The 57671-nt window shown below is 58.9% G+C and carries 56 protein-coding genes (2 of these 56 only partly in view); 37 read left to right on the top strand and 19 right to left on the bottom strand.

The annotated features are described in order from the left end of the window. Positions 1-55 carry the beginning of an Lrp/AsnC family transcriptional regulator gene (locus ISS99_RS04680; protein WP_204630423.1) on the bottom strand. It extends 386 nt beyond the left edge of the window, so only the first 55 of its 441 coding nucleotides appear in the window; it begins with the start codon at positions 53-55; its stop codon lies off the left edge, out of view. A 157-nt stretch (positions 56-212) separates the two neighbouring features. On the opposite strand from ISS99_RS04680, the gene ISS99_RS04675 reads away from it, so the two are divergent. Together ISS99_RS04675 and ISS99_RS04670 are read left to right on the top strand one after the other, a co-directional pair. Further along, positions 213-1109 carry a DMT family transporter gene (locus ISS99_RS04675; RefSeq protein WP_239537662.1) on the top strand — a complete coding sequence of 299 codons (897 nt, stop codon included), beginning with the start codon at positions 213-215 and terminating at the stop codon, positions 1107-1109. Positions 1110-1154: 45 nt separating this feature from the next. Then, positions 1155-2075 carry a PhzF family isomerase gene (locus tag ISS99_RS04670; protein WP_204630422.1) on the top strand — a complete coding sequence of 307 codons (921 nt, stop codon included), beginning with the start codon at positions 1155-1157 and terminating at the stop codon, positions 2073-2075. A 13-nt stretch (positions 2076-2088) separates the two neighbouring features. Here ISS99_RS04670 and ISS99_RS04665 read toward each other — a convergent pair whose 3' ends face one another. Further along, positions 2089-3087 (bottom strand): GlxA family transcriptional regulator, encoded by a 999-nt coding sequence (locus tag ISS99_RS04665; protein ID WP_204630421.1) that lies wholly within the window; start codon positions 3085-3087, stop codon positions 2089-2091. A 103-nt stretch (positions 3088-3190) separates the two neighbouring features. Between ISS99_RS04665 and ISS99_RS04660 the strand changes: the two genes are divergently transcribed. From ISS99_RS04660 to ISS99_RS04650, 3 genes are all read left to right on the top strand, one after another. Next, positions 3191-3718 carry a hypothetical protein gene (locus ISS99_RS04660; protein WP_204630420.1) on the top strand — a complete coding sequence of 176 codons (528 nt, stop codon included), beginning with the start codon at positions 3191-3193 and terminating at the stop codon, positions 3716-3718. Positions 3719-3804: 86 nt separating this feature from the next. Continuing rightward, on the top strand, positions 3805-4671 hold the full coding sequence (locus tag ISS99_RS04655) for an MBL fold metallo-hydrolase (protein ID WP_204630419.1): 867 nt from the start codon (positions 3805-3807) through the stop codon (positions 4669-4671). A gap of 80 nt (positions 4672-4751) precedes the next feature. Continuing rightward, on the top strand, positions 4752-6620 hold the full coding sequence (locus ISS99_RS04650; protein ID WP_204630418.1) for a glycoside hydrolase family 2 protein: 1869 nt from the start codon (positions 4752-4754) through the stop codon (positions 6618-6620). A gap of 120 nt (positions 6621-6740) precedes the next feature. On the opposite strand, the gene ISS99_RS04645 is transcribed toward ISS99_RS04650, so the two are convergent. Beyond that, positions 6741-8024, bottom strand: a complete 1284-nt coding sequence (locus ISS99_RS04645; RefSeq protein ID WP_204630417.1) for a hypothetical protein — start codon at positions 8022-8024, stop codon at positions 6741-6743. 94 nt (positions 8025-8118) lie between these two features. Further along, a complete protein-coding gene (locus ISS99_RS04640) occupies positions 8119-11370 on the bottom strand; it encodes a TonB-dependent receptor (RefSeq protein ID WP_204630416.1) in 3252 nt (1083 codons plus the stop codon). A gap of 313 nt (positions 11371-11683) precedes the next feature. On the opposite strand from ISS99_RS04640, the gene ISS99_RS04635 reads away from it, so the two are divergent. From ISS99_RS04635 to ISS99_RS04595, 9 genes are all read left to right on the top strand, one after another. Then, entirely contained in the window at positions 11684-12697 is a 1014-nt protein-coding gene (locus tag ISS99_RS04635) for a LacI family DNA-binding transcriptional regulator (RefSeq protein WP_204630415.1), read from the top strand. 71 nt (positions 12698-12768) lie between these two features. Continuing rightward, entirely contained in the window at positions 12769-14061 is a 1293-nt protein-coding gene (locus ISS99_RS04630) for an MFS transporter (protein ID WP_239537661.1), read from the top strand. Between the two features lie 408 nt (positions 14062-14469). Beyond that, on the top strand, positions 14470-16254 hold the full coding sequence (locus ISS99_RS23460) for a beta-1,3-glucanase family protein (RefSeq protein ID WP_284343812.1): 1785 nt from the start codon (positions 14470-14472) through the stop codon (positions 16252-16254). Positions 16255-17041: 787 nt separating this feature from the next. After that, positions 17042-17341: a hypothetical protein gene (locus tag ISS99_RS04620; RefSeq protein WP_204630413.1), complete on the top strand. Its 300-nt coding sequence runs from the start codon at positions 17042-17044 to the stop codon at positions 17339-17341. A 162-nt stretch (positions 17342-17503) separates the two neighbouring features. Then, complete coding sequence (locus tag ISS99_RS04615) at positions 17504-22207, top strand: RHS repeat domain-containing protein (RefSeq protein WP_204630412.1); 4704 nt, start codon at positions 17504-17506, stop codon at positions 22205-22207. Between the two features lie 69 nt (positions 22208-22276). Beyond that, positions 22277-22624 carry a hypothetical protein gene (locus tag ISS99_RS04610; RefSeq protein ID WP_204630411.1) on the top strand — a complete coding sequence of 116 codons (348 nt, stop codon included), beginning with the start codon at positions 22277-22279 and terminating at the stop codon, positions 22622-22624. Positions 22625-22669: 45 nt separating this feature from the next. After that, positions 22670-22987, top strand: a complete 318-nt coding sequence (locus ISS99_RS04605) for a hypothetical protein (protein ID WP_204630410.1) — start codon at positions 22670-22672, stop codon at positions 22985-22987. Positions 22988-23165: 178 nt separating this feature from the next. Continuing rightward, positions 23166-24248: an RHS repeat-associated core domain-containing protein gene (locus ISS99_RS04600; RefSeq protein WP_204630409.1), complete on the top strand. Its 1083-nt coding sequence runs from the start codon at positions 23166-23168 to the stop codon at positions 24246-24248. Positions 24249-24697: 449 nt separating this feature from the next. Further along, on the top strand, positions 24698-25054 hold the full coding sequence (locus ISS99_RS04595) for a hypothetical protein (RefSeq protein ID WP_204630408.1): 357 nt from the start codon (positions 24698-24700) through the stop codon (positions 25052-25054). Positions 25055-25160: 106 nt separating this feature from the next. Here ISS99_RS04595 and ISS99_RS04590 read toward each other — a convergent pair whose 3' ends face one another. Then, a complete protein-coding gene (locus ISS99_RS04590; protein WP_204630407.1) occupies positions 25161-25490 on the bottom strand; it encodes a hypothetical protein in 330 nt (109 codons plus the stop codon). 1156 nt (positions 25491-26646) lie between these two features. Here ISS99_RS04590 and ISS99_RS04585 point away from each other — a divergent pair. The 11 genes from ISS99_RS04585 to ISS99_RS04535 all read left to right on the top strand — a co-directional run bounded on the left by ISS99_RS04585 (position 26647) and on the right by ISS99_RS04535 (position 33828). Beyond that, a complete protein-coding gene (locus ISS99_RS04585) occupies positions 26647-27075 on the top strand; it encodes a hypothetical protein (protein ID WP_204630406.1) in 429 nt (142 codons plus the stop codon). A gap of 255 nt (positions 27076-27330) precedes the next feature. Then, positions 27331-27546, top strand: a complete 216-nt coding sequence (locus ISS99_RS04580) for a hypothetical protein (RefSeq protein WP_204630405.1) — start codon at positions 27331-27333, stop codon at positions 27544-27546. Positions 27547-27649: 103 nt separating this feature from the next. Next, complete coding sequence (locus tag ISS99_RS04575) at positions 27650-28207, top strand: hypothetical protein (RefSeq protein ID WP_204630404.1); 558 nt, start codon at positions 27650-27652, stop codon at positions 28205-28207. A gap of 255 nt (positions 28208-28462) precedes the next feature. After that, positions 28463-28942 carry a competence protein ComJ gene (gene comJ / locus ISS99_RS04570; protein WP_204630403.1) on the top strand — a complete coding sequence of 160 codons (480 nt, stop codon included), beginning with the start codon at positions 28463-28465 and terminating at the stop codon, positions 28940-28942. A gap of 1390 nt (positions 28943-30332) precedes the next feature. Then, positions 30333-30734: a HEAT repeat domain-containing protein gene (locus ISS99_RS04565; protein ID WP_204630402.1), complete on the top strand. Its 402-nt coding sequence runs from the start codon at positions 30333-30335 to the stop codon at positions 30732-30734. Between the two features lie 150 nt (positions 30735-30884). Beyond that, a complete protein-coding gene (locus tag ISS99_RS04560; RefSeq protein ID WP_204630401.1) occupies positions 30885-31133 on the top strand; it encodes a hypothetical protein in 249 nt (82 codons plus the stop codon). Position 31134: 1 nt separating this feature from the next. Then, positions 31135-31395 carry a hypothetical protein gene (locus ISS99_RS04555; protein ID WP_204630400.1) on the top strand — a complete coding sequence of 87 codons (261 nt, stop codon included), beginning with the start codon at positions 31135-31137 and terminating at the stop codon, positions 31393-31395. 240 nt (positions 31396-31635) lie between these two features. Next, a complete protein-coding gene (locus ISS99_RS04550) occupies positions 31636-32304 on the top strand; it encodes a hypothetical protein (RefSeq protein ID WP_204630399.1) in 669 nt (222 codons plus the stop codon). A 54-nt stretch (positions 32305-32358) separates the two neighbouring features. Beyond that, positions 32359-32712: a hypothetical protein gene (locus tag ISS99_RS04545; protein WP_204630398.1), complete on the top strand. Its 354-nt coding sequence runs from the start codon at positions 32359-32361 to the stop codon at positions 32710-32712. A gap of 22 nt (positions 32713-32734) precedes the next feature. Further along, entirely contained in the window at positions 32735-33421 is a 687-nt protein-coding gene (locus ISS99_RS04540; RefSeq protein WP_204630397.1) for a hypothetical protein, read from the top strand. Positions 33422-33468: 47 nt separating this feature from the next. Further along, positions 33469-33828, top strand: coding sequence for a hypothetical protein (locus tag ISS99_RS04535; protein WP_204630396.1), 360 nt, complete (start codon positions 33469-33471; stop codon positions 33826-33828). Here the strand turns inward: ISS99_RS04535 and ISS99_RS04530 are convergent, their stop codons facing one another. After that, positions 33829-34311: a hypothetical protein gene (locus ISS99_RS04530; RefSeq protein WP_204630395.1), complete on the bottom strand. Its 483-nt coding sequence runs from the start codon at positions 34309-34311 to the stop codon at positions 33829-33831. A 290-nt stretch (positions 34312-34601) separates the two neighbouring features. On the opposite strand from ISS99_RS04530, the gene ISS99_RS04525 reads away from it, so the two are divergent. After that, positions 34602-35258 (top strand): OmpA family protein, encoded by a 657-nt coding sequence (locus ISS99_RS04525; RefSeq protein WP_239537660.1) that lies wholly within the window; start codon positions 34602-34604, stop codon positions 35256-35258. Between the two features lie 179 nt (positions 35259-35437). On the opposite strand, the gene ISS99_RS04520 is transcribed toward ISS99_RS04525, so the two are convergent. Both ISS99_RS04520 and ISS99_RS04515 read right to left on the bottom strand, forming a co-directional pair. After that, entirely contained in the window at positions 35438-36052 is a 615-nt protein-coding gene (locus tag ISS99_RS04520) for a nucleotidyltransferase family protein (RefSeq protein ID WP_204630394.1), read from the bottom strand. Continuing rightward, entirely contained in the window at positions 36049-37140 is a 1092-nt protein-coding gene (locus ISS99_RS04515; protein ID WP_204630393.1) for an XdhC family protein, read from the bottom strand. Before ISS99_RS04515 ends, ISS99_RS04520 begins: the two co-directional genes overlap by 4 nt. Positions 37141-37374: 234 nt before the next feature. On the opposite strand from ISS99_RS04515, the gene ISS99_RS04510 reads away from it, so the two are divergent. The 5 genes from ISS99_RS04510 to ISS99_RS04490 all read left to right on the top strand — a co-directional run bounded on the left by ISS99_RS04510 (position 37375) and on the right by ISS99_RS04490 (position 42792). After that, the gene (locus tag ISS99_RS04510) at positions 37375-37878 is read left to right on the top strand and encodes a (2Fe-2S)-binding protein (protein WP_204630392.1); all 504 of its coding nucleotides are present in this window, start codon (positions 37375-37377) and stop codon (positions 37876-37878) included. Continuing rightward, complete coding sequence (locus ISS99_RS04505; protein ID WP_204630391.1) at positions 37875-40127, top strand: xanthine dehydrogenase family protein molybdopterin-binding subunit; 2253 nt, start codon at positions 37875-37877, stop codon at positions 40125-40127. Before ISS99_RS04510 ends, ISS99_RS04505 begins: the two co-directional genes overlap by 4 nt. Then, a complete protein-coding gene (locus ISS99_RS04500) occupies positions 40124-41425 on the top strand; it encodes a c-type cytochrome (RefSeq protein WP_204630390.1) in 1302 nt (433 codons plus the stop codon). Before ISS99_RS04505 ends, ISS99_RS04500 begins: the two co-directional genes overlap by 4 nt. 194 nt (positions 41426-41619) lie before the next feature. Continuing rightward, positions 41620-42357, top strand: coding sequence for a hypothetical protein (locus ISS99_RS04495; protein ID WP_204630389.1), 738 nt, complete (start codon positions 41620-41622; stop codon positions 42355-42357). A gap of 24 nt (positions 42358-42381) precedes the next feature. Next, positions 42382-42792: a GFA family protein gene (locus ISS99_RS04490; protein ID WP_204630388.1), complete on the top strand. Its 411-nt coding sequence runs from the start codon at positions 42382-42384 to the stop codon at positions 42790-42792. Between the two features lie 24 nt (positions 42793-42816). Here ISS99_RS04490 and ISS99_RS04485 read toward each other — a convergent pair whose 3' ends face one another. Together ISS99_RS04485 and ISS99_RS04480 are read right to left on the bottom strand one after the other, a co-directional pair. After that, positions 42817-43572 (bottom strand): LytR/AlgR family response regulator transcription factor, encoded by a 756-nt coding sequence (locus ISS99_RS04485; RefSeq protein ID WP_204630387.1) that lies wholly within the window; start codon positions 43570-43572, stop codon positions 42817-42819. Next, entirely contained in the window at positions 43569-44657 is a 1089-nt protein-coding gene (locus tag ISS99_RS04480) for a sensor histidine kinase (RefSeq protein ID WP_204630386.1), read from the bottom strand. The genes ISS99_RS04485 and ISS99_RS04480 overlap by 4 nt, the downstream gene beginning before the upstream one ends. Positions 44658-44841: 184 nt before the next feature. Between ISS99_RS04480 and ISS99_RS04475 the strand changes: the two genes are divergently transcribed. Next, positions 44842-45333: a hypothetical protein gene (locus ISS99_RS04475; RefSeq protein WP_204630385.1), complete on the top strand. Its 492-nt coding sequence runs from the start codon at positions 44842-44844 to the stop codon at positions 45331-45333. A gap of 29 nt (positions 45334-45362) precedes the next feature. Here the strand turns inward: ISS99_RS04475 and ISS99_RS04470 are convergent, their stop codons facing one another. Further along, positions 45363-46835, bottom strand: a complete 1473-nt coding sequence (locus tag ISS99_RS04470) for a pyridoxal-phosphate dependent enzyme (RefSeq protein WP_204630384.1) — start codon at positions 46833-46835, stop codon at positions 45363-45365. A gap of 151 nt (positions 46836-46986) precedes the next feature. After that, entirely contained in the window at positions 46987-47304 is a 318-nt protein-coding gene (locus tag ISS99_RS04465) for a putative quinol monooxygenase (protein ID WP_204630383.1), read from the bottom strand. Between the two features lie 122 nt (positions 47305-47426). On the opposite strand from ISS99_RS04465, the gene ISS99_RS04460 reads away from it, so the two are divergent. From ISS99_RS04460 to ISS99_RS04450, 3 genes are all read left to right on the top strand, one after another. Beyond that, positions 47427-47747 (top strand): winged helix-turn-helix transcriptional regulator, encoded by a 321-nt coding sequence (locus ISS99_RS04460; protein WP_204630382.1) that lies wholly within the window; start codon positions 47427-47429, stop codon positions 47745-47747. 312 nt (positions 47748-48059) lie between these two features. After that, on the top strand, positions 48060-49076 hold the full coding sequence (locus ISS99_RS04455; protein WP_239537674.1) for an alpha/beta hydrolase: 1017 nt from the start codon (positions 48060-48062) through the stop codon (positions 49074-49076). 293 nt (positions 49077-49369) lie between these two features. Continuing rightward, on the top strand, positions 49370-50020 hold the full coding sequence (locus ISS99_RS04450) for a hypothetical protein (protein ID WP_204630380.1): 651 nt from the start codon (positions 49370-49372) through the stop codon (positions 50018-50020). A 375-nt stretch (positions 50021-50395) separates the two neighbouring features. On the opposite strand, the gene ISS99_RS04445 is transcribed toward ISS99_RS04450, so the two are convergent. Together ISS99_RS04445 and ISS99_RS04440 are read right to left on the bottom strand one after the other, a co-directional pair. After that, positions 50396-51307, bottom strand: a complete 912-nt coding sequence (locus ISS99_RS04445; RefSeq protein ID WP_204630379.1) for an SDR family oxidoreductase — start codon at positions 51305-51307, stop codon at positions 50396-50398. A 68-nt stretch (positions 51308-51375) separates the two neighbouring features. Then, a complete protein-coding gene (locus ISS99_RS04440; protein WP_239537659.1) occupies positions 51376-52116 on the bottom strand; it encodes an SDR family oxidoreductase in 741 nt (246 codons plus the stop codon). A gap of 121 nt (positions 52117-52237) precedes the next feature. On the opposite strand from ISS99_RS04440, the gene ISS99_RS04435 reads away from it, so the two are divergent. Next, positions 52238-53143 carry a LysR family transcriptional regulator gene (locus tag ISS99_RS04435; protein ID WP_204630378.1) on the top strand — a complete coding sequence of 302 codons (906 nt, stop codon included), beginning with the start codon at positions 52238-52240 and terminating at the stop codon, positions 53141-53143. Positions 53144-53313: 170 nt separating this feature from the next. On the opposite strand, the gene ISS99_RS04430 is transcribed toward ISS99_RS04435, so the two are convergent. Beyond that, positions 53314-54189: a LysR family transcriptional regulator gene (locus ISS99_RS04430; RefSeq protein WP_284343810.1), complete on the bottom strand. Its 876-nt coding sequence runs from the start codon at positions 54187-54189 to the stop codon at positions 53314-53316. A gap of 303 nt (positions 54190-54492) precedes the next feature. Between ISS99_RS04430 and ISS99_RS04425 the strand changes: the two genes are divergently transcribed. After that, a complete protein-coding gene (locus ISS99_RS04425) occupies positions 54493-55359 on the top strand; it encodes an NmrA family NAD(P)-binding protein (protein ID WP_204630376.1) in 867 nt (288 codons plus the stop codon). A 204-nt stretch (positions 55360-55563) separates the two neighbouring features. On the opposite strand, the gene ISS99_RS04420 is transcribed toward ISS99_RS04425, so the two are convergent. From ISS99_RS04420 to ISS99_RS04405, 4 genes are all read right to left on the bottom strand, one after another. Then, entirely contained in the window at positions 55564-56295 is a 732-nt protein-coding gene (locus tag ISS99_RS04420) for an anti-sigma factor (RefSeq protein ID WP_204630375.1), read from the bottom strand. Continuing rightward, positions 56292-56852: a sigma-70 family RNA polymerase sigma factor gene (locus tag ISS99_RS04415; protein ID WP_204630374.1), complete on the bottom strand. Its 561-nt coding sequence runs from the start codon at positions 56850-56852 to the stop codon at positions 56292-56294. The genes ISS99_RS04420 and ISS99_RS04415 overlap by 4 nt, the downstream gene beginning before the upstream one ends. Before the next feature lie 131 nt (positions 56853-56983). Next, on the bottom strand, positions 56984-57505 hold the full coding sequence (locus tag ISS99_RS04410; RefSeq protein WP_204630492.1) for a lipocalin family protein: 522 nt from the start codon (positions 57503-57505) through the stop codon (positions 56984-56986). Positions 57506-57533: 28 nt separating this feature from the next. Further along, positions 57534-57671, bottom strand: the 3' portion of a protein-coding gene (locus ISS99_RS04405; RefSeq protein ID WP_425490429.1) for an SAM-dependent methyltransferase. The gene runs 948 nt beyond the window's last position; only the last 138 of its 1086 coding nucleotides appear in the window; its start codon lies beyond the right edge, outside the window; it ends in the stop codon at positions 57534-57536.

Below are 57671 nucleotides of genomic sequence, written 5' to 3'. Positions count from 1 at the left end.
GGCGCGAATTGCCCGCCAGAAGTTCGAGTATTGCGCGGTCGATGTCGTCGATCATTTGCGGAAATTCCGTGCCGCTCGGCGGCCTAATTTAATGAGGAGATGGCAATCATGATCCTAATATAAGCGATATACCAAGCCGTCGTGTCGGCGATAGCATAGCCAAAACAGCATGGGTGGCTAAGGTGGCGACGCAAGCGCGTGGTGCAATTGAAATGGCTGTGGCGATGGCCGTCGCGGGCACGATCGGCTGGTTTGTGGTGGTCTCGGGACAGCCGGTATTGAATGTCGTTTTCTGGCGTTGCGTGTTCGGTGCAGCGACGCTTTTGGTGGTTTGCGCAAGCAAGGGCTTTTTGCGCGCCATCTCGCTACGCGTGTTCGTGCTTTCCACGCTTGGCGGCATCGCGATCGTGGTCAATTGGATCCTTCTTTTTGCCGCGTATTCGCGCGCCTCGATATCCATCGCCACCGCCGTCTACAACGTGCAGCCTTTTATCCTGGTCTGCTTCGGCGCGATCTTTCTGGCCGAACGCTTGACGATCGCCAAGCTGGCGTGGCTTTGCTTGGCCTTCGTCGGCTTGCTGCTGGTGGTGCAGCTCGACGAGGGTGCCGGCCGTGCGGGCGGCAGCTTCTTCGTCGGCGTATTGATGGCATTCGGCGCGGCTTTCACGTGGGCCGTTGCTGCGCTGATCGCCAAGCAGCTCAAGGGTACGCCGCCGCACCTTATCGCCTTGATCCAGATGTGCGTGGGCACGCTGCTGCTGGCGCCGATTGCCGGCATCAGCCACGTACCGGCGTCGCTCAATACGTGGGGGTTGCTGGTCGTGATCGGGGTTGTGCATACCGGGTTCGTGTACGTGCTGATGTATGGAGCGGTCCACAAGCTTCCCACGCATGCGCAAGGGGTGCTTTCGTTTATCTATCCAATCGTGGCCATCGCCGTCGATGTGGTCGCTTTCGGCCATCGTCTCGTTTTTGCGCAAATCATTGGCGTGGCAGCCATCCTGCTGGCTGTCGCCGGCATGCACAAGTATGGCGGCGCACCGACATTGCGCCCGCGCACTGCTCCTGCGCACAACCCGCGACCATGCAGCGAAAGCCCGTGCAAATAGCGTCCGGTCTGCCGCGGCACATCCGCTCCCGTTACGTGAGACACCATGCAAAAATCTTACCGTGTGTACCAGGTGGACGCTTTCACCCGCGAACGCTTCAAAGGCAATCCGGCCGGTGTCGTGCCTCACGCGGATGGCTTGAGCGAAGCTCAGATGCAGGCCATGGCGCGCGAGCTCAACAACTCCGAGACGGCTTTCATCTTTCGCCCTACGGGCGAGGATCACGATGTGCAAGTGCGCTTTTTCACGCCGACCACCGAAGTGCCCATCTGCGGCCATGCGACCATCGCCGCGCACTACGTTCGCGCCGTCGAAGGGCTGGTGACGCAAGGAACGGTGCGCCAGTTGACGGGAGCAGGCATCCTCAATGTGAGCATTGAGCGGTTGGGGGGCAGCGATTATCGAATCTGGATGCAACAGCGCGCTCCCTTCTTCGGGCCCGCACTGTCGGCAGGAGACCAGGTGCGCTTGACGACAGCTCTGGGAATCGCGGAAAGCGATCTGGGCTCCGGGCCGATCGAGATCGTTTCAACGGGCCATTCCAAGGTGATGATCCCATTGCGCAGCCGCGCCGTTCTCAATGAGCTCAAGCCCGACCTGCAGGCTTTGTCCGCGATCAGCCGGGACATCGGTTGCAACGGCTTTTACCTGTTCACGCTGGCCGATCCCGACGAAGGCGTGCTTGCGCACGGCCGCATGTTCGCTCCCGCCATCGGCATCGCCGAGGATCCCGTGACAGGGAATGCGAACGGTCCGCTGGGCGCCTATATCGTGAGGCACCAGCTGATTCCGGCGCATCTGTGGCGAACAGGCTTGTCGTGCTGGATGGGGCAGGGCGAAGCGATAGGCAGGAGCGGACGGGTCAAGGTGGAAGTGGGCATCGCTCCGAAATCGCTGTTGCCTGTCTCCGTGCGGATCGGCGGCGAAGCCGTTCTGGTCTTCAGTGCGGACATGCAGGTGTCGTGACGGCGGTGCGCGTTTACGCCGCCGGCGCAGCCACGGCAAACTGCTCGCGATAACCCAGCGGCGGCACGCGCAAGCGCCGCATGAAGACCCTGCGCATCCGCTCTTCGTCGCCAAATCCGCACAACCAGGCAACCTGCTTGATGGAAACCTGGTTTTCCTCAAGATGACGGCAAGCGGTTTCGAGCCGCAGATCCTCGATCAGCTTGGCCGGCGTACGCCCGTGCCAATCGACGAATTTGCGCGCGAAGGTGCGCGGGGTCATTTTTACTCGCGCGGCCAGGCGTTCGACGCTGAGGTCTTCATCGAGGTGGTCGACGATCCAGCCATGCAGTCGCTCGAACTGCGACTTGGTGCTGCGCTTATCCGCATCGGCCTGGGCCATCAGGGCGCGGCTGAATTGCGCTTGCCCGCCTGGGCGATGCAGGAAAACCACCAGATCCCTGGCCACGGCCAGGCTGAGCCGGCGATCGCGGTCGCCTTCTACCAGCGTCAGCGCCAGATCGATGCCTGCAGAAATGCCCGCGGACGTCCAGATATTGCCGTCGTTGACGTAGATCGGGTCCAGTTGCACATCCACGTCGGGGAACTGCACGAGCAGGTCGTCGACCGCCGACCAATGCGTCACGGCGCGGCGACCGTCCAGCAAGTGTGCTGCTGCGAGCAGGAAAGCGCCCGTGCAGACGCTGCAGGTGCGCCGCACGACGGCGGCTGTACGTGCGATCCAGCCGATCAGCATCTGGTCGCGCATGGCTTCGGTAACCGTGACGCCGCCCACGACAATGACCGTATCCAGCTCGTGCGCGCATACCGATGCAATGGGCTGCGTGTGGATCGATACGCCCGACGACGTGCGCACCAGGCCGCCTGCCGTGGACAGGTAGACAAGCTCGTAAAGAGGCGTGCTTTCACCCGACAAGCGGTTGGCGCTTCCAAACACTTCGGCGGGCCCGGCGATGTTGAGGGCCAGTGCGTCATCGAACAGAACAAAGGCGACGATCTTCGTGGCAGGCATGGTTTTGGCAGAAAAGGAGGCCCGAATGACGTTGTTCCACACCGTCGGCCTCGTCAATATCCAATTGGTAACGGATATTTCAGCCGCATTCCGGAGATGACTGATGCGTCGTGCAACGATCTTTGCAAGCCTGGCCGCAATGACCCTGGCGGTACCGGCATGGAGCGCCGATACGCCCCTGCCGGCAGAGCTTCAACCCCTGGACATCGCCGCGGGCACCTGGCTCTACCACGGCGAAAACCTGGCCACCGCCGATCAGAAAGCGGGCCAGTGGACGTGGGTGGAAGTGTGCGGATGGTCGGCCAACCATGCCTTCATGGCCTGCAGCTTCACCATGAACTGGCCCGGGCAAGTGGTGAAATCGCTGGCCATCAATACCTACAATTTCAGCGATAAAAGCTATTTTCATTATGAAATGTTCGACTCGCAAAGCCACGGTGCCGATCCTTTCATTGCGTGCATGACCATTGCAGGCAACACCTGGACACATTACGGCTCGGCCGACAAGAAAACCTACCGCGTCATCTATCACTACGTTTCGCCGACCCGGGTGACCGTTCGCATCGAACTGTCCGATGACCGTACCCATTGGACGACCATGGCCCAGGGCGAGGGCGTCAAGCAGGGTTGAGACCCTGGGGCAGGCGCTCTCGGATCGATTTTTATATTGGGAATATCTAATATTCGAATCGATGCGCATCGAGAGCGGAGGCAGTTATGGCGCGCCCTGAAATCAAACCGTTCTTCGATCCGTCCAGCAACACGTTCAGCTACGTGGTGTGGGACCCGCAAGAGCAAAAAGCCGCCATCTTCGATTGCGTGCTGGACTACGATCCGGCCTCCGCGCGAACCGGCCACGGGCTGGCCGATGCCCTGGTCTCGTTCGTCGAGGCGTCCGGCCTGACGGTGGAATGGGTGATCGAAACGCATCTGCATGCCGATCACCTGTCCGCCGCGCCTTATGTGCAGTCGCGCGTGGGCGGAAAACTGGGGATAGGCGAACACGTACTGGCTTCGCAGCAGACGTTCGGCGAGCTTTTCAACGCCGGCAGCGAGTTTCAGCGCGATGGCGGCCAGTTCGACCATCTGTTCAAAGACGGCGAACGCTATCGGCTGGGCAGCATCGATGCGGTAGCCCTGCACACGCCGGGGCATACCCCGGCATGCATGACGCACATCATCGGCGATGCGGCGTTTGTCGGCGATACACTCTTCATGCCGGACTACGGCTCTGCCCGTTGCGATTTTCCCGGTGGCGATGCACGCACGCTTTATCGGTCCATCCAGAAACTTTTCCAGCTCCCCGATGCTACGCGCGTGTTTATGTGCCACGACTACAAGCCGGAGGGGCGCAGCGAATTCCGTTACGAAACCACGATGGGCGAGCAGCGCCGCGCAAACGTCCACGTTCGGCAGGGTGTGAGCGAGGAAGATTTCGTGCTCATGCGCACCGCGCGCGATGCGACGCTCGCAACGCCCAGGTTGCTGCTGCCATCGGTGCAAATCAACATGCGAGGCGGTCGGCTTCCGCCGCTCGAGAGCAACGGCCTGCGCTACCTCAAAATTCCACTGGATGCTTCGTGACGCACAGGCTTGGACATTTGTCGGACAATTAGCCATCCTTGCGGGACGGGCTTCGAGCCAGACCGATGAGGGAAGGGCAGATGACGGGCAACATCAAGCTGTGGAGTGTGTGCGCGTGCATGGGCATGGCGGTGGCAACGGGTTTCGCTTCGACGGCCATGGCCGCAGCGGATCAGGCCGCCGTCTGGAACGGCAACGTGGCGCCATTGGCGACGCCGTGGACGGCCGTAGTGTCGCCCGACAACGCGCTGCCCGATTATCCGCGTCCGCAATTGGCGCGTCCCTCGCTGGCGCATCCGCAATGGCTCAGCTTGAATGGACTTTGGGAATACGCGCCCAGCGACGGGTCGGGTGCACCGCCGTTCGGCCAGACATTGAAGGGCCGGGTGCTGGTGCCGTATCCGATCGAGTCGGTGCTCTCGGGCGTGCAAGAGCATTCGGATTTCATGTTTTATCGCAGGCTGGTGAGCATCCCCACCACCTTCACTTCACGCGGCCAGCACGTACGATTGAACTTCGGTGCGGTGGACTACGAGGCCACGGTATACGTCAACGGTACGCAGGTGGCACATCACGCGGGCGGCTATACGTCGTTCAGTGCGGACATCACCTCGGCACTTCATTCACCCGGTCCGCAGGAAATCGTCGTCGCCGTGCATGCGCCGGTGGACAGCGCCAACGTGATGGTCGGCAAGCAACGGCTTAAACCCGAAGGCATCTTCTACACTGCGGCTTCGGGTATCTGGCAGTCGGTGTGGCTGGAGCCGGTGCCGGCCACCAGTCTCGCGCAACTGGACTTCACGCCGGAGCGCAGCCTGGATGGCTTTACCGTTAGGGCGCGGCTGCATGGCCGTGACGAGGGTGCCACCTTGCACGTTACCGCCTACGCGAATGGCACGGCGGTGGGCGAGGCGAGCGGGCCGGCCGGACAGCCGCTGCACCTATCCATCGCGCATCCACACCTGTGGAGCCCGCAAGATCCTTTCCTCTACACCTTCGACGCCGCGCTTGCGCAAGGCGATCAACACGACGAGGTGACCAGCTACGCCGGCCTTCGCACCATTACCGTCGAGAAAGCTGGCGGGCGCAACCGCATCGTGTTGAACGGCAAACCGACCTTCCTGCTTGCCACGCTGGATCAAGGCTACTGGCCGGACGGCATCTACACCGCGCCCACCGATGCGGCGCTCAAGTTCGACATACAAAAGACCAAAGACCTCGGCTTCAACACCATCCGCAAGCACATCAAGGTGGAGCCGGCGCGCTGGTACTACTGGGCCGACCGCATCGGCCTGATGGTGTGGCAGGACATGCCCGCGCTGCCGACCGGTAGCAACGACAAGCTCAGCGACGCCGATAAGGCCACCTTTCGCGCCGACGTGTCGGCGATCGTCAATCAGCTCAAAGGTGAAACCTCGATCATCGGCTGGATTCCTTTCAACGAAGGCTGGGGCCAGTGGAGCATTCCCGCCGCCGCCGAGCTGGCCGCGCAGATCAAGCAACTCGATCCTTCGCGCCTGGTCGATGCGCGCAGCGGCGCCAACTGCTGCGACACCAAGGGTGATCCGCATGCCGGCGACGTTTACGACGTGCACGACTATCAAGGTCCCGGCTTGCCGAGCCCTGATGCACGACGAGCCGCCATCGACGGCGAGCACGGCGGCCTGACATTGGGCATTCCCGGCCACGTCTGGCCCAACACGCCGATCAATCCCTATGGCGCCGTCAAAGATCGCGATGCGCTGAACACGGGCTACGTGGCCAACACCGCCGTACTGCGCGACAAGGGCGTGCCCAAAGGCATGTCCGGCAGCGTCTACACTCAGATCACCGATGTCGAGGGTGAGCACAACGGTTTGTTCACTTATGATCGCAAGGTTGAAAAAGTGGACGAAAGTAAAGTGCGTGCGATCAACGAGGCGGTGATACGCGCAGGTGCTCAGCCGTGAGGTTTTGCTCCTCAGACTGCGTGCAGGGGGAGGTTGGGTGGGGTAAAGCTCTTGAGCTTTAGAGCTTCAGAGCAAGAGCCCGATCCCACCCCAGCCCTCCCTCTGCATGCGGGGGGCAAATCAATAATGCCGCCGGCCGGCGGGCAGATACGGATTGCGATCCAGTGCCGCCAACACCGCCCACGCCGTCGCACCGAGATGCGGCTGGCGGTAATAGTAGGAATACACCGCCGTGATACGCGGCTCCCGCGTGGCGTACAGAAATCCGCCGGGCGATACCTGCTTTGCGATCGACACCAGCAGCTTGTCCGCATCAGCATCGCGGCCAAGCCAGCGATAAACCAGCGCCGCTTGAGCAGTACCTTCGGTCCATAGCCCATCTGGGACATCGGTGAAATCGAAACCGCCTTGCACGGCATTGGCGTGTTCGATCCAGCCCAGGGCGCGTTGCCACGTTTGCGCTGCGTCGGGCAGCAGTTGTGCCCAGAGCTGCACGTCGAGCGCGGACGGCGTGCGCAACGGGGTCGCACCGTCTGCCGTGGTACCCATCCAGAAGTGCCCGCTCCCGGCATCCCATTGCGCATTGACGAAATCGCGTGCATGCGCCGCCTGTGCGTTCCAGTCGCCGGGCGCGCCGGTGTGGGCGAGCCATTCGAACAGCGCGGTGAGATCGATGTTGTGTTCGGTGGATTTCCACGATGCCTTGCGCGGCACGAGCAGATAGGCCTCGATGCCGCCATCGAAACCGCCTGCGCCGCGTGTATCGCGGGCGTTGACGACCACCCATTCGGCAAGCTGCCGGGCGGCGTCTCGCCAGCGCGTCTCGCCGGTAGTGTCGTGCAGGGCCAGCAGTGCCAGCGCGGCCCATGCGACGTTGCCGCTCGATGTGCCGTCCTGGTACGCGCCGGAATAATCACGTGCGGCGTCCACCCAGTGTTTGAGCGCAGGATCCCACCAGCCGTTCGGCAAAGGCCGATCGCCTTTGACGACGCCGGCGCGATAGGCGTCGCGCAGGCGCGTGTCGTTCATCGCGGCGAGTCGCAAGGCTTCGCCAATGCGCTCGGCTTCTGCATGTTTGCCGCATGCAAGCAGGGCGATCACGGCGAGCGCGTTGTCGTAAGTGAAAGCGGCTGTATGCAGGGGAGGGAGATCGGGCGCGCCGCGTCCGCGCAGGCTGTCATAGCTGCGCAATAGCACTGGGGTGTTTCCAGGTATCGCATCGACACGGGAGGCCATGGCATGGCAGCTCGTGCGCGCCAGGGTGGCCGCCAACGTATTCGTACTTGCAGCCGCCTTCGCACAGAGCGGCAATACTGCAAAGGCGATGAACACCAACCCGGCAGCGATCGCGATCCACCCATTGCGTCGCGTGCTGTCGTGCCGCGCTGCCGCCAAGTCAATCATCCGTCATGCAATTATCGACACATCAGAAGAAAAAGCCGCCACTTCCGCAAAAGCGGAAGCGGCGGCAGCGGGGAGAAACGGTGGCTGCGCCTCGTCAGAAGTCCGCGCGTATGCTGAGATTGAAGCGCGTGTCGTCGCGGAAGAACCCCTTGGGCACGCTCAAGCCGCCGGTATTGACGATTTCCCGGGTCTTGAAGGTGGAATTCAAGATGTTGGCGGCCTGCAGGGAGAGCTTCACGTGAGGCGTGAGTGCATAAATGATCGAAGCGTCCAGCTGTCCTTGCGAAGACGCCATTACCGGCAGGAACGGGTAGTCCGCTTCGTTGGCCGTAATCAGGTAGCTGGAACGCCAGTTGTAGGCCAGGCGCGTGGACAGCGGACCCTTCTCGTAATACACGGTGAAGTTGTAGGTGTCGCGTGACAGCTCGTACGGTGGCAGCTTGAGCTGGTTGACGCACTGCGTGGGCGGCGCATAACCGCTGGGGCAGAAGTCGACCGTGCCGTAGCTCAAGTGGCGCGGCTGGATGTACGTGTAGTTCATCTGCGTGCCGAAGCCAGACAGCCAGTACGGAAGGAAATCGTATTTCTGCTGATAGGCCAGCTCCGCGCCGCGCACGCTGCCGCCCTTCAGGTTGACCAGGCCCGCGCTGTACTGCTCCGGATAGGTCACACCATTGTTCGTCACCGTGGTATCCACCACATCGGTGAGCTGCTGGATGGTGTTGTTCAATTGCTTGTAGAACAGCGTTGCAGACATCGAACCGGCGTGGCCGAAATACCATTCCTGGGTGATGTCGAAGTTGTGCGCCGAGATCGGCAACAGGTACGGGTTGGTGCCGGTGTAGCCGTTGCCCACGGTGGGCACGCTGCTGCCGTTGGTGCCGTAAGGCAGCAGCCCGCTGACCGTTTGACCTGCCTGCAACTGGCTGAGCGTCGGCCGGTAGACCGACTTGGAGAAGGCGAAGCGGGTGATCAGGTCGCTGGTCCAGCCAAGCGCCAGGTTGAAGCTGGGAAGCCAGGTGCCATAGGAATTGGAGGCATTGATCGGCGTGTACGCGCCGTTGGCGAAGTTCACGTACTGCTGTTGCTGCGCGGGAGTCAGTCCGCAGAACGTGCCTGGCGCTGCCGTGCCACCGCCCTTGGTCTGATTGAGGCAATACTGCGCGATGCTGATGCCGTCAAGCGCCGCCACCTGGTTGGGCAGGGTCAGGTAGCCCGCTGCATCGTCCTCGGTGCGCACGAAACGCAGGCCAACGTTGCCGCTGATCTGCACGCCGCTGAGGAAGTCGGTATTGTCGTTGCCGAAATTCAGGCGCACATAGGCGGCATTGGTCTTCTCCTCATTGGAGTCGACTTCCTGCGGCAGATAATAAGTGCCAGGAACGAATACGTCGCCGTTGACGTACTGCATGCGCTGGTAAAGCGTGTAGTACTGGCCCACACTGCCAGGCGGATTCATCGCCATGGCCTGCTTGTTGATCTGCTGAATGATGGCCGAAGCCTGCCCGAACTGCGTGAGCGGATTCAGATTGAAATAGGGCGCTACCACGCCGCCGAAATTGCTGCCGCTGAAGCCTGGCAGATTGAGGTTGTACAGCGAAGTGTCCCCGGGCGTGTCGCCGGCGGTCACTGCATTCTGCCCGTAAGGGGAGCTGATGGCCGAGTAGTTGTACGCCGAGTTCTGCACCACTTCGTGCTGGTCGGAGTGGCGTACGCCGAACTGCAGGTTGTCCAGGAAATCGGCGTCCACGTCGAAGGTGCCGTCCAGCCGGAACGTGCGCTGGTTGCCCCACGAGTTCGCAAAGTGATCCTGCGCCGCCGCCCAGTAGCTGTTGTTGGGGTTGGCGAAATACTGCGCCGTGGTTTCGTTCGGATCGGGCGAAAGCACCGCGACACTGGGTACGCCATTGCCATGCTGGGTGATGGCCCAGTCGGCCTGGGTCAACTGGCGGATGTAGTAATAGAAGTTGTTGTAGTTGGAGTTGGTGTCCTGCACGTCGCCGCTGAGGTGCAGCCGGTCGTTGACGTTCCACTTCAGGTTGAAGCTGTAGTCGTTGGTGACGTAGCGGTTGCGGTAGGCGGTGCTGTCCAGCTGCGTCTGCACGCCGCCGTAAGTGAGGGGCAGGAAGCTCGATGAGCCCGGCGCGCCGCCGATGATGCCCGACTGGAACACGCCGTTGGAATCGTACGTGGGCGTGCTGCCCGGCACCGGAATGGCGCAGCCGGCGAGCGACTGACCGAAGGCGCAGCCATCGGTCGAGGCCTGCAAGGTGTGCTCGTAGGTGGTTTCCTTATCCGAAGCGCGATCCCATTCCAGGGTGGCCAGCCAGGCCTTGTCGGGGCTCTCCCACTGCGAGGAAAGCACGTGACCGAAACGCGTGCTGGTGTCGTCCTGCACGCGGATGTCGCCACCCACCGGTACATAGGCGTATTGGCCCGGCGCCAGTCCGGGATAGTCGTCGGTACGGCCGTTGGGCAGCGAGCAGCCGTCGCAACGCCGCTGGAAGTCGACCAGCGAAATAGCGTTGTCCTGCTGATCGATGCGGTCGTAGGCAATATTGAACAGCACGCCGAAGCGGCCGATGTCGGTGTTCCAGTTGTGACTGAACAAGCCGGACATCTGCGGCGTTCCCTTCTTGTCCAGGGTGCCCCAATAGTCGCCGACGGTGAAGGATGCCTGGGTGTCTTTCTTGCTGTCGAAGGGCTTGCGCGTATTCAGGTCGATCGAACCGGCGATGCCGCCTTCGAGCATGTCTGCCGTCTGGTTTTTGCTTACCACCACCGAGCCGATCAACTCCGGCGACACGGTAAAGAAGTCCAGCCCATGGCCGCCGCCGGCGGAGAACACCTCGCGTCCGTTGAACAGCGTATTGGTATAGGGCAGGCCTTGCAGGCTGATGTCGGAGCCCTGGATGGAGAAGTGGTCCGGGTCGGCCGCGACGCCGAACGCGCTGACCGCTACGCCGGGCACGCGCTTCAAGGCTTCGGTCACCGACGTGTCGGGCAGGGAACCGGCGTCCTGCGCCGAGATCGCATCCACCACCGTATCGGCGTAGCGCTTGATTTCCTGCGCCTGGTTCAAGCTGTTCGAAAAGCCGTTCACGGTCAGGCCGCCGAGCAGCTTGGCCTCTTTCTCGTCGGCCGCGCTGGAGGCGTCTTTCTTTTTGTTGGTGTTCTTGGTGTTCTGCTGCGTGGCGGGTGCGGCTTGATCGTTCGATTGCGGCGCAGGCTGCGTAGCCTGTGCATGCAGTTGTCCTGCGGCAAACAATGTCATGGCGATCGCGAATGACAGCCGGCACGGCTGGCTGGCGTTGTGCGCAGGCGAACGAGTGAATTGCTTATTCATTCCGGAATCTCCCCATATCCAGTGAAAACTCGCCGCCGCGTGCCTTGGGCAAGCGCAGGAAGCGAGACAGCAACGTGTTGCAAAGCGCAGCGCGGCAGCCTCCTTCGAGGTGCCTCCCCATGGTTCCCCTTGCGTTGCGCAACGCAGCACGCGGGCTTCAGCCCGCCAAGCACGCTAGTCAAATGTACCAGCGCTGTCAATAGAAAATACCAGCGCTGGTACTTTCGGTCGAAAAGGGCGTCTCCCCGATGGTTGCGGGCCTTCTGCTTGGGTTAGCATGGACGCCTGCAAGTCATACACAGATAGGGCGTACATGCCTGCGAGAATCGAAGACGTTGCTGCGCATGCCGGGGTTTCTACCAAGACGGTATCGCGCGTTCTCAACGGCCATCCAAGCGTGCGTGCCACGCTGCGCACGCGAATCGAGGCGTCGATTCGCGCGCTCAATTACGTACCCAACCCGGCGGCGCGCGGGCTGGCGGGAAACCGCTCGTATCTGGTCGCGTTGCTCTACGACAACCCGACGGCCAGTTCCAGCTACATCATGGAATTGATCGTGGGTGTGCTGCAGGCGTGCACCGGCACGGCCTACAACGCGGTGCTGCATCCGTTCGATGCGTCCGACGATCTGGCGGCGCGCATCGATGGCTTCGTGGCCACCCATCGCCCGGAAGCGCTGGTGCTGGTGCCGCCGCATGCGAACAACACCAAGCTGCTGCAACGCCTCGACGAGCTGGACATCCGTTATGCAACGGTGTCCTCCAAGCTGCGCCAGTCGCGCATCGACATCGGCTTCGATGAGCGCAAGGCGGCGGCGGATATCGTCGAGCACCTGATCTCGCTCGGCCATCGGCGCATCGCGCACGTCACCGGATTGAAGGGGCACGGCGCATACACGTGGCGGCTTAGTGGTTATCGCGATGCATTGCGCAAGGCCGGTATCGCCTATGACGAATCGCTGGTAGTGGAGGGCGATTTCACCTTTGCGTCGGGCGTGGCCGGCGGTAGAGAGCTACTCAGCCGGCGCCGTCCGCCCACCGCCATCTTTGCTGCGAACGACGACGTTGCCTGCGGCGTCATCCGCGAAGCCTACGAACGTGGCCTGGCCGTGCCCGACGACCTCTCGGTATGCGGCTTCGACGACACGCCGGTGTCGCAATTGATCTCGCCCGGCTTGACCACCGTGCGCCAGCCCTGCCGCGAGATTGCCTGCCTGGCCGTCGAAAGTGTCTTGCGCTCCATCCGCGACCCGGCCCTGCGGCAACAGGCGCGCGTGCCTTATCAAATGCAACTGCGCGCATCCACCGCCCGGCCCAAAAAGCCGTAGGATCAGCTCTTCGCCGCCATCGGGTTCGCCAGGAGCCCGCAGCGCGGATTCATGGGGATGCGAAGGCGGTGATGGACGACGTGGCCGAAACGGCGATACGCGGATTTCCGCAGGGCGGGGCGACCGCTGCTGCGGCATCGCACGTGCGCCCGATCGGCTGGCTGTTCACCACTGTCTATGGCATGGCTTATACCGGTTTGTGGATGGCATTGTTGCCGCCGATCCTGGTGGGCCTGGCGATGCGCGTGCGCGTGCTTGCACCGGCACATGCCACCGGCAGCCTGTCGTTGGTGGCCGGCGTGGGTGCGCTGATGGCGCTGTTCGGCAATCCGTTCTTCGGCCGGCTGTCGGACCGCACCACCTCGCGTCTGGGTATGCGCCGGCCTTGGTTGATCGCGGGTGCCTTGGGCGGGGCAGTGGGGCTGGCGGTTATTGCGACGGCCGCATCGATTTCGCAACTGCTGGTGGGTTGGTGCATTACGCAGCTTGCCTACAACGCAGAGCTGGCGGCCCTGGCCGCGATCCTTGCCGATCAGGTGCCGGCATCGCAGCGCGGCACGGTGTCGGGCATCGTGGGCATCAGCCTGCCGGCGGGCATGATTGGCGGCACCTTTCTGGTACAGGCGCTTGCCGACTCCACGCGCGCAGCGTTTCTGTTGCCGGCGGCGATTGCCTTGGCTTGCGCGCTGGTTTTGGCCTGGGTACTGCCCGATCAGCATTTGGCAACGGCCCAGCGGCCGCGCTACGGCTGGCGCGAATTCATCGGCAGCTACTGGATCAATCCGCGACGCTTCCCCGATTTCGCCTGGACCTGGGGCAGCCGTTTCCTGCTGTTCGCCGGTGTCGCGGTATTGATGACGTATCAGGGCTTCTATCTGATCCACCATTTGGGTTGCGCACCGGCCGAGGTGCCACGCCGGATTTTTCTTTCCACGCTGGTGCAGTCGTGCGCGGTGGCGATCTTCAGTGCGCTGGGTGGCAGCCTTTCCGATGTCTTCGGTCGGCGCAAGGTCTTTGTTTCCGGTGCGGCGCTGGTCTATGCGGTGGCTTTGCTGATGATCGCTTTCGCTGCTTCGTATCCGTGGTTTCTCGCGGGCATGGCGATCACCGGTGCGGCCCAGGGCGTGTACCTTGCTGCGGGCCTCGCCCTGGTCACCGACGTGTTGCCGCAACGCGAAACCCATGCGGCCGGAAATCTGGGCATCTTCAACATCGCCAACGTCATGCCGCAATCGCTGATGCCAGCCATGGCGCCGGTCATTTTGTGGATGAGCGGTGGGAGTTATGCGGTGTTGTTCGTCGTAGCAGCGGTGCTCGTGATGCTGAGCGCGTGGGCCATCTCGCCGGTGCGCGGCGTGCGCTGAGGCGTGACCGTTCCCTCTCCCCTCCGGGGAGAGGGCTAGGGTGAGGGGACACTCTTGCGGAATCGCCCGGACGAAGAAATTGTCCGCGCAGACGCGCGTTGAGATAGCTGCGTTATCGCTAGACCGACCCCTCACCCCAACCCTCTCCCCGGAGGGGAGAGGGAGCTACTGCACTCCTCGAATTTTCCGGCTGCGTGCTTGCATCCAGGCACTTACTAGACCCCCGTCACGGAAAAATGACAGCGCTTGTATTTTGATAATGACAGCGCTTGTACTTTCAGCCTCGAGCGCGACCATAACCAGAAAACTCCCGACGGCGACTGTCCCCCACGGCCGCGCGAAAGCGTGCCGCGAGATCGCCATTTCCTTCGTTTGGCAGTGATTTGACCTAAAGAAAGGAGACAGTCCGTGCAAAAAAGAAATAATTCGAAAGCCTGGTCCACGCTCGCCATGAGTTCGCTCGGCACCGCGGTGTGCGCAGCGTTCTCCGCCACCGTGCTGACGCTCGCGCCTACCCAGGCGGTGTACGCGCAGACGGCCTGCGCAGCGGCCTGGAGTGCTTCGGCCGTCTATACGGCAGGCATGACCGCCAGCGAAGGCGGCATCAATTACGTCGCCAACTGGTGGACGCAGGGCAACGACCCGTCCACCAACAACGGCGGTGCCGGTAGCGGCCAGCCTTGGACCTCGCAGGGCAGTTGCGGCAGCTCGCCGGCTCCCACGCCGACACCGACACCCGCTCCCACACCTGCGCCGACTCCCACGCCTACGGAAACCTATGGCGCCACCAACGAAGCGGGCGGCGTGGCGCAGTTCTATGCCGATGGCGGCACCTGGGCCGACCTCCACTACACCCCGGCCGGCGGCAGTCAGCTCAACGTGACCATGAGCACCAGCGGCACCGACAGCACCTATGCGGTTTCCGGCCTTACCAACGGCGAGCAGGTGAGTTACTGGTTCACCATCGGCCAGAGCGACGGATCGGCGGTGAATACACCTTCGCAGACGCTCACCTATGCAGCGCCGACACCTACTCCAACACCTACGCCCACGCCGACGCCTTCACCCACTCCGGTATTTCCGTCAGCGGGCACCACCTTCAATCTGGTCAACGGCACCAACGGCACCTATGCCGACAGCCAGGTCTACTGGACCATGGTCGGCCAGGATCCCGCGCACCCCGGCACCTTCGTGCACGTCGATTGCTCCGGCGACCTCATTCCCATGGCGCCAGGCGACAACGGTGCGTTGAGCAAGAACGGCCAGAGCTACGCCGACTATTCCATTCCGTTCTCGCAGTGCAAATCGTTCACCGTGCCGCAGATCCTTTCCGCGCGCATCTATCTGAGCGTGGGCAGCCCGATGTACATCCAGGCGGTCGGCAACCCGGTTTACGGTTATACCGGCCCGAACATCGACAACCCCAGCGATCCCAATATCAATGTGACCTTCGACTTCGTGGAAGTGAACATCAACAGCACCAACTTCTACGGCAACACCACCCGCGTCGACCAGTTCGGCATGCCGATTCTGCTGCAGCTGCAAGACATCACGGGTTATAACCAGACCGTGGGCGAAACGGAAAGTCGCGCCGCGTTGTTCCAGGAATTCGTGGCACAGGTGCCGCAACCGTTCCAGTCGTTGGCCCAGATCCAGGCGCCTTACCGCATCGTGGCCCCGGCGCATGGCGCGTTCGGTGCAGGCGGCGCACAGGCCACCTATCTGGACAGCTACATTCAATCCATCTGGAACCAGTACCGCACCCAGTCGCTGGTATTCACCGATGCCCAGGGCACCTTCACCGGCAATGTCGTCGGCAACCAGTTCGTATTTACCGACGGGCAGGGCACGTACTACATCAACAACGTGCCGACCACACAGGAAGTGCTGCTGGGCAATGGCGTATTCAACGACGCCACCAACGCCGCGGCAGGTGTTCCCACCGCCAAGCAGTTGCAGATCCAGGCGCAGGTGGATGCTGCATTGAACCGACACATCGCCGAGAATGCATCCGAGTGGGATACCTCGTCGGACTTCTACAACAGCTCGCCGACCAACTCCTACTCCGCGTTCTGGCACGCGCACAGCATCAACGGGCTTACCTACGGTTTTCCGTATGACGATGTGAGAGGCTTCAGTTCGTCGCTGATCGGCACCAATCCAACGGTAGCCACCATCACTGTAGGCTGGTAACGAGCATTGCCCCTCTCTCCGTTGGGGAGAGGGGTCACGCTCGTGCAACGTCACGTTAGTGCGCGCGGTACTCCCTCTCCCCTCCGGGGAGAGGGCTGGGGTGAGGGGCCACTCTTGCGCGACGCTGCGTTAGTGCGAGAGCAAAAATCACTCGCGCCACGCAAGCAAATACCTCTTCGCAAGCCCCGACCCCTCACCCAAACCCTCTCCCCGAAGGGGAGAGGGAGCATGTTGCGCGGCGCTCCACGAAGGGAGACGGAGCACGTCGTGCGAGATAAACCGTAGCGCTTTATCAGCTTCTACTGACAGCGCACAAAAGGCAGGTAGCGCGACAATAGAAACGTCGGGCGAGCCTCCATCAACGAGAGCCGCGTCGCCCGACAAGCAGTGAAGAGCGCGGATCGCATGGGTTGCACCCCACACGACCCGCTAACCACCATTAACTTAGAGAGATAGTTAATCATGGCTACGCCCGATGATACGTCACGCGCCCACGCGCGTCCTCGCTCCCGAGCACCCCTCGCGTATTTCTTCACCACCGTAAGGCTGATGCGATGTCGGGCCATCAGGGCGTCCGACTGATCCGGTCAGCCCATTCCGATTAGTCGTGCAGGATTTTTCCTGCAAGCCCTTCACGCCGTACGCAATGTACGGCGTGATCTAAACGTGTGGAGAAAACCGTGAACCCTTCGACGCACACCAGTGCGACCGGCCCGCTGTTGCCAAAAAACAGCCATTCATTCCTGCAACCGGCAAAGCATGCATCGATCACCGCAAGGAGCCACCCATGAAGAAGCGCGCCCAAGGTGCCTGGATCACCCTCAACGCCAGCTACTACTGCGCTCCCATTTGTCATCCTTTGAAACTCGTGGACGACGCCAGCCTTCTGCTGGAAGGTGCACGCGGCATCACCCAAAGCCTTGCCGATTTGCTGAGCCAGGATGTGGACATCAACCCCGACGATCTCGCCAAAGCGTTGTGGGCTGCTTCGGTATTAATGGAAATGGGGCAGAGCAGTGCGGAGGTTGCATATGCACGCATTCGCAAGATGCGTCAAGCGATTGGCAAGGCGGGCGATGCGCCTTAATGGATGGCGCGTGAAGGGTTCGTGTAGCCGAGCGCACCTGTCGATTAGCTGACCTTGCACTCGCGCAACTGCACGAATTTTCCCTGTTGACGGTGTACGCGCCTTTGCATTATTTCTATTCGCATACCTGCGCGCAGAGCGCGGGCTTCAGGGGACAATGCGATGCGTGCACGTTGGCAAAGGAGCTGCCTGTGGGCGGCTGCGTTTTTGATGCTGGCCAGTTTGTGCCACGCCCAAAGCTCGGGAGCGACCCCTGATCTGGAATACCAGAAGCTGATCCAGGTCGATCAAAACATCGAGCCCCTGGGCGAGCATCCGTTCGGCGAAAACATCAGCACCTACGACGGAAGCCTGTCGTTCAACGTCACCGACGTCACGTTGCGCGGCAATGGTCCGACCATCACCGTGGCGCGATCGGGGGAATCTTTCGAGTGGCCTCTTGGCCAAGGTAGTCCTCCCGTTTTTCCCTTCGGCGACTGGGACCTGGACATCCCCCGCATCGAAACGATGGCGTCGTCGTCGTTGGGCTGGCAGACGTGGGCCGGCGGCACGAACGACTCCAACGTAGGCACCACCAATCGTTGCAGCTCGTTCAATCCGCCACCCGGCATTCTGTCCACGGACGCCGAGGGCGGTTGGGTGGCGGATGAGTGGTGGTATGGCTACAACCTGATGGTGCCCGGCGAAGGCAAGCAACAACTGTTGCCACGCTACAGCGCGAACACGCTCTCTCCGACGATCAGTGGCTCGAGTTTCAACATTGTCACGAAGAACAACTGGATGATCACGTGCGGTGTCAAGGCGAGTGATGGCGGCGAAGGCTTCCTGGCCATTGCACCCGACGGCACGCGCTACACCTTTAGTCACTTGGTTTATCGAGGGTGGTATCCGATCGTGGGTGCGGGTGGTCCGATCCCTCCTGACGGTACGATCATCGCGACGCAGGCGCCTGTCCCTGCACAGACTCCCGCCGCAGCCAAGCCTGCCGTCACGCGACAGGGCGTGGCGCCCATGGTCGCCGGGCCGGGTGGGCTTGCCGTCCTGTATCGCGAAGAAGCGTTCATGTACGTCACGCAGATCCAGGATCGCTTCGGCAATACGCTGACCTACAACTACGATCCCACCTCGGGGTATCTCACCAGCATTACGGCGAATGACGGCCGCGAAGTGGACATCACGTACGTGTCCGGCCAACCGATGATCCAATCGATTACCGCCAAGGCCGCCAACGCTTCGCCGCGCACCTGGACGTATACCTACGGATCAACGAGCCTGACCAGTGTCCAATTGCCCGATGGCAGCGCGTGGTCCTATAACATCAACGTGGGCGCGTACAACCTTTTCCTCGGGTCCAGTGTCTGCTCGCTCAATCAGTTTCCGTCTCCGTATTCCAATACCACTGCGTTAAGCGGGCCGGGCTCCGGTGGCGGTACGATCACGACTCCCTCCGGGCTCACGGGCACCTTCAACACCGCGATGAAATTGAGCGGTCGGTCGTATACGCCGCAATGGTGTTGGGGACAAAGCGGAAGCACGCCACCGTTTGATTATCCTGAGGCGATCTGGCCGGAATGGTACGTGCAGCCGGCCATCCTGAGCGAAGTGATCTCCGGTGCGGGCATGCCGACGCAGACCTGGACCTACAGCTATTCGCCGGCGAATGCGAGTTGGACGACGGATGCCTGCGCTCAGGCCGGTACGTGCCCGACCACCGTTTACACCGATGTCACCGACCCCAACGGCAACGATACCCGCTACACCTACAGCAATCGTTTCGACGCCACCGAAGGGCTGCTGCTACGCAGCGACACCTACAACGGCGCTTATGGCAGCACTCTGATGCGTTCTGTCGTCAACACCTACGCCAATGCATCCACCGGTGCCTGGCCAAGCGTGTACGGCGCCGACCTGTCGTACCGCAACAATTACTTTCAAACCGAGCAATTGTCGCCCTTGAGCCAGCGCACCACCACCCAGGATGGCCAGAACTACACCTGGCAGGCGATGGCCTTCAACGCCTACGCACAACCCACGGATGTGAAGCGCTACAACGACATCGCTGGGCAAACACCATTCGAAGAAACCACGGCCTACCTCAACGATACGAACCTGTGGGTGCTGGGCCTGCCGCAAACCGTGACGAACACCAGCAACGGTGCGAGCGAGGTGGAGGCCGTCAATACCTACAACAGCCTGGACCTGCTGCAAGCGCGCTCGCACTTCGGCGAGTTCATGATGAGCTACACCTATAACGGTGCCGGCCAGCTGGCCAGCTTCACCGACGGCAACAACCACACCACCAGCCTGAGCAACTACTACCGCGGTATTCCGCAATCCATCGCCTATCCCGACGGCACCAGCCAGACCCTGGCGGTGGACGACCTGAGCGAAATTACCGCCATCACCGACCAGGCCGGCTTCACCACCCAATACAGCTACAACCCGATCGGACGCATTGCGCAAATCACCTATCCCACCAACGACCCCAACGGTGTGTCCTGGTACACCAAGACCTTCACCTATACGCCGACCAGCGCCACCGAGCGGGGAATCACGGGGTTGCATTGGGATCGCACCACGACAGTGGGTGATGCCGTTACCACCACGTATTTCGATGCCGATCTGCGCCCGGTGTTGAGCGACACGGCGATCAGCGATACCGCCAATTCCGATATCACCACGGCCACGGCGTACGACTACACCGGCGCGACCACCTTTGCGTCCTACCCGGTCAGCGGTGCACCGGCGGTCACCGCCGTGACCACCGGCACGCATCACACCTACGATGCGCTGGAGCGCGTGATCCAGACGCAGGAAGACAGCGAACTGGGAAGCCTGACCACCTCCACCGCCTACCTCAGCGGCGCCGGCGAGCAAGTGACCGACCCGAACGGCAACGTCACCACCACGCATTACCAGGTGTTCGACGAGCCCGACTACAAAGACCCGATTTCGGTCAGTGCGCCGGGCGGCATCACGCAGACCATCGCGCGCGATATCTACGGCAATCCCACCTCCATCAACCAGGCGGGCCTTTACGGCACCGAAAACGACAGCATCACCAAGACCCTGGTCTACGACAGCTACCACCGCCTGTGCCGCACCACCGAACCGGAAAGCGGCAGCACCGTGATGGCCTACGACGCAGCCAACAACCTGCAATGGAGTGCGCAAGGCCAGGCCATCAGCGACGGCACCTGTGGGCAGGCCGACGTGACGAGTGGCGCGCAGACCGTGCGTACCTACGATCCGATGAATCGCGTACTGACCATTACCCCGCCAGCGGGGACGCAGGATACGGAGTTTACCTACGACGCACTGGGCAACGTAGCCGCCTCACTTTCGGGCACGACCGCCTGGTCGGCCGTACGCAACTCGCGCGGCCAGGTTACGCAGGAATCACTGCAGGTTAACGGTCAGAACCCGTGGACCGTCGGTTACCAGTTCGATGGGTATGACCATCTCAGTGCCCTGGTTTATCCCAATGGTGAGACTGTTCAATACACCCCTGATGCATTGGGGCGCGCGACGACCGTAGGTAACACCGTAGGTAACGCCGTAGGTAACTATGTCAACGGCATCAGCTATTTCCCCAACGGTCAGGTGGCCGGCTTCAATTTCGGCAACGGTGCCAGCTACGTCGCCGAACAGAACGGACGTCAACTGCTGAGCAACTTCAGCTATGGCGCTGGCAGCACGTTGAGCATTAGCGAAGACTTTACCTACGACCAAGACGGAAACATTACCGGCGTTGGCGACCTAACCAACGGTCCGCGCACAAAGGCCTTTTTCTACGACGCGCTCAATCGCCTGACTAAGGCGACGGCCAGTGGCTTGTATGGCACTGAAAGCTATACCTATGACGCGCTCAATAACCTGCGTACAAGGACAACCAGCGTCGCGCCGCTGACACTGAACTACGACACCAACAACAGATTGGTTAGTGTGGCTCAAAGCGGCACTGTCACTACGCAGTACGGTTACGACGCCCAAGGCAATCGCAATAGCCTTTCCAGCGGCGGCACCACCACGCAATACAACTTCGATGCCGAAAACCAGCTGCTGCAAATACCGAGCGTGGAAGGTTACGCCTACGACGCCAATGGCCGGCGAGTGAGCAAGGTCACCAATAGCGGCGCGTCCACGTATTACTTCTATAACCAGCCCGGGCAACTGCTGTACCAATGGAATGCTTCTGCCGGAACCAGCACCAACTTCATCTACCTGGGGACGAAGCTGGTAGCCAAGGACAACCTGACGACCGGCGCAAACGCGAGCGGCATGGGCGTGACGGTTCTTTTCCCTCCCGCCTATAGCACCACGGGCAGCTACACGGTGAGCTGGTACGGCATCAACGGAGCAACCAGTTATCAGTTGGGCGAGCTGATCAACGGCGTCTGGACGACCATTTACACCGGCGACGCCGATGCGTTTGGCGTCTCCGGTCAGGCGAACGGGGTTTATCAATATCGCGTCGCCGCGTGCGCCAATGGCAGCTGCGGTTCCTGGAGTGCCGTGGCTACGGTGACTGTCAGCAACCAGTCCTCGCCAAGTATTCCCGCGGTGGCTCCGTTGCTGGCCGTCAACCGCTCGTCGGCGCCGCTCAACTACACCGTATTGTGGGTGGGTGTCGACAATGCAAGCTCCTACAACTTGCAAGAGCAGTTTCAGGGTGGCGCATGGACGACCGTCTACAGTGGCCCGGATGCTTCGTGGGACGCGACGGGCAAGCCGGTGGGAGCCTATGCCTATCAGGTACAGGCGTGTAACAGCGCCGGATGCGGACCGTGGAGCCCCGTCGTGGCGACAAAGGTGAGTATCAATATATCGCCCATCATCAACTTTATTTTGGAAGACGATGACTGATGGTGTGGGTGGCACTTTAAACCAACGCTCATTCCGGCACTTTTTTAAAGATTATTTGCGGGGGTCAAGATGTTTTCCAAGGCTATGTGGAAGTGGTGCTTCTCGTTGACGTTGCTAGTCTTCGCAAGCGGTGCTTTAGCTCAGACTTATGCCAATCCGGGGCCTATTACACAATTCAACAGCGCTTGGGGAAGTGATGGCTTTGCCGTGACCGTGCCAGGTCCGTATATAAATCCAGCCAACTGCTCAAGTACCGGTTCTTACAGTATGTATTCCACCAATGGTGGATATAAGACGGCCCTGGCGACCGCATTATCGGCTGTCGTCAGCCGACAGAATGTGACTGTAATTGTCAATAATACGACCTGCGCCGAGGACGGCCGTCCACTCATTTACGGCATCAACATTAATCCGTGATGCCATGGCAGGGGCTCTCTGATATCACTTGCAAGGACTTGAAAAATGCGCATCAAAAAAACTGCTGTTTTATCCGCGTTGCTCGCCATGATCGTGTCTTTCCCGGCTTTTTCGAACGACGAAAACGGCAAGACCGTCCAGTCCGTCGGCGCGCCAAATAGCGGCCCGACCTACGTGATCTTCAATGAGCCTTTGCAGCTCAGCTGTTTGTGGGGCGTGGTTTATCTCGCCGATCCCAGTACGGACTATGGCAAAGCCATGCTGGCTGTCGTATTGAACGCCGACGCTACAGGTAAGAAAGTCCGCGTGGTGTATACCCAGGCTTCCGATCAGACGTGCACGGCGTCGCTTGTTGCAGGGTAATGGAACATCTTTGAGCGGTCGGTTCGTTACATAGCTTCATCGATTGACGTGCCGTTTGTACAAGCGCGATGAATGAGCAGTTGATTTCGTAATGCCAATCCAGCCGGCGGTGACGGGTCATTGCCGGGACTGGCGAAGTGGGGACGTTGGTGCCGCGGCGATAGCTGGCTTTCGGCACGTGGATGTCAAAACGGACAGAGAAGGACAGAAACACGTGACTGCCAACGAGAAACGGAAACGCGGCGCCTTGGTGCAGCGGGCCTTGAGATGGATGGCATCGCTGATGCTGTTCGCGAGCCTGCATGCCGTGGCGCAAACCACTGGCACAGTGACCTACGTGTACACCGACCCGCAGGGCACGCCGCTCGCGGAGGCTGATATCAACGGTAATATCACGGCGACGTTTGATTACACGCCGTATGGAACGTATGCGCCTGCAGGGACGAGTAATCCGGGGACAGTACCGAATGGGCCTGGATACACAGGGCACGTGAATGATCCAGAGACTAATCTCGTTTACATGCAGCATAGATACTACGACCAAGCCACAGGGCGATTCCTGAGCGTGGATCCCGTTGAGCCAGCAGCAGCCAACACGTTCAATTTCAATCGCTATGATTATGTTGACAATAACCCAGTCAATCACATCGACCCGGATGGGCGATGTGTATGGGATGGTTGTATTCTAGAGATTGCTGTGGTTGGTGCTTTTGTCGGAGGAGGGATCGATTTTGGTGTCCAGAAATACTTTCACCCGAACCAGCCTGTCAACAAAACAGAGGTTGCCATATCGGCGTTGGGGGGCGCGGTTACCGGAGGAAGTGGGGCGGCACTAACCGGTGCGGCAACGGCAGGGACCATTACAGTAACGCAGGCTGTATTGCGACAGGCGGCCATAAGCGGGACCGTGGGAGCTGCCTCATCGGCAGCTAATGACATTGCCGGCGGCAAGAAGCCATCTGCTCAAGCCGCCCTTAATGCGGCTGGTGCGAATATAGCAGGTAGCTTTCTAAGTTCGGCGATAAGCTCTGCTGCAGGCGACTTTGCGGGTGCGACGGCCAATGGTGCCATGAATGACATGTCACAGGCAGCGATCAATACACCGGCAGGGATTGGTACAACGATTTCAAACACCACCAAGTCGGTGGGTGACACGGCAGTTCGGCCCGGGATACTTCAGGCTACGGCATCGCAATCGAGCAGAGTCGGAGACGTGGCAGGTGCGGTTGGTTCAGAGAAATTGAACGAAAATCAAGAGTAATGGATTTTTTATGCATCCGATATTGAAGCGTGTTCTATTTGATGAGCTGCTTGGAGTTCTTTGGGCGGCAGGGATGACTGCTATCAACGTCGTCGTTTATGGAACATATGGCCAAACGAGAAAAATATTTATTTTCTGTCTGGCTGTGTCGCAAATTTTCGTTGTGGCTAGTGGGATAAAATGTGCGAGAAAGTCGGAAAAATGAGTAACGGATTGGAATCGGGGCCACCCAGGATTGGAATCGGGGAAAGCGAATCGGGGCCAAAGCGAATCGGGGCCACCCACCATTAGTCCATCGCTGACAAGGCGTCGCGTCAGTTGCGGATAACGCTTCACTAGGCCATGGCGCAACACAACAACGGGGTCAATAACGGGGTCGGTTTGCCTTATTTTTGATCAGGCAGAGGGTGGGTCGGCCCAGAACCGACCGGCGAACAGGGTAATTTTCAATGGGCATGAAACGAGTTTTGCATGCGGCAATTGGGGTCGCGATCGCAGTGGCCGCAATGCCCGCAGCAGCGTGGGATGGCACGGCTACGGGAAAAATTTCCCAGATAAATGGCGTGGGCGGACTCGGTGGTGCGCCGGGTAACTACGACATACGCGTTTATCTAGCAGGTCAATCGACGATCTGCCCGGGTGCTGTCGACCCCACTTGGGGTTACATCAACGTCAGCGATCCGAATTACAAGGGACTATTGGCGATGCTTCTGACTGCCCAAGCCAGCGGCAAGACAGTAACCCTGTACACGAACAAAGATTCCACTGGTTACTGTCAGATTGCCTACATGGCCGTGATGACTTGATGCTGGTGCTCAAGGATGATCTCGTAAAAATTGCCAAAGTAATGGCGACCGTGCTTGGGCGCGATGAATGCGCCGGGCCAGCCTTCTCCATGGCAGCAGTCAAGCGTTAGTTTTCGAGAGCTGGGCCAAACGTGATATCGGCGACTGTGTACTGCGGATGCGTGCCGCAAGAGAGAGTGTCGCTGAACCAAATATTGATTTTTTTGCCCGTGGCTTGTGCGGTAAGCAGCGTGGCCTGCCAAGATTTGCAAATAGTCGTTGAAATTGCGCCATTTCCGCCATTTGCTGCGACATTCACGTTGCACAGGTAGAGCCAATAATCAGGCGTTGACGCATCATAAAATTCACCTATGGCCAGACTGCCGTCAGGCAATACAGCAACGTCATTGACGGTTCCTAGGCAGTTGTAGCCCGCGGCTACCGCGGATTGACTCAAGACGAGCATGCTCGTGCAAAAAATAGCGCGTAGAATATTGGTTGATAGCAACGCGTTGAAAACTCCCCTGGATTTACCTGATTAATTTTAAATCACTGAGTTAACTTGAAGCAAGGTCTGGCAATTTCAAGATGGAGCGATAACTTTGTGCGATCAAAAATATCCCCAAGCCATAGCACTGGTAAGCTTGGCGTGGTGCGTTGAGGTTCTAAGTAGGTGTGCGATCCCTGAATTTTTGTAAATGTACGCATCGCATCTAATTTCACGGAGGGATATGAGGGTGAAAATAAAAGCTATAAGTTTGGTGTGTATGACGGTGGCATGTTTGGCTCAGTCAGCTTTCGCGCAGACTCAAAATAATGCGGGGACCGTTGTTCAAGTCAATACGGGATGGAATGAAGACGCTTTCACTGTAAGTACGACATCTGCGATTGTTAATCCTGCCGGATGCACTACTACGGACGCTTACGAGGCTAACTCGAGCACCCAGGGGTACAAGACGTATCTAGCCACCGCTTTGACTGCCTTCTCTACGAAATCCCGAGTGGTCGTCTTTGTATCAAATACGGTGTGTACCGAGAATCGCCCAACAATCATAGGCATCTCTCTTCTCGGCTATTGATCTAGGCTGGCGCGAACTAGGTTTTGCCAACGCAATGTACAGCCGCCGCCCGACCAACTGATGTATGGCGGCGTCTGCGAATCATCGGACGATCTGCGCAGCTGCAGCACGGCGCAGTTCATCGAAATACTCAGCGGAATCGGGGCTGGCGGAATCGGGGGGGGGGGGCGGCGTGGCCACCCACCATTAGTCCATCGCTGACAAAGCGTCGCGGCAGGTGCGGATAACGCTCCCCCGGGCCACGGCGCAAAGTTATAAATAGTGGATGTCCCGGATCTGGATGTCCCGGATCTGATCTGTACGATCTGTACCGCCTGGTAGCGGATAATGGTGAATTTCTAAAGTGGGGAGTGACATACAATCCTGCAAAGCGTTACTCCGCAAGAGAGATGTTTGGACGAGATATGCAAATTTTTACATCCGGAACTAGAAGGCAGATGCTAGACCTTGAACGATGGATAGTTGAACGTGATCCCGGTCCATTAAATCATGAAAGTTGGCGTGGTAACGCGATGAAAAATGGGACTGTTAACAATGGACCTTAATCAATCAGAAAACCAAGATATAGGCATTCTTTCAGTTAGTACCTTGGTCGGAGGGAGTGGCGCAAATTGCCAGGCTTGGCAATTTGCTATTAAGACTTTTCGCCATGACATCAAGAAATGCATACAGGGACGAACGACGCCTCTGAAATTGGACTTGGCATTCCATATTCCCGGGAACATGCTGAAGCCCGATTTCTACGGCGTACGTACGGGTTCTTACTTCAAGAAAATGTCAATACTCGCTGTACAAATCGCGTTGCCCGAAGAGTTTCCGGAAAATGCACTAGTCCACATTCGTCATGAGGCCCACCAGGCCATTGACGAATCAGTTCGATGGGCTGCAAAGAATCACTTGGAATTTGACGCACGCCTTTTCCATCAAATCGTTTATCAATGCGAAGAAATAGAATCGAACTGACTTTTGTCAGTCGGAAAATGGCAATCGGGGTAATCGGGGCCACCCACTAATTACTCATCGTCGAAGTGGAATGAAACGCCGGGACACCCTATGTGCTAGGTTTTGGGTAGAAGAAATGGGGATGAGGGAGACATATGAGCCTTGGGCGGCGCAGGTGCCGAGCTGGTGGCTTTGAGCGTTTCGTCTAAATAGTGGATGTCCCGTATCTGGTATCTGGTTAAAAACCCCAAGCCCAAATCAAACTAGGAAACTGAAATGTCGATCATTCTTCCTGTGGATTTTGGTAATAGTGACGCCGATGGAGCAGTTCGTCTCGGGACCAAGCAAACATTGGAGGCAATTGATGGCAATTCCATAGAGCTTAGTCGGGGAATGAGGGTGACTATCACTGACGACGAGGTGACGGCTGAGGGCACTACAGAGCTAAGGGATGGCTTCTGGGTGGTTCTAATCACGCGCTGGCTTCCTTAGAGTTTGGAGTTGCAGAGTTGGGAAACAGAATCGGCATGGAATCGAGGCTACCCACCATTCGTCCTCATAACGACGCAGCAATTTCCTTTTTGGAGCCAGGTCAATGACTATTATGGCGATGATCCTGGCTTTTACTAGCGCCTCTTGCTTCGATAACAGCATCTATTCGGTTAGTGATCTTACCTGTCCGATACGGTATGTGGATAAGCAACAAGGTTACTTTATTGGCATAGAAGAAAATAATGCCATCATAGGCACAGCATTCAACGACGTAAAAAATCCCGCCAATGACATGCCGCAGGTCGATGGGCCAATTGAAAATTGTTCATCCCGCGCATTCAGATGCCGATCCATCGCCGAGTTAGTATTCGCTATCCCAAAGGGCGCTGAGCATTCTGCGGAATATTCAGATGGGCCAAGGATAGTAATTAAGCGACTCGCGAATGGCGGATGGCATGGCTCTGCGATGTGCTCGGTGTTTACCCGAACAGGTTGCTCACCGCATGTTGACGTGAACAAGCTTGTTGAGGCCTACCAATACGACGTCAGTCCAGCGGGTGTTGTGACATCGATAAAGATCCAGGATTGGAACGACGATGAGAAGCCATTGAGCACCCGGAGCTTGGTTCTGGTGAGCAAGGCTGGGCTCAAGTTGAATTGATCCAGGGTGTCTGAAGGCACGGGAATCGGCGGCGGAATCGGGGCGGGCTGGAATCGGGATCACCCACGGTGCCGAGCTGTTGGCTTCGAGCGTTTCGTTTGAATAGTGGGCGCTCGGATTTGCGCCCCTGATTTGCCAAGCAAGTGTCAGGGCGGTAAATGCGCGTGACAATATGTCGGCGGGTGCATGCATAGGCAATGCGTGTCGAGCGTTGCCAGATGGTGCTAGAGTTCAAATCCAGGTCGGAAAATAGAAATGAAAGCCACTGTTGGTCTGCATGTTTCTTACAGTCAAATTGCCGTATTCGACAGTACGCTGCAAAGACCGTTTAACGACTGGACTTCGGGACACGTGGCGCAAGGGTTTGCTTGGAGGCCGGGTAGTGTGTCTTTCCGCACTTTGGTAGAGAGCGGGACGCATACAATTGAAGTCGATACGCCCGAGCATTTTGGCTCTCTTCACGTCAATGCGGTACGTGCTATCGAGGTGCCATTCGGCGTGGCAGATAATATTGTGTTGGAAATTAGCAGTATCTCGGACTCGGAATTGATTTCAATTCCAAGCGGTTCATATGCGGTGCGTTGCGAATTTCTAGGTGTTGATGATTTTGGTAATCAGCATGTTCACTTGAGTTTTGTGCGCGAAGAAAATCCCCGTTTTGCAGTGCTTCTTGCGGACCAAGAGCTTGCCGTTGGCGCCACTTTAATAACTCAGGCTCAGCCTGCCGTAAGTTAGATTTAAGGGCGGAATCGGGGTCACCCGCCAAGACGCATAGGCAACCAGCTATTGGTCCGACGAGTAGGATGGTGGAATTGGCGAAATTGGGGCCACCCACTAATTGCTCATCGTCGAAGTGGAATGAACCGACGGGGCACCCTATGTGCTAGATTTTGGATAGAAGAAATGGGGATGAGGGAGACATATGAGCCTTGGGCGGTGCAGGTGCCAAGCTGGTGGCGTTGAGCGTTTCGTTTAAATAGTGGATGTCCCGTATCTGATGACAGAACTTAATCAATACCGTTTGAGCTTGCATGTCTCGCATCCGTATCTTGAGGCCATGGATATTCTTCGGAACTTTACGCTTCCGGTAAGATACTCAAGGTCGGTTGGGGGAAAACGGAAAACAACATGTGGGAGATATCTGGGAGGTGTTTATTCAAAAACGCACATAAGCTTTGACATAAGTGGTGGGGTTCTTTTGGATGAGAAGTACCCCTTTATTGACTGCATCGAGCGTTCATTTTGCAATCTGCCTATCGATACCATTAGAGGATTTGCCAAAACTGGTGGAGAGTCTTTCTACTTGGCTGGCATATATTCAGAAAATAATTTCTTTTTATATTTTCCAAGCAAGTTGTTGTCTGATCTCGCATCCTCGTCGATAGGTCTGAAACTCGATTTTTATGGTGGGGAAGATTTGCCATAATTTTCCCGGCAACGGGAACAACGGGGTTGGGTTACCTTATTTTTGATCAGACAAAAGGGCGGGGCCATGCCAGAGTCGACAGGCTAACAGGGTAATTTTCAATGGGTGTGAAACGAATTTTATGTGTGGCATTTGGTGCTGCGCTCGCCATGGCCGCAGTGCCGGCAGCAGTTGCAATCGGGGCCACCCACTAATTGCTCATCGTCGAGGTGGAATGAGGCGACGGGGCACCCTATGTGCTAGGTTTTGGGTAGAAGAAATGGGGATGAGGGAGACATATGAGCCTTGGGCGGTGCAGGTACCGAGCTGGTGACTTTGAGCGTTTCGTTTAAATAGTGGATGTCCCGGATCTCACGGATCTCAATATGGTGACTTTAAGCGCATCGCTTAAACGGTGAATTTTCCGGATCTGCGGTGGAAATTGGGCGCCGAATTAGGGTCGCCGACCCCATTAATCCTGAAGCTGCGCGGCCACACGAATTTTCTCGTTGACGATGTACTCGGCTTTACGTTATTTCTATCCGCATACCTGCGCGCAAAGCGCGGGCTTATGGGGGTAATACGATGCGTGCACGTTGGCAAAGGAGCTGCCTGGGGGCAATTGCGCTTTCGACGCTATATGGTTTGTGCTTCGCCCTCCCAGGACAAGGTGAGCGCACTGGAGGGGAGTGCGCGCGCGATTACATCGCGTTGAATCGAATGACCACTGAATTGCCAAAAGAAGAAGTTGCTCAACGGCGAATCAGATCGGCAGAGAGTGTTGTGAAATTGGTGGATGAAATGGGCGTTCTCTGTCGTCAAGGCATTGATGATCATGCCATTGATTTAATTGTTGACAATTTGAAAGATGATGACGATACCGTTAGGAGTCTTATTGCGATTTCGTTGGGCAATATAGGCGCAAAATCATATCGGGTAATTCCAGCTCTAAAAATTGCATTAAAAATGGCGGGTCCACCAAATAATGGAGCGCCGCTTAACGTGGGTACGTTGAAGTTATCCCTTGGACCGGATTTGGGATCTTCATCATCTATACCTGTTTCGATTAAAAAAATAATGGAAGCACATAAATTGGAATATGGAATCGGTGACACCCACTAATTGCACATCGTCGAAGTGGAATGAGGGAAAAGGATAGGGGCCGTCCATGACTCTCTCAACTGATCGATGTCTTGACGCTACTGCCGCCAATGTTTCGATTGCGCTTAACTTGAGATTCTTGCGGGATAGGCATTTTTGGGAAAATTTAGAATGACCAAGATCATTGCAAATAAGTTGATGTGGTGTGCTGCCATTTTTCTGGTAATTATGTCGGCCATTCTAAATTCTGCCTCAGCATCTGACGCTTCTTCGAGTTGGGAGAAGCTGGTTGCGGAAGCCTCGGATAGACACGATGTTGGATTATATGAATCCATAAAGTATGGCGGCGAAGCAAAAAAAAGGGGAGAGATTTTTCCGGGCAGAAGCGGAGTGCACTGCGAATTCGAACGCATTGCTTAGCATGAATGACATGCTCGTTAGCCGTCCTGTCGCGGTGCGGCTCGGAAGTGCTGCTGCATGGTCAGGTAAAACGGTTGTATATATTATGCTTATCTTTTCTGATGGTAATAAATATAGATTTATTTGCTTAATTGGTCGCGACGACAAATTAGAGCGAACGAGGTTGCTTGATACAAATATTCGAGGAAACACGCCAGCAGTTGAAATCGATAATTCTAATTATATTTATGTTAATGAAGAAGTCGGGGCCATTCATCACTAGTCCATCTAAGCATTGGATTGGGCTGCTAACCAGCTTCACCTGTGGCCGATAATCCGCGCGCTCATCACAATAGCATGAAGTTGGGCGGGAATAGGCTCGGCACTTAAAAGGATAGGAAGTAGCGAAATGAGACTAAAGTTGACCGTCGCGTGTGTACTATCATCTATTTTCTTTGCCAGCGTTTCGTGTGCTGTTCCTGTGCACTGTGATATGCCGATAGCATCCTTTAGATACAGCTACTTGGATACATTATTTGGCACAACAAAAGCGCCAGCGAACGAAGATTTTCTAAGGCATTCGCGCAACGATCTTGATCCCGCGCAGATGCAAGTATTTTTGTGGTACGTGTACAGAAATCCGACCTTGTCAGGCGCTTTCTTTAGCAAGGTCGATCCGACTCGTCTATTGAACGACGTTTTTGATCCGATAACCTCGATACTGTGGTTAATGAAGAAAAAAGGAGGGTATTTCGGATCCATGCAGGCGGAAGATCGCGATCGACTTTATTCTCGATTGGATCGTTGGAAGAAAGGCCTTGTATCAAGTGATAAATTTAGAAATCTTCTCCTGGATCTTTATGCCGACGATCACGGCAATGAGCTGGAGGACGAGACCCAAGCTCGGTCAACAGGTAATGACGTTGATGTTGATCTGCGTTTGGGGGTAATAAGCGATAAAAAGGGGGAGAAGCTGGAGGCTCTCTACTACTACACAAAGTCCGCTGAATACGGTTACCAGGGTGCTCTTGTGGGAGCTTCGCTATTGTTGGTGCAGGTTGCAGGGGATAAATGCACAACCCGATCTGCGTATTATGCGGTGCTATCCGGGGCGATGGGACCTATTGATTGGCTTGGACGCAACATGAAGGATCGTGCGCCATTCGGCTCGCCATCCACCAATCCATTTTGAAAATGCTTCATATGCCACTCAACTAAGCAATCGGGAGTGTAAGTGGATCACGTTATGTTTGATGCCGATGCGGTTGCGTTCTTGAGCGGGAAAAACAGTCTTCTGGATTCGACGTTGAGATCCTTGTGCATCAGTGGCATCGATGGCGAGGCGTCTGTCGAAATAATTTTTAGATCGAGACATGGTGCTGACTACACTACGGCAACACTCAAATTTACTGAAGTATCTGAATTTTCTTTCTATCATTCCAATAAATTTTATTTTTACAATGTTGAAGACCTGAAATTTTATATATCGAGCGATGGTGAAATTTACTTGTCGCTCGACCCGTATGGAGGTTCCGATGAAATATCAGCACGTGACAAAGATTTGATAGTTGCCAAGCACCTTCAATTAGAGATTGCGTGAAATTTCAGCGGTGGGAGGGTGCGTGCGAAGCTGGAGGGATGTCGGTTTCTCCTTAATCATATTTCTGGTCGGCCTGGCCTTTGCTCGTACGGCAACGTCACAAGACAAGTGGGTGGATGGCACGCAGCAAGAGTGGCCGTTGGTTTCGCAAATCCAGCGGCAAAGCCCGCAGGTCCCCGTTTTGCTGGAGGTGAGTGGAAGATGCTCTGATACGAACCCCGAATTGATCGAGCTGCCGGATCTTTCGTTGGCCGTGTCTGGCACAAGTATGGATTTACCGTACGCTTTAAAGAAATCCCTGAGTAAAGGCGTCCTTTCGCCTGAGATAAGCGTCGACCGCGGACTGGTGGTGGCAAGATGGCCGGGCATGCCCAACGGGCTTTTGCGTACAAGAATCGAAAATATTAGATTGAACTATGCGGAAAACTATGACCCGGTGAAAACCATTTCCGCCGCAATGACCTCATCAGAGGTGTTGAATTACGGGAAGTCGGTTAACGCGAGGCACGTATTCCAAATAGGCGGCCTGGTCGAACCGCCCCGTGATCAAGGTGTTCACGTCCCGGATGTGCTCGGCAATGTCTCTGTGGAAGATATCTTTGTGACGACCTTGAGAACATTCGGCGGAGTGATGACCTACTCAGAATGCCGTCTGCCGAATGCAGCGATTCGATATAACGTCAGCTACGACTATCCCATAGTCGACTAGTACCCATCAGCTGCTTTCCGTGCAGGCGATTGTTACCAGGAGGGGCAATGAGTGCGAACGTAACATCACCTAAATTCACCTGTATTTGGCTCGTTCTTTTCGCCGCTTTGTTTTGCGCTGACGCAAGCTTGGCGAAAGAAAATTCCTGGTGGTCACCACCCCCGCAAGGCGTCATTAGAGACAAGGTGGCGGCTATTTCAATTGCCAGAGCCATCTGGACTTCCATGAATCCGTCACGGGACGAACCATCGGATGAGGAATGGCAAGGGAACATGATCGCCGTTCGCGATGGCAATATCTGGCGTGTCAGCGAGAGAAAGCTTCCCGCTGGATCCATCGGCGGCGGCTTGGAAATCGACCTCGATGCCAGAGATGGCCGGGTTGTTCAAATCGTTTTTACGCAATGATCAGCGAGCGAACGGTCTTGACGTTATCAGCCACAACCATTTGGGTAATGCCGTTTTGACGACGAAAAGACGAAGCCTATTTTGGGTCCTCTTTACACTCTGCGCGTGTGTCGTCAGGCCAGGATGGTCGCGCAGCAGTCGCTCGGCCAGTTGCGGCTTGGCCGGCTGGTAGCCATGGCCGAAGACCCGTTGTCGCCATTGACGCTTTTGCGTCGCCGCATCGGCAGAGGCGGCCTGTAGCTCGACGTAGTTTTTCAACTGTATCCACGAATCGAAACCGTATTCGCGCGCCAGGCAGGATTGCGCATCGTGCAAACGCAGTGGCATCGCGGCGATGGCGTGGTGGTCCAGGCGTGCGGCGGAGGGCAGGGTGGTACGGATGCGTTCGAGCGATTCGGGATCGCCGCGGCGGATGCCGTCGAGCAGGGTCTTGGCCTGTTTCCGCAGGTGCTCCAGGTGCGCACGTTCGGGTAGAACTTTCATGACAACCTCCATGCAATGGATGCCGATGGTCCGCAAGCCCGGCTGCACAAAGGTTGTAGGTGGCAAGCAATCGACAAGTGGGTTAAACCCTTTCCGCGGACCCGGTGGCGGCTTGCAACGCCTGGCGGGGAGCATAGCAAACGAATCGTGAATCAGCGCGCTGCCTGTCACGCAGATTCGTCAACGCCGGGAGTAACCCTATCGTTAAATGACGGCATGAACGCCCAGCTGTACGCGCAAGTCGCATTCAGTTTCACGCAAGACAATACTTCGCAGCGAGAGTGATTGATATGAAACGATGGACCGTCGCTTTTCTGATACCGCTGATGGGCGCTGCGTTGCTGGCCCCTGTGGCCGCCAGCGCCCAGGTCATCCTGGTGCCGGCCCCGGCGCCGCGCTATGAACGCATTCCGATGCCGCGCCACGACTGGGCATGGCATCCCGGCTACTGGCGGTGGGCGGGCGGCGTTTATGTCTGGTCGCCGGGCGTGTGGGTAGCGGCGCCGATGGTGCCTGCGGGTTATCCGGTCGTGGTCGCCGCACCGCCTCCGCCTCCGCCTCCACCGCCGCCACGCGTCGAGCGATTGTCCGCAGATGCGCTGTTCGCCTTCGATCGCGGCAATATCGGCGACATCCGGCCGAGGGGTCTGGCCGATATTGCGCAGATCGCGGCGCGACTCAGGTCGCAGCCGTTTGGACACGTCGAGGTGCGCGGTTATACCGACCGACTGGGCAGCGATGCCTACAACATCGGTTTGTCACAGCGTCGCGCCGATGCTGTTAAAGCCATACTGGTGCAACAAGGCGTGCCGGCGGAAAAGATTCGCGCCGAAGGGTTGGGTAGCCGGGACCCGATCGTGCAATGCCCGGATACGAATCGCGATGCGTTGATTCGATGTCTGCAACCCAATCGACGCGTTGAGATCGTGACGTATCTGCGCGATTGACGGCGATTCGATTTGATTCGCCTGTGCGTAGGTTGGGTTAGCGGAGCGTAACCCAACGGCCCGAGCGTGAGTGAAGAGGAGCGAGAATTCAGAGCAATGTAAGCCGCGGCATTGGCTTCCTCTTACTTCTCGCTCTTCTTTACACGCTCCTCAGTTGGGTTACGCTCCGCTAACCCAACCTACGATTGGCTCGCCAGCCATTGATGTATACGTTCGAGGTCTTCCCGCGTATCCACGTCGATGAGATCATCGCAGGCGATGGCGTCTACTCGCTCGGCTTGCTTTTCCAGCACGGCGCGTGCACCACGCGAACCAGTGAGCGACATTAGCGCATCGAAGCAGTCACGCGGAAACAGTGCGGGTGGTCCCTGTACGCCATGCTGCGTCGTGGCGATGAGCCGATCCGGCACCTGTGCGTGTCGTTCAAGCAGCGCCTGGATCGTCGAGAGGCGCAACAACGGTTGATCGGCCAAACACAGCAACACGCCGGAAGCGTTCGGAAAAAGTCGCTTCAATTCGCCCACGCCTCGGGCGATCGAATGCCCCATGCCGAGCTGCCAGGTTTCGCAATGCACGGTAGCAAGCGGCAATCCATCAAGTGCGGATGCCACCTCGTCGACATGCGCACCCGTGACGACCAGCACCGGTGCGTGGCTGGCCAGCGCAGTTCGTGCCACGCGACGCAGCATCGGTTCGCCGGCAATCTCGGCCAGTTGCTTGATGCCACCGAAGCGACGGCTTTCTCCCGCCGCCAATACGACGATGACGGGCGATGCGGGTGCGTGCCCGGTCAATGGATGGTGCCGTCGTTATCGCGCAGCGAGCCGCCGTGGCGCCGGTTGATCACGGCCATGATTTCGGCGGCGATGGCGAGCGCGATTTCCTCGGGCGTCTCCGAGCCGATATCCAGACCTGCCGGCGCATGCAGATGCAGGCCGTTGAGCGACGGATCGCTGCGCATGCGGGCGACACGCTCGCGCGAGCCGAGCGCTCCGATATAAGCCATGGGCGCACCGATCAGCTCGCGCAGATAGGCGATGTCGTGTTCGAGATTGTGCGTCATCACGACCACGGAACTGTGTTCATCCCATGGCAACGATGTTCGCAGCTGCGCCGGTGTGGCGCACACGGTGTTCAATTCGGCCGGAAGACCGACGCTGCGCAGGCGTGCCGGATCCTGGTCGACCAGGGTGGTTTGCCAGCCGAGTGCGCGGGCGAGCGGCAGCAGCGCGCGTGCAGCGGCGCTGCTGCCGATGACGACCAGTGCGTGTGGCGGCGTGATGGCCTCGATCAATACATCCGTCATGCCGAACGTGGAGGGCAGGCGCAGAGTGGTAGCGCGCTGCAAAGTGTTGGCGGCGGTCTGCGCGATGATTGCCTGCGCTAGCGATGGGTCGTTGATGGAGGCGTGCAGGATGCTGTTTGCGTTCCATATCTGCCGCTGCGGCATCACTGCTTTGCCGTCGATGGCAAACAACGTGGCGACGTGCGCGTGCAGGCGACGGTCGAGACAGTGTGCGAGCACGTCGATAAAGTCGGTGTCGCGGCGCCCCAGCAAGGGTTCGATCAATACTTCCAGCTCGCCGCCGCAGCCCATCTCCATCAATACGTCCAGCCCCGAGTCGCCGTTATAGGACACCAGGCGCGGTGCGCCGTTGTCGATGGCTTCCAGCGCGCGCGCCACGATGTCTCGTTGCGGGCAGCCACCGGACAGTTCGCACACCACGCTGCCGTCGCTGTGCACCAGCATGCGCGTGCCGGCGCGGCGAAAGGTCGATCCGCGGGTGCGGGTGAGCGTGGTCAGCGCGGCCTTGGACGAAGCATCGTCATGCAGCTTGCGCAGTGCCTCGATCAGAGTGCTCAGTTCACGTGCCGAATTCATCGGTTCCAGCGCCGGAAAGGCAGGCGCAGCGAGTGCGTCATGGTGTGAGGTATATAGCGCACGAAACCGTCTCCGGACCAGGGCCGCGCGGGCGAATGGAACATTCACGTGGCATGCAATTCATCCTATCGCCTCATGCCATCTTCTGATATACCGTTGCGATACAGCGGATTTGCCCGGTTGGCGGCTTCAGTCCGGCTTCCGCGTGCTCGCCGGCGTCGTGCGGAGGTATCCATGCTGACCTTGTCCGTGAATGGCCAATCCCATCCGGTCGACGTTCCGGACGACATGCCGCTGTTGTGGGTGTTGCGCGACGTGATCGGCCTCACCGGCACCAAGTTCGGTTGCGGCATTGCCCAATGCGGCGCCTGCACGGTGCACCTGGACGGCGAGGCGGTGCGCTCCTGCGTGCTGCCGGTCGGCGCCATCGGCCAACGTGCCATCACCACGATCGAAGCGGTGGGCAATACGCCGAGCGGCCAGAAGATCCAGCAAGCCTGGCTGGACGTGGATGTGGTGCAGTGCGGTTACTGCCAGTCCGGGCAGATCATGTCCGCAGCGGCTTTGTTGCAGCGGGTGCCCAACCCCAGCGACGCAGATATCGACGCGGCCATGTCCGGCAATATTTGCCGCTGCGCCACCTATGTGCGCATTCGTGCCGCGATCAAACAGGCCGCGACGGGCAAGCAGGAACTGCTGCAAACCCTCGTTAGCGAGCCCAAAGGAGCTGCGCCATGACGCGGCACGATGACGGTATCGATCTGGGGCGCCGCCACGCCATGCAGACGGGTGGGCTGGCGATCGCCTTTCTGTGGCTCGGTGGCGTGGGCACGGCCAGGGCAATGATCGATGCGCGCCGCCAGCCCGGCGACGCGGCAGCAGCATTGGCGGACGGCAACCCGCCGTTTGCGCCCAATGCTTTCATTCGCATCGACGCCCATGGCGCCATCCGCCTGGTCATGCCGTCGGTGGAAATGGGGCAGGGCGTCTATACAGGCGCAAGCATGCTGCTGGCCGAGGAATTGGGTGTCGGGCTGGATCAGATCAACGTGGAACACGCACCTCCCAGCGACGAACTCTACGGCATGCCGTTGCTGGGCGGACAAATCACCGGCGGCTCCACCAGCACGCGCGGCAGTTGGCAGGTGCTGCGCGAAGCGGGCGCCGTCGCGCGCACGATGCTGGTGACGGCCGCGGCTGCGCAATGGCACGTCGATCCCGCCGCCTGCACCGTCGAACGCGGCGTGATTCATCACGCAGCGTCGGGGCGTAGCGTGGCGTTTGGTGCGGTGGCCGTTGCTGCGGGCAAACTGCCCATGCCCGACAAAGTGCAGCTGACCGATCCCAAGGATTTCAAACTGCTCGGCAAGCCGATGCGCCGCGTCGATTCGCCGGACAAGGTCAAGGGCGCGACGCAATTCGGTATCGACGTGCGGCTGACGGGCATGAAGATCGCCACGGTGATGGCCTGTCCAACCTTGGCCGGCAAGCTCGCAAGTGTGGACGACAAGGCGGCGCGCGCCGTGCCGGGCGTCGTGACGGTGCTGCGCCTGGACAACGCCGTCGCCGTGGTGGGCGATCACTTCTGGGCAGCGAAACAGGGCCTGCAGGCGCTGAACATCACCTGGGACCACGGCCCCAATGCCACGCTGACGACGCAGCAACTGCGCGATGCATTGGCGGAAAGCGCCCGCCATGGCCAATCCATCGTTGCGGTGGATACCGGCTCGCGTCCTGCGCAGGGCACGACGGTCCACTCTGAGTACCGTTCGCCGATGCTTGCGCACGCGACGATGGAGCCGATGAATGCGACGGTTTCCGTCACTGCCGACAAGTGCGAAGTGTGGACGGGCACGCAGGTGCCAATGCGTGCATTGCAGGCGGCGGCAAAAATCACCGGCCTGGCCGAAGACAAGGTCGTGCTGCACAACCAATACCTGGGCGGCGGTTTTGGGCGCCGCCTGGAAACGGATTGGGTAGAGCAGGCCGTGGCCTTGGCCAAGCAGGTTTCCTACCCCTTGAAGGTGGTGTGGACACGCGAGGAAGACATTCGCCACGACCGCGTTCGCCCGATGTATCACGACGTTGTTTCGGCGGTGCTGGATGCCAACGGCATGCCGGCCTGGTTCGGTTACCGCACCAGCGGCAGCTCGGTGCTGGCACGCTTCGCGCCACCGGCGATGGGCAAGGACGGCATGGACAGCGATGCGGTGGAATGTGTCGCGCAGATGCCTTATGACATTCCGGCGAAGAAAGTAGAATGGATTCGCCACGACATGCCCATCGGCCTGGTTACCGGCTGGTGGCGTGGCGTGGGGCCTACTCACAATCTGTTTGTGGTGGAAAGCTTCGTGGACGAAATGGCGCATCGCGCCGGCAAAGATCCGCTGGAATATCGACGCGCATTGCTGCAGAAAAATCCGCGCACGCTTGCCGTATTGAATCTTGCCGCGGAAAAAATCGGCTGGGGAAAGACGCTGCCGTCACGCGTGGGGCGCGGCATCGCCTTGGGCGAACCGTTCGGTAGCCGCATTTGCGCCATGGTCGAAGCCGAAGTGACGCCGCAGGGCGAGGTGCATCTGCGGCGTGTGGTGGCGGCGCTCGATTGCGGCATGATCGTCAACAGCAGTTCGATCGAGGCGCAAATTCAGGGCGGTTTGCTATTTGGTCTCAGCGCCGCCATGTTCAATGCCATTACGATCAAGGACGGCGGCATCGAACAAGGCAATTTCAACGACTATCGCAGCCTGCGTATCAACGAGGCACCGAGTGTCGAATTCTATCGTGTGGTCAATGCGGAGCCGCCGGGAGGCCTGGGCGAAGTAGGCACGGCCATCGCCGCTCCCGCCCTCGCCAATGCCATCTTTGCGGCAACCGGCGTACGACTGTACGAGCTTCCGGTGGATCGCCGCCTGCTGGTGCAAAGCCCGGACGCGCTGAAGTCGGTGGTATCGGCGAGCCGGCCTGAGAGGAGGGACGCAACGTGATCCGTTTCCTCGCCATCGTCGTGGTGTTGGTGGTGCTGGGTGTCGGCACCTATGCCTATTTGAATCGCACGGATAGTTCTGACGGAACCGCACCCGTCATGGCCGGCGCACCGGTGTCGGCCGATGTCGTGGCGCGCGGCGAATATCTGACCAAGGCCGCCGACTGCACGGCCTGCCACACTGTGCCTGGTTCCAATGAGCCGTTTGCCGGTGGCGTGGTGTTCAAGCTGCCGTTCGGCACCATCTATTCGTCCAATATCACGGCGGATGATGCGACCGGTATCGGCAGCTGGAGCGACGACGATTTTGTGCGTGCCGTGCGCGAAGGCGTACGCAAGGACGGCCAGCATCTGTATCCGGCATTCCCTTATACGTCTTACACACAGCTCAGCCGCAGCGACGTATTGGCAATCAAGGCCTACCTTTTCAGTTTGCCGAAGATTGCGCAAGCCGATCGCCCCAATGACTTGTCTTTCCCTTACAGCCAGCGCTGGTTGATGGGGTTCTGGAACGCCGCTTTCTTCAAGAGCCAGCGCTTTGCGCCGGACCCCGCGCAATCGGCGCAGTGGAACAGCGGCAAGTACCTGGCGATAGCGCTTGGACATTGCGGCGAATGCCATACCCCGCGAAATGCCGGTTTCGGCCTGGAGCACAGCAACGCATTGGCTGGCGAGGAACTGCAAGGCTGGCGAGCCTACAACATCACCTCCGACAAGCAGCACGGCATTGGCGCCTGGTCCGATGACGACATCGCGAGCTATTTGCATACCGGGCACGCCGACGGCCGGGGTTCGGCGGCCGGCCCGATGGCCGAGGTGGTCGAAAACAGTCTGCGCTTCCTTGATGACGCCGACACCAAGGCACTGGTTGCGTATTTGCGCGCCGTTCCTGCACGCGAAGGGAGCATGCCCATCACCATCGATGCCAGTGCCGCGCCGGCCATGGCCTCCAACGCTGCGGCGCCCGGTAACGGCGAAGCCGGCAGCACCGGGCAGCACCTGTTTGAAGGTGCGTGTGCGAGCTGTCATCAATGGGATGGCAAAGGCCGCCAGACGCCTTATGCATCGTTGCTCGGCAGCCGCGGCGTGAACGACGTGCATGGTGCCAATGTCACGCAAATCATTCTGCATGGCGAAGACTTGCGCGCGCAGGGGCCGAATATCTTCATGCCCGGTTTCGGCAAGACCTATTCCGATACCGAAGTCGCCGCGCTGGCCAATTATGTGATCGGTCATTTCGGCGGCAAGCAGGGCGACGTTACGCCTTATGAGGTGGGGCGCCTGCGAAAGGGGATGTAGTTCCGGCTGCCCGCGCGCCTGTCAAAAATTTTCCCGGCTGCTGTCGAATTCCGGTCTGGCCGTTCGTCACTAAGGAAAGGTGGGGCAACCGGCCTCATTTTCCTCGTGCCTGCCTCCCGGGAAGAGCTGAGCTACACGGCACGTTTCTAGCTGAAATGATCGATGGCGGAGAGGGGACCATGCGCATAAACAGGATGGGCACAACGATAGTCTCGAGCCTCGTATTGCTCGCCGGGCTTGGTACGGCACAGGTAGCGATGGCGCAAGACGCCGCGCCAAGCTATCCGAAGATGGCCCCGGTCGATCAATACCTGATGCCGGACAAGGCCGCCGAGATCGCCCTGGCGCGCAGTGCGGCGCCGGCATCCGTTTCCCGCGACGCGACGGTCCTGGTGCTGGGGCACCATGGCTACGAAAAAGCGGTGGAGGGCAAGAACGGCTTCGTCTGCTGGGTAGGTAGGGGTTGGATGGGGCCATTCGACTGGCCCGAATTCTGGAACCCGAAAGTGCGGGCTGCCGATTGCCTGAATCCTCAGGCTGCGCGTTCACTGGTACCCGGTATTTATCTGCGCGCCAAGATGATCATGGAGGGCCGTTCCAAGGCGGAGGCCGTGTCGGCGCTCAAGGCGGCATTCGAGCGCAAGCAACTGCCAAGCCTGGAAAGCGGCGCCATGGATTACATGATGTCGAAGTCGTCATACCTGACCGACCAGGGCGGACACGACATGCCGCATCTCATGTTCTTTACCCAGGTCAAGGATGGCAACGACTGGGGCTCCGGCGCCGACGGTTCGCCCGTGATGTCCAGCCCCTATTGGTTCTTCACTCCGGATCAACAAGCCCAGGTGAAGGGCTTGCCGCCCATTCTGGTGTTCCTGGTTGCCGTGCCCAATTGGTCCGACGGCACGCCTGCCGACATGCAAGGCCATTGATCACGGGGATGTGGCGAGGATTCGATGCTCAAGACATACACTGGAAGCTGCCACTGTGGTGCCGTTCGTTTCGAAGCGGACCTCGATATCAGTGCCGGCACCGGCAAATGCAATTGCACCATCTGCAGCAAGATGCGCCTGTGGTCGGTCAATGCATTTCCCGAGGCATTTCGCTTGCTGGCAGGCGAGGGCGATCTCACCGACTATCGGGGGCGCGGCAATTCGGTCGCGCATCATCAATTCTGCAAGCACTGCGGCATCAGGGCATTTGAATGGGTCGACATGCCCAATATGAGCGGCAGCAAGTATTACAACATCAACGTTACCTGCCTCGATGGCGTCGATATCGATGAATTGATGCATGCGCCGGTGACGTATTTCGACGGACTCAACGACAATTGGGACGAAACGCCTGCGGAGACACGGCACCTGTAGCAACGAACGGCAGCTTGCACGGATTCAGGGCAATCGCGAATGAGCGGTATCCAGTCGCAGACGGTGGCGAAAGCGCCGGCTGACGCGAAGTTCGGTGCCATCTTTCAGGGTGATGATGGCATCCCGGCTGGGCAACAGGCTGAAGCCTTGCATCCGCTCCAGCGCGACGATGCTCGAGCGGTGGATGCGCGCAAATTGCGTTGGGTGCAGGCGCTGCTCGATGCTGTCGAGACTGCAGTGGATCATGTGGGTGCGCTTTCCCACGTGGAGCGTTACGTAATCGCCGCTGGCTTCTATCCAGTCGATATCGCTGACTTCAACCCACTGCAGTTTCCCGCCGCTGCGCACTTCCAAACGCGGTTCCCACCGGGGATTCTCCTGACCTGCGGAATGGGCCAGCTGTTTCCCGGCGGACCTTTCCAGAAGGCGTTGGCGCGCCAGGCGCAATGCGTCGGCGAACCGGTCGTCGTCGATAGGCTTCATGACGTAGTCGATGGCGCGTACGTCAAAGGCCTTGAGTGCGTAGCTCGCATGGGCGGTAAGAAAAATGACCAGCGGCGGGTCCTGGCACTTCAGTCGCGAGAGCATCTGAAAGCCATCCAGGCCCGGCATCTGCACGTCCAGGAAGATCAGTTCCGGCTGCAATCGATCGATGATTTCCACCGCGTCTTCGCAGCAATCGGCCTCGCCAACCACGCTTACATCAGGTGCTCGCCGCAGGCACACCTTTACGCCACGGCGCGCCAGCGGTTCATCATCGACGATGACTACGCGGATCACGCCACCCCCGCTAAGGCTTGCCGCGGAACTTCGATGGTGACGTTCCAGCCACGTTGCGCGTCGACCGAAGTAGAGAATCGATAGTTGTTTTTGTAGCGGGCGGCAAGGCGCTCGGCGGTATTGTTCAAGCCGACGCCGGCGGCGTTGCCGTGCTCCTGCGTTGCGCCGGTACTGTTTTCGATGCGGATGCGGACGTCGCTCCCTTCGCTCGTCACCGTGATGGAAAGCCTGCCTTCGCCGGTGTGGGCGGCGATGCCGTGGCGAATGGCATTCTCCACCAGCGGCTGGAGCAGCAGGTGGGGAATCTGCGTATCCCTTACGGCGGGATCGCAATGCACCGACACGACCAGCCTCTGACCAAGCCGGACGCGCTCGATCTCTACATACTGCATGACCTGGGTGAGTTCCTGCGCGATGGTGACGTCGCCGTGTTGCGACGGTTCCAGGGTCGAGCGCAGGAAATTCGCCAGCAGGGAGATCATGCGCCGGGCCGCCTGTGTTTCCCCTTCGCCCACCAGGGTGGAAATGCCGTTGAGCGCGTTGAACAGGAAATGAGGAGTGATCTGATAGCGAAGCGCCTTGAGTTCCGCTTCCCGCGCCAGCGACTCCGCCGCCAAAAGCTGCCGTTCCCGTTCGCCTGCTTCGCGCCACTGCCAGGCCCCGCGATAAAGCGCGCTCCAGGCCAGCAGCATGATCGCCGGGGCGAACGCATTGGCGAACCCGACCAGGGCAACCGAACTCCAATGCACCCCTCCGGGCTTTGCATGCCCGCACAAGGCCTCCACGACCGTTCCGGTCGTCGAGCAGGCAATACCGAGTACATAGGCGACTGCCACGGTCAGCACAATGGTCTTCAGCCACGGCGCCCGCTTGGCGATCAGATGCCGGGACAGGGCGAGCATCACCAGGCTGGCGAAAAAGGCGGCGACGGACGTGCCAAGAAAGTACAGCAATACGGGATACGTATCTCGATAGGGCAGCGCTCCCAGCGCGCTGACCAGGCCGTAAGCCAGCCAACCCGCAACCTGGCATAGCCAGAACCGCCTGCGATCGATTTGTCCGCTGTCTTGTCCCATGCGCGGCATAGTTTGCTCTAGCAGAATGCTGCTGAAAAGTTGTCCTGGTACCGCTCGACCGGCTCGATCGGTCCTCCTGGCGAAATCGGAGCCACGTGCATCGTGGATGCGCTCACTATTCCCCGGCGCCTTTGCCACCAGCAGGGCGGCCCGCTCCCGTTCGGCCGTCTTGCTCCCTACCGGATGAGATCAAATGGACCGTACCCGAAAAATCAGTGCGAGCGCGATTCTCAAAGCGACCTTGCTTGCCGGTGTCCTCGACATCCTTTCTGCCGGGTTGTATGCCGCGATCGCTGGACACAACCCGGTATTCGTTCCCGTTGGCATCGCCTCTGCGGTATGGGTTGGCGCAAGGCATGCGCCCTTTGCAGCTATTGTCGTGGGCCTGGCTCTGCATTTTTGCATCATGTTCGTGATGGTTGGCGCTTTCGCCTTCGCCAGCGGTCGCAAACCGGAGCTTGCAGAGCGTCCCGTGCTTGTCGGAACGGTCTACGGACTCGTGCTCTATGCAGTCATGTATCTCATCGTCTTGCCTTTGCGCTGGCCGTCACTCTTTCCGAATTTTGCGGTCGCTGGCGTTGTCGAGGAGCTGTTCAGTCACATCGCCCTGGTGGGTATTCCGATCGTCTGGGTGATTGGTCGTTCGATGAGTTTACCGTTGAAAGATGGCCTTGCTCACGCCTGAGCCATCCTTCAGCCGGTTTGCGGTGCAGCTCAGGACAGATACCGGCGTACGTCTTCATCAGCGAGATTTCCGCCGCAGAGCAGGGTGGCGACGCGCTTTCCGGCATAGGTGGCCGTATCTGCGAGCAAGGCGGCGATGCCCAGCGCTCCAGCCGGTTCGGTCACCACGCCTGCATGCCGGTGCACGAGGCGCATGGCGTCGACGATGACCGCGTCGTCGACCTGCAAGACGTCATCGACCAGAGGCAGCATGTCTGCAACTGCTTCAGGTATCGGCACGCGCACAGCCACGCCATCGGCAATGGTGGCGGCATCCTCATCGATGGCGCGACCAGCCTTCCAGCTGCGCGCCATCGCGGGCGCACCGCGAGCGACAACGCCGATGACTCGTGTTGCAGGTGCCGCCGCCTTGACCCAGCGCGCAATACCATTGAGCAGGGCGCCGTTGCCCAAGGGCACCAGCACCACATCCGGGGCAGGTGTCGTCGCCAGAAGCTCCACGGCGATACTGCCGGCCCCTTCGCTGATTTCCGGTTCGAGCCCGTCTTCCACCATCCACTTGCCGTGCTCGGCGCAATAGGTCCTGGCCAGCGCCTTGGCCTCGTCAAAGTCGCGTCCCTGCAAATGCAGCGTGGCACCGAGCTGCCGCATGCGCCTGGCCTTGAGCGTATTCACGGATGTGGCGGCAAAGACATCCATCGGCTCGCTTCGTTTGCGCGCTACATAAGCCATGGCTTGCCCCCAGTTGCCGGCGCTGGCGCAGGCCATGGGTCGCGCATCTCCACGAGTGCGCGCGCAACGGAAGAAATGGTCCGCGCCACGTCCCTTGAAAGAGCGGATCGGATTGAGCGTTTCCACTTTGATGGTCAGCTCGCATCCCAAGGCCTCGGATAGGGGCTCGCAGAGAAATTGCGGACTGTGCAGAAACACCGGGTCCACCTCCAGGCTGGCCGCCCGAATGCCGTCGAGGGTGACACGGTGCGTCGGCGTGGCAACTGTCGGGAGCTGGGACCGCTCCGAAAGGGGGCGTATCGCGTCTTCACCCGCGGCCCGATCCAGCATCAATACTCCATCAAGGTGATCGATCTCGTGCTGGAACAGCTCCGATAGGTCCGGCGGGAGGCGTTCCCAGAGGCGCGGTTGACCGTGTTTGTCGACGTAACGCATGCTGATGGAGCGATGACGCCGAACCCTGACGAGACGGCCGGGTACGCTCAGGCAGTCGTCCCACACATCCATGGTCTCGTCGCTTTTCCAGACGATCGAAGGATTGATCAGCGCGAACGGCGTGGCGCCGAGGTGGGCGGCAATGATGCGCAGATTGGCGCCGACCTGAGGCGCTGCGATGGCGCGGCCAAACCCCACCCTCTGACGGAATTCGGCCAACGTGGCCGCAAGATCCTCGATCAGCAGGCGAATATCCCGATCAACGGCAACGACTGGTTCAGCGCAACGGCGCAGGCGCGGATCGTCGCTGGTCAGGATGGAGAGAATGTTTGCCATGACGCGCTTCAGTTGAATGGGTGCGACAGCATAGGGCCGCCATGGCTGTGCGGCGCCGCGTTGTGAGGCCCTCTTTTGAGGATTTGCCGCACGATGCCGCCAAACTTGGCAGGCGAGCATCGCACGGGCGTGTTGGGGCGGCCAGGTACATTCAATCAGCAACGCCACCTGCTACGGCGGTGAGCTCGTAGTGGCGCATTTCCTCGATCAGCGGCACGTAGGCGCGTATGGCGGCCAGAAAGGGTGGAAAGTGCTCGCTCTTGCGAAACTTCTGCAAGTGGTCGTCGGCAGAGGTCCAGCGGATTCGAAGCACATACGTACCGGCTTCATCCATGCATCGGCTCAATTCGTAGCCGAGGCAGAATGGGCTGGCCGCGAGGCTTGAGGCGGCACGCGCATAATCCGCTTCAAAGGCGGCGCACGTCGCCGGCGGCAATTTGTAACGAATATACTCAACGATCACGCTCATTCTCCGCGATGGCCATGGATGGTGGCCGCATTATGTTTTCTTGGAAGGCGGCGCGATACGCACCATCCGGTAACCTCGCGCAGTCGGGTTGAGCGTGCCGACTCCAACGAAGATGGATCGCCATGTCTCTGCTTGAACAGAACACCTTTATCTGTCCGGTTGAGCTTGCCTTGAAAGCGATCGCCGGCAAATGGAAGCCAGCGATCCTGTGGGAGCTGGCCTCGGGCGCCAAACGATTCAACGAGCTGCAAGGCGCCATGCCCGGCATCTCGCACAAAGTCCTCAATCAGCAACTGACACAACTTCAGCGCGACGGCATGGTGATGCACCATGGCGCTGAGCTGGAGCTGCACGCGGGCTATGCGCTTACGCCATTGGGAGAAACACTTCGTCCTTCGCTCGATGCGTTGGCTCAGTGGGGAAAATTGCATGGCGAACGTTAGCGTGGCCCGATAGCCTGACGAAAGCTCCATTCCCGAGACCACGTCTCGTTATCGCTTTGTGTTGTTATTCCTGTTTTGACAGCTTTGCTGTGAGGCGTCTCCGTTGATTTGCGTCACTCTTAAATCGAGGCATAAAGAGCGGGCCGTTAACGAGGGACTGGCCAAGGTCATCCGCTTCTTCCGCTCAGCGGTACACACCCATTTTGCCCACGTGATCCGAACTCCCTGAACTTCCTGCGTCGCCTCATGTCGATGAAGGGGGTTATTCGGCGTGCTGTCCGGACCATCGAGGGGAGACATACCTTGAACAGGATGTACCTGAAGGCGAGCGGCGCCCTCCTGTTGGCCGCGATGTTCGGCCAGGCCACGGCCACTGGAGCCAGCCACGGCACCACCTCGCAGCGCATACCGGACAGCTATGCGCACGAGGCGAAGCTGATCGACCTCGGCCAAGGCCGCTACCTCAATCTGCGTTGTTCGGGCAGCGGGCCGCAGACCATCCTGTTGGAGGCCGGCGCGGTCGCCGACTCCTCCACCTGGTACAAGGTGCAGCCGCTCTTGGCCGCGCACGCGCGCGTCTGCGCATACGACCGGGCAGGGTTCGGCTTCAGCAGCGAGGGGCCGTTGCCGCGAGGTCTCGATGCCGACGTGTCGGATCTGCATGCGCTGATCCAGCGCGCCGGCCTTGCCACTCCTCTGGTGATGGTGGGGCATTCGCTGGGCAGCAACATCGTTCGGCTGTACGCGAGTCGCTATCCGACGGACGTGAGCGCGATGGTTTTGCTCGATCCGCCCGCACAAGACATCGGCCGGTTCGCTCCTGGCTGGCAAAAGGATGAAGACACCCTCTCGGTACAGCGGTTCGCGTTTATTCGCCAATGCGAGGCCGCCGCCGAAAAGCACGAACTGTCATCCGCCGATCCGAAACTGAGTCAATGTCTCGGCGGACCCGATCCGCTCGCCAGCGCCAAGCTCAACGCGGTGAACCTGGCCCTCATGTCGAAGCCGGCGTACTGGCACACCGTGCTGTCGGTACTTCAAAACAATGTCGAGATATTCAAACAGCCCGTGTCAAAGCAGGAGACGCACGGTTCGACACCCCTGATCGTGCTGTCCGCCGCCAGCACCTACGCCGATGCGTTGCCGCGTGACCGCAAAGGGCTGGAAGAAGCCCGCGCCCACACGCAGGCGCAGATCGTCGCCACGTCCTCCAGCGGTACGCTGGTGCACGTCGCCAATACCTCGCATGACATCCAGATCGATCAGCCGGGTGCGGTGGCCAAGGCGGTCATGCAGGCTATGGTGATGGCACAGCGCGCGCCGAAGTAATGCTGCCCAACCGATGCGTCGGTAAATGTGCTGGCCGGAGCCGCGGCCACACCCAAAGCTATAGTTGCTGACACGATGCCAACTGCAGAAGTATTGAGTCAGGCGCTGGAATGCCTTGGGGAGGTACATGAGCCCATCCCGCCTACTGAGACACCTCCAGTTTCAACAGAACCTGTGGACGAACCGCCCCGGGGTGGGCTACCTGGAGACGAGCCACCTTTGATCGTGCCGCCCGGGGTTATACCTTGGTTCGCACCACCAGTATTGCCGGCAGGCACTCAGAATCCATGTCAATGATCAAATCTGAAGAAAGCAACACCGCCTTACTTTGGGATAAGGTTGCTTCTGCGCGAGGGGGTGATCCTAAAGCTGCAATTGCCGCAGCCATGCTGATCCATAAATTTCCACTAATCGCGCAGCGTACAGGATTAAGCTCCGAATACGAATTCTTTGCGAATTTCGGTATGCGGTCGACTGATCCTGAGGTTCTTGTTGCTGCGGGCGAGGCGCTATTCCTGGGAAAAAGGTTGGCGCGCAACGCAAGAATGGGTATGCGCTATTTTTTAAAAGCAAACAAATCGTCTCCATTTATGGGGGCATTTATGATTGCGCGACTAGATATTTTTCAAGATCGTCCAATGGCCGGAAAAATGCTGGAGAAGGGGGCGAAGTCAGGACACATTCCATCTGCGGTACTGTTGGCAAGGTTTCGATACCGTAAAATTAAAAGATATCTATTTATTTTTGCATTGCCCATTCTCCTGATTCATTCGATAAAATGCGGCATGCTTATAACTTTAGGATTAAAGGATAAGGATAATCTACATATGCGATTTTGGCGCTACAAAGACGCCGGTCTAGCGCGACAAAAGGAACTAGCCAGAGTCATGCCCATTGACAGGGCGTCTCCCTTCGAAGATATAGACGAGGTCTTGTTGGATTGAATAAGAGAACTGTCGCTGTGTATTCGCCGCAACCCAGAATCTAGTCGGTCGTTTTTTTTGAAGGCCCGTCGTACGGAAGGTCAGCCCAAGGTGGAATGGTGCAGGGTGATTAGGGGTGGTTATCGGGGTAGGGCAGATCAACCTTCGTTCTGCTGTTCTCTGCAGAATCGTGGCGTCGATAAGCGCACCTTCACCGCCCTTCATTGCGGCCGCGCAATGCGGACCTCGGATGTGTCCTGCAACTCGGGTGAAGAGGGCCCGGCATGAAAACGCGGCGCCGGGCCATACACGACGGAGCATCACGATGGAGGAACTCAGCAGGCGATTACCAAGGCAGCGTAGCGTCGAAACGTTCGGCATAGAACCACGTTGATTTCAACTAACCGATTGAGCGAGGTCTCGCGGATGAAGCAAATCGTCAAGGCCAATACGACGAAACAGTTCCGCCCGAACTCGGTCCGCAACACCGTTGACGATCTCGCAACCATCCTGAGATGGATCGATATGCGTGCGGAATGGACGCTTGCCAAAGGGCATATTCACAACCTCAACGATAGCGTCCGCAACAGCATCTGCGTTGGCGTCAGCCGGCTCTAGCGAAGCGAGACCTTTAAGACTTTGCTCTGGCAGGCCGGCATAAGGACCTTGATCGTATTCGGCAGCACGAGCCTGATCGGCGGGCGAGCCCGAATGGGAAAAATGATTGGTGCCCTTGGTAAACGCACCCGGCACGATGATCGACGTTTCGATGCCCCAGCGCGATAGCTCGCTGGCGTAGCTCACGGCGAGCGAATCCATCGCTGCTTTCGCTGCAAAGTACGGAGACAGATAAGGCGGCGTACCGCCACGCGCGCTGCTGCTCGAAACCCAGATCACCAGTCCTTGCTGCTGTTTGCGCAACTGCGGAAGCGCGGCACGGTTCACCCGTTGCGTGCTCAGCACGTTGATATCGTAGAGTTGGGCGAATTGCTCTGGCGTAAAGGCCTCGGCTGGCCCGAACGACATATGACCTGCGTTGTGGATGATTACATCGAGTCTGCCGTGCGCCGCGATGATCGTGTGGATGCCTGCTTCGCAGGATGCTTCCGAGGCGACATCCAACTCGACGGTACGCAGGTCGACAGCATGCTCGGCCGCATACTGCTGTACGGCGGCAACTTGCGGTGCATTGCGCCCCGTGGTTTCGCGCATGCTCGCGTAGACAGTATGACCGGCATGGGCCAGCGCTCGAGCAGCCAGCGCGCCGAAGCCGCTGGATGCACCGGTAATGACGATAACCTGCTTCATGATTGGGATTCCTTGTTTGCGAAGTTGAGAAAAAATGCGCGACGGCTTGCGCTGCCATTCCCGTGTGATCAGATGATTCCGCCGTTGGCGCGTAGTACCTGGCCGTTGACCCAGGCGCCATCGGGGCCCGCCAGAAACGCCACCGTATTGGCGATATCGCCAGGCTGCCCCAAGCGCTCAAGCGGAGCGAGTTTGGCGAGGCGATCGACCACTTCCTGCGGTTTGCCTTTGAGGAACAAATCGGTCGCGGTCGGACCCGGTGCAACGGCGTTGACAGTGATAGCGCGCCCGCGTAGCTCTTTGGCAAACACACTCGTCATCGCTTCGACGCCGGCCTTGGTCGCCGCGTACACCGCGTAAGTCGGTTGCAGCAACGCAACGACGCTAGAGGAAAAATTGATGATACGGCCGCCCGGGCGCAGGCGCGTTGCCGCTTCGCGCAGCGTGTTGAACGTACCTTTCAGATTGACCGCGATCTGGCGATCAAACGAGGCATCGTCGGTGTCGGCGATGCTGGCAAGGTTCATGATGCCGGCATTATTGACCAACACATCGATGCCGCCGAAAGCGGTCTCCGCGGCATCGAAAAGTCGACGTACATCGGCGGCATCGCTGACATCGGCCTTTGCGGCAAGAGTACGGCCGCCGGCCTGTTCGATCGCGCGCACCAAGGCCTCCGCCGGTGCGGCGCTTTCCGTGTAGTTCACGATGACGGTAAAGCCATCGTTGGCCAAACGTTGCGCGATCGCGGCGCCTATCCCGCGCGAAGCGCCTGTCACCAGGGCGACTTTCTGCATTGGCTTGTTCATGAGTTTTCTCCGGATTCCGGCCTTGTGCCGGCTTGGGGAGAACTCTAGACTTTCTAATTTGGTAAATAATCACCAAATTTATGGCAATATAATTCCGTATAAGCGAACAATAGTGTGGGCTATGGACCGTCTGGACGTCATGCGGCTGTTCACCCGGATCGTCGAACGGCAAAGCTTCACCCTGGCCGCACAGGATCTCGACTGGCCTCGTTCGACCGCCACCCAGGTGATCAAGGATCTGGAAAAGCGGCTGGGTGTGCGCTTGCTGCAGCGAACCACCCGCCATGTAAAAGCCACTCTGGATGGCGAGGCGTACTACCGCCGGTGCATTACGATTTTGGGCGATGTGGAAGATGCCGAGGCAGCCTTCAGTGACGCCAAACCGCGCGGCCTGCTGCGGGTCGATGTGCACGGCACGCTAGCGCGCCACTTCCTGTTGCCTGCACTACCGGGGTTTCTCACTTGCTATCCCAACCTTCAACTGCATATCGGCGAGGGTGATCGCCTGGTCGACCTGGTGCGCGAAGGCGTCGATTGCGTACTGCGCGTCGGCGACCTGCAGGACAGTGCGATGGTCGGACGGCGCGTGGCGCTGCTTGACGAAGTGACTTGCGCCAGTCCCTCCTATGTTGCGCGGCACGGCAACCCTCGCAGCATCGATGAACTTGCCGGGCACGTGAGCATCGGTTTTATTTCGTCGGCCAGCGGCATGGCATTGCCGCTCGAGTTCACGGTCAACGGCACGCTAAGAAATATCACGCTGCCGTCAACGGTGACTGTTACCAGCGCGGAAACCTACGTCATGGCCGCCAAACTCGGGCTCGGATTGATCCAGGTACCTCGTTATCACGTACAAGCGGACCTGGCGGCAGGAGCACTGATATCGGTGCTTCCCGACTTTCCGGCTTCACCCACGCCGGTATCGCTGCTTTATCCGCATAGCCGCCAGCTTTCACCACGCGTCCGCGTTTTTATCGACTGGGTGACTCAAGAGTTGGCCACGCCGGGTGAAAACATTCGGCCTTAGCGTCTTCTGGAATTCGTTGTAATAAATCTTCGGTCGTTGGGACATCTCGCAACACTCCCGTTGCGCGCGCAGTCTTCAGTGTGTTGCATCGACCGGCTGAATCCGAAGTCGAAAGCAGATATTTTCTCTATACGGCGTCTTGATGCGACACCAAGCGTCGAACAACCGCACTACTTACCGTCCGTCAGCTCGATAACGAAGTCAAGAAAGGCTCTTGTCTTCGCCGGCAGGAGGTGCCGCGACGGATAGTAAGCAAATAATGGATACCGCTCGTCTGCCCAATCAGGAAAAAGATTGATTAGGCGGCCATCGGCAATCAGATGCTCGGCCCCGAGTAGCAGCATTTGCGCAACGCCGGAACCGGCCAGGCATGCGTTGAAAAGTGCGCTGGGATCGTTGACCGTAAGGCGCCCTCGCGTGTCGATGGCGATGCGTTTGCGTTTGCGATGGAATTCCCACGAGAACGGCTTGCCGGTCTCCGGATTGCGAAATTCCAGGCATCGGTGCTTTTTGCTTGCAAGGTCTTCCGGTTTTGCAGGGCGCCCCCAGTGAGCGATGTACGACGGAGCTGCGACCGTAACAACCGCCGTGTCGAGCAGTTTTCGCGCGATCAAGGTGGATGCTTTGGGTTCGCCAAAGCGCAGGGCAAGATCGAAACCGTCCATGACCAGGTCGCCAAGATGGTCGCGCGCGATAAATTCGATTTCGAGATCGGGGTGTGCATCCATAAACGCATCGAGTCGTTGCCCGAGTATGGTTAAGTAAATGACCGGGTCCAGATTTATTCGCAGCTTTCCGCGCACCGCTGATGCGCCGCCCGCCGCGGCGGCAGCCGCTTCTTCAAGCCCGGCAAGGTGAGGCATGACCTGCTCATAAAAACGGCGCCCTTCTTCAGTCAGGGAAACCGAGCGCGTCGTGCGGTTGAAGAGCCGGATCTTCAGCTTCTTTTCCAGCCTGGCGATCGCACGACTGACGCCGGGCGGAGACATGCCCAGCACTTCTGAAGCCGCTGCAAACGTCCCTGCGTCGACGACGGCGGCAAACACGCTGATACCCCCGGACAACTTCTCGCTACTCGATCTCATGGCTGCTCGACTGAAGTTGGGCGATTGACCGCAAGCGGTCGTCAAAGGCCAGCACGCTGCATTGGAAATCGATGCCCGCCACCTGCGCCAAGCATGCTTTATTAGTGATTTTTTGTCATCTATCTAGTGCCATTCATGTCATTTCGTTGTGCTCGGCATTTCCCCAAAATGCGCCCAACCGAGACACTTCTCTCGTTCATCGATCGACCCTCGGTCACCACGGGCGCAGCCCCCACTCATTTAAACCAGCGAGGAGAAAGATTCATGTATGCCATTACGGGAATTACCGGCAAGGTTGGCGGAGCGGTTGCGAGCCAGCTATTAGCGGCGGGTCTGCCGGTTCGTGCGGTCGTGCGTGACGCCGTACGCGCCAAGGCATGGGCGGAACGGGGCTGCGAAATCGCAACCGCGCGCATGGAAGATGCGGCATCTCTCTCCGCCGCCTTTGACGGTGCGACGGGCGTTTTTATCCTGCCTCCGTCGGACTTCGATCCGGAACCGGGTTTTCCCGAAGCGCGTGCGGTGATAGAGGCCGTGTCCATGGCGATTTTGAAAGCGCGACCTGCAAAGGTGGTTTGCCTGTCAACCATCGGCGCCCAGGCCGGTGAGGCCAATCTGCTGACTCAACGCACCTTGATGGAGGCGGCATTGCGCGAGCTGCCGATACCAGTGACGTTCCTGCGGCCCGGTTGGTTTATGGAAAACGCAGCATGGGATGTTGCGCCCGCACGCGACCACGGCGTGATAGCCAGCTTCCTATACCCGCTCGACAAACCTGTGCCGATGGTCGCAACGGCGGACGTCGGACGCGTTGCGGCGACCTTGCTGCGGCAAACGTGGAGAGGCGTGCGCATTGTCGAACTCGAAGGCCCGCAGCGCGTGTGCCCCAACGAACTGGCGTCGGCCTTTGCTCTGGTGCTCAATCGCCCGGTGCGAGCCGAAATCGTTGAAAGGCAGACTTGGGAGACACTGTTCCGTTCGCAGGGCATGAGACATCCGCTGCCAAGGATGCGCATGCTGGACGGATTCAACCAAGGTTGGATCGATTTCGAAGGACACCCAGACGGCATCATTCACGGCGAGGTCGAGCTGGAAGCGGTCCTGCGCGAATTGGTGTCGAGCGCGATCTGAGCCAAACCGTCCTGGGTCGCACTGGCGACTTACTTCCATCATCGTCGGAGCCAGTATCTCAACTGGATGCAGCGCCCCCATGACCGCGATCGCGTTGCTAGATGATTAGGGACTGCCATAAGGGGAGGGCGGCTATGGCCGTGCTCTCAGCTGATAACGTCGATCAATAGAGCACGAACACAGAGCTGAGCAATTCAAGTGTGCCTAAACATCAGGTGCGGCTCCGATCTGGCCTTGTGCGACGACTGGACCAGTAGGTTGTCCGGTCGGCGAACCACCCAGCGGCTCCAGCGATACCGCGAGAATTGCAGTCGGACCGAGTTGGGAAAGTAGCGCAGGAGATAGCGACATGACGTTGGTGTCGTTTGGCTTGAATACGCCCACGGAAATGGGTTTTCCGCCGCGGGGAATCAGCCAGAGCTGCGTGCTGCGATTTTTCGTGTAAGCCGTTGGGCTGGCGGAGACCACAATCATTTCCTTGCGCGACAGATCCATGGTGGCGGTCCAGCCGACCACGCCATTGGTCTGCCTGATGCTCGATACCATCACGGTGTTCGCCACGATCTGCGGCGTCGGCACGGCCATGGTGCGGATAAGCACCACGATGCATGCAGCAGCGAGCACCGACGCACCCACGCCGATCCATTGCCACAAGCGCAGACTTTCAAGCAACGAACGACGCGGCGCGGGCTGGCGCGCTTCGCTCCATTTCAGGCTTTGGGTGATACGGATCCATACACGTGCCGGCGGTGTTGCATCCGGCAGCGTATCCGCCAGCGGAATCAGGTGACGTTGCCAACGTGCCACGGCGGTGGCGGCTTCTGCGTTTTCAATCATCTCGCGTGCCACAGCTGCGCGGGTATCCGCGTCCAGCACCCCGAGCACGTATTCGGCGTAACGGAGATTATTGCGATCGTCGTCGTTATGCGTATTCATGTTTCAAGGCACGTGCGAAGTTGCAGCAAGCCACGGCGGATCCAGCTCTTCATGGTGCCAAGGGGTACCTGTGCCCGGTGCGCCAGTTCGTGGTAGGTGTTGCCGCTGAAAAACGCTTCGCGGATCGAACGGCGTTGCTGCACATCCAGCTGCTGCAGGCATTCTTCCAGGCGTCGGTAGGATTGATGGCTTTCCACCTTGGCCACTGGCGTGGGCTCGTCGTCGGCGATGCTGTCGATGGCGAAGTCGTGATCCATTTGCACGTTTGCATGCTGGCGCAACCGGTCGATGGCCTTGTTACGTACCAGCGACACCATCCAGGTCATGGCGCCGGCGCGGCCGCGTTCGAAGGTCGCGCCACGCTGCCAGATGGAAACATAGGCTTCCTGCAACACTTCTTCGGCTTCGCGCGGATCCGTGAGCATTCTGAGGCATACCCCGTACAGGCGCGGCGACGATCGGCGATAGAGCTCGGCGAATGCCTCGCGATCGTGATCGCCAACGCGTAGCAACAATCGGTCGAGTTCTTCCTGATCGACAGTACGGGTAACACTCATGGGCAAAGAATCCTGGAGGGTTGGAAAGCCTGCGAGTGAGCGACGTCTGGAAACACGGCCCCATCTATAGCATGAAGGCCGGCTTGCCTGGCAGCGGCCGGCGCGGCTTTCACGTGCAGAAAACGTCAACGTCACGGCACCGCTTCCGGCCATTGCTGGGGCACCCGGCGCAGCTTGCCGGTGTCGTAGCCCAGCTCAGCGACCTTGCCGACGAGTTGGGCGTAGTCGTGCTCCGGCAGCGTTGGCGTGCGCGCCATGATCCACACATAGTCACGCTTGCTGCGGCCGACGATAACGGTGCGGTAGTTGCTTTCCAGGTACGCGATGACGTATTCGGCCTTGATCGGCCAGACAAACTGTTCACCCCAGACCGCGTTGCCGGTGCCGGGCTGCACCGTCCCGACAGGATGCATGGTTTTCACCGGCGCAGCGAAGCTGGCGTTGCGGTAGCGGAAGTCGGTGGCAATGCGGCCGTCGGCAAGCAGGGTGTATGACTCCACCGCGTTGTAGGCATGGCGTTCGGGAAAGCTTGGAATCGACGCGATCACATACCAACGGCCCATGTAGCGGGGCAGGTCTACCCGTGCCACGTGTGGCATGGGTTGCACTGCCGCGCAACCGGCCAACCCGATCACGGCAACAGCGCAGGACATGGTAGCGTTACGCAAGATATTCACCACTTCACTCCTGCCGCGAAAACAGATAGTGCGCGACCAGCCATTGCTGGCCTGAGTCATAGCCGAACAGCTCCGCACAGGCCATCCAGAACATCCGCCAGCGCTGGCACCACAGGTTGGCGTTTTCACGGCCATAGGCTTT

It is taken from the genome of Dyella mobilis (assembly GCF_016904945.1).
In the GTDB taxonomy this organism is placed as follows: domain Bacteria; phylum Pseudomonadota; class Gammaproteobacteria; order Xanthomonadales; family Rhodanobacteraceae; genus Dyella_B; species Dyella_B mobilis.
The sequence above is the reverse complement of the archived record's forward strand: the minus strand, read 5'-3'. Positions and strand labels throughout refer to the sequence as shown.

Coding starts and splice junctions, on each gene's coding strand:
- ISS99_RS04575 (WP_204630404.1), top strand. CDS start 27,650: ATGACTATTATGGCGATGATCCTGGCTTTTACTAGCGCCTCTTGCTTC.
- ISS99_RS04585 (WP_204630406.1), top strand. CDS start 26,647: ATGGACCTTAATCAATCAGAAAACCAAGATATAGGCATTCTTTCAGTT.
- ISS99_RS04470 (WP_204630384.1), bottom strand. CDS start 46,835: ATGGCAAACATTCTCTCCATCCTGACCAGCGACGATCCGCGCCTGCGC.
- ISS99_RS04615 (WP_204630412.1), top strand. CDS start 17,504: ATGCGTGCACGTTGGCAAAGGAGCTGCCTGTGGGCGGCTGCGTTTTTG.
- ISS99_RS04505 (WP_204630391.1), top strand. CDS start 37,875: ATGACGCGGCACGATGACGGTATCGATCTGGGGCGCCGCCACGCCATG.
- ISS99_RS04465 (WP_204630383.1), bottom strand. CDS start 47,304: ATGAGCGTGATCGTTGAGTATATTCGTTACAAATTGCCGCCGGCGACG.
- ISS99_RS04630 (WP_239537661.1), top strand. CDS start 12,769: ATGGACGACGTGGCCGAAACGGCGATACGCGGATTTCCGCAGGGCGGG.
- ISS99_RS04480 (WP_204630386.1), bottom strand. CDS start 44,657: ATGCCGCGCATGGGACAAGACAGCGGACAAATCGATCGCAGGCGGTTC.
- ISS99_RS04645 (WP_204630417.1), bottom strand. CDS start 8,024: ATGATTGACTTGGCGGCAGCGCGGCACGACAGCACGCGACGCAATGGG.
- ISS99_RS04555 (WP_204630400.1), top strand. CDS start 31,135: ATGAATGACATGCTCGTTAGCCGTCCTGTCGCGGTGCGGCTCGGAAGT.
- ISS99_RS04475 (WP_204630385.1), top strand. CDS start 44,842: ATGGACCGTACCCGAAAAATCAGTGCGAGCGCGATTCTCAAAGCGACC.
- ISS99_RS04595 (WP_204630408.1), top strand. CDS start 24,698: ATGGGCATGAAACGAGTTTTGCATGCGGCAATTGGGGTCGCGATCGCA.
- comJ (WP_204630403.1), top strand. CDS start 28,463: ATGAAAGCCACTGTTGGTCTGCATGTTTCTTACAGTCAAATTGCCGTA.
- ISS99_RS04535 (WP_204630396.1), top strand. CDS start 33,469: ATGAGTGCGAACGTAACATCACCTAAATTCACCTGTATTTGGCTCGTT.
- ISS99_RS04410 (WP_204630492.1), bottom strand. CDS start 57,505: ATGTCCTGCGCTGTTGCCGTGATCGGGTTGGCCGGTTGCGCGGCAGTG.
- ISS99_RS04455 (WP_239537674.1), top strand. CDS start 48,060: ATGTACCTGAAGGCGAGCGGCGCCCTCCTGTTGGCCGCGATGTTCGGC.
- ISS99_RS04620 (WP_204630413.1), top strand. CDS start 17,042: ATGAAGAAGCGCGCCCAAGGTGCCTGGATCACCCTCAACGCCAGCTAC.
- ISS99_RS04560 (WP_204630401.1), top strand. CDS start 30,885: ATGACCAAGATCATTGCAAATAAGTTGATGTGGTGTGCTGCCATTTTT.
- ISS99_RS04450 (WP_204630380.1), top strand. CDS start 49,370: ATGATCAAATCTGAAGAAAGCAACACCGCCTTACTTTGGGATAAGGTT.
- ISS99_RS04675 (WP_239537662.1), top strand. CDS start 213: ATGGCTGTGGCGATGGCCGTCGCGGGCACGATCGGCTGGTTTGTGGTG.
- ISS99_RS04490 (WP_204630388.1), top strand. CDS start 42,382: ATGCTCAAGACATACACTGGAAGCTGCCACTGTGGTGCCGTTCGTTTC.
- ISS99_RS04525 (WP_239537660.1), top strand. CDS start 34,602: ATGAAACGATGGACCGTCGCTTTTCTGATACCGCTGATGGGCGCTGCG.
- ISS99_RS04655 (WP_204630419.1), top strand. CDS start 3,805: ATGGCGCGCCCTGAAATCAAACCGTTCTTCGATCCGTCCAGCAACACG.
- ISS99_RS04610 (WP_204630411.1), top strand. CDS start 22,277: ATGTTTTCCAAGGCTATGTGGAAGTGGTGCTTCTCGTTGACGTTGCTA.
- ISS99_RS04565 (WP_204630402.1), top strand. CDS start 30,333: ATGACCACTGAATTGCCAAAAGAAGAAGTTGCTCAACGGCGAATCAGA.
- ISS99_RS04670 (WP_204630422.1), top strand. CDS start 1,155: ATGCAAAAATCTTACCGTGTGTACCAGGTGGACGCTTTCACCCGCGAA.
- ISS99_RS04495 (WP_204630389.1), top strand. CDS start 41,620: ATGGGCACAACGATAGTCTCGAGCCTCGTATTGCTCGCCGGGCTTGGT.
- ISS99_RS04545 (WP_204630398.1), top strand. CDS start 32,359: ATGTTTGATGCCGATGCGGTTGCGTTCTTGAGCGGGAAAAACAGTCTT.
- ISS99_RS04415 (WP_204630374.1), bottom strand. CDS start 56,852: ATGAGTGTTACCCGTACTGTCGATCAGGAAGAACTCGACCGATTGTTG.
- ISS99_RS04420 (WP_204630375.1), bottom strand. CDS start 56,295: ATGAATACGCATAACGACGACGATCGCAATAATCTCCGTTACGCCGAA.
- ISS99_RS04640 (WP_204630416.1), bottom strand. CDS start 11,370: ATGAATAAGCAATTCACTCGTTCGCCTGCGCACAACGCCAGCCAGCCG.
- ISS99_RS04580 (WP_204630405.1), top strand. CDS start 27,331: ATGTCGATCATTCTTCCTGTGGATTTTGGTAATAGTGACGCCGATGGA.
- ISS99_RS04660 (WP_204630420.1), top strand. CDS start 3,191: ATGCGTCGTGCAACGATCTTTGCAAGCCTGGCCGCAATGACCCTGGCG.
- ISS99_RS04650 (WP_204630418.1), top strand. CDS start 4,752: ATGACGGGCAACATCAAGCTGTGGAGTGTGTGCGCGTGCATGGGCATG.
- ISS99_RS04635 (WP_204630415.1), top strand. CDS start 11,684: ATGCCTGCGAGAATCGAAGACGTTGCTGCGCATGCCGGGGTTTCTACC.
- ISS99_RS04440 (WP_239537659.1), bottom strand. CDS start 52,116: ATGAACAAGCCAATGCAGAAAGTCGCCCTGGTGACAGGCGCTTCGCGC.
- ISS99_RS04530 (WP_204630395.1), bottom strand. CDS start 34,311: ATGAAAGTTCTACCCGAACGTGCGCACCTGGAGCACCTGCGGAAACAG.
- ISS99_RS04605 (WP_204630410.1), top strand. CDS start 22,670: ATGCGCATCAAAAAAACTGCTGTTTTATCCGCGTTGCTCGCCATGATC.
- ISS99_RS04510 (WP_204630392.1), top strand. CDS start 37,375: ATGCTGACCTTGTCCGTGAATGGCCAATCCCATCCGGTCGACGTTCCG.
- ISS99_RS04445 (WP_204630379.1), bottom strand. CDS start 51,307: ATGAAGCAGGTTATCGTCATTACCGGTGCATCCAGCGGCTTCGGCGCG.
- ISS99_RS04435 (WP_204630378.1), top strand. CDS start 52,238: ATGGACCGTCTGGACGTCATGCGGCTGTTCACCCGGATCGTCGAACGG.
- ISS99_RS04665 (WP_204630421.1), bottom strand. CDS start 3,087: ATGCCTGCCACGAAGATCGTCGCCTTTGTTCTGTTCGATGACGCACTG.
- ISS99_RS04515 (WP_204630393.1), bottom strand. CDS start 37,140: ATGAATTCGGCACGTGAACTGAGCACTCTGATCGAGGCACTGCGCAAG.
- ISS99_RS04425 (WP_204630376.1), top strand. CDS start 54,493: ATGTATGCCATTACGGGAATTACCGGCAAGGTTGGCGGAGCGGTTGCG.
- ISS99_RS04460 (WP_204630382.1), top strand. CDS start 47,427: ATGTCTCTGCTTGAACAGAACACCTTTATCTGTCCGGTTGAGCTTGCC.